At 71.7% G+C, this 57671-nt stretch carries 39 protein-coding genes and 2 pseudogenes (1 of these 41 running past the window's edge); 35 read left to right on the plus strand and 6 right to left on the minus strand.

Going from position 1 to position 57671, the window contains the following annotated elements; genetic code table 11:
* Positions 1–93 precede the first annotated feature (93 nt).
* Positions 94–1023, minus strand: a complete 930-nt coding sequence (locus EES42_RS42745; RefSeq protein WP_124723604.1) for an NADP-dependent oxidoreductase — start codon at positions 1021–1023, stop codon at positions 94–96.
* A gap of 160 nt (positions 1024–1183) precedes the next feature.
* Here EES42_RS42745 and EES42_RS42750 point away from each other — a divergent pair, with 160 nt between their 5' ends.
* Positions 1184–2278 carry an NAD(P)/FAD-dependent oxidoreductase gene (locus EES42_RS42750; RefSeq protein ID WP_124723605.1) on the plus strand — a complete coding sequence of 365 codons (1095 nt, stop codon included), beginning with the start codon at positions 1184–1186 and terminating at the stop codon, positions 2276–2278.
* Between the two features lie 146 nt (positions 2279–2424).
* Complete coding sequence (locus EES42_RS42755; RefSeq protein ID WP_124723606.1) at positions 2425–3228, plus strand: SDR family NAD(P)-dependent oxidoreductase; 804 nt, start codon at positions 2425–2427, stop codon at positions 3226–3228.
* A gap of 142 nt (positions 3229–3370) precedes the next feature.
* On the opposite strand, the gene EES42_RS42760 is transcribed toward EES42_RS42755, so the two are convergent.
* Positions 3371–4891: an FAD-dependent oxidoreductase gene (locus tag EES42_RS42760; RefSeq protein ID WP_124723607.1), complete on the minus strand. Its 1521-nt coding sequence runs from the start codon at positions 4889–4891 to the stop codon at positions 3371–3373.
* A 415-nt stretch (positions 4892–5306) separates the two neighbouring features.
* On the opposite strand from EES42_RS42760, the gene EES42_RS42765 reads away from it, so the two are divergent.
* The 18 genes from EES42_RS42765 to EES42_RS42850 all read left to right on the plus strand — a co-directional run bounded on the left by EES42_RS42765 (position 5307) and on the right by EES42_RS42850 (position 24004).
* A complete protein-coding gene (locus EES42_RS42765) occupies positions 5307–5636 on the plus strand; it encodes a TcmI family type II polyketide cyclase (RefSeq protein ID WP_124723608.1) in 330 nt (109 codons plus the stop codon).
* Positions 5633–6904 (plus strand): beta-ketoacyl-[acyl-carrier-protein] synthase family protein, encoded by a 1272-nt coding sequence (locus EES42_RS42770; RefSeq protein ID WP_124723609.1) that lies wholly within the window; start codon positions 5633–5635, stop codon positions 6902–6904. Before EES42_RS42765 ends, EES42_RS42770 begins: the two co-directional genes overlap by 4 nt.
* On the plus strand, positions 6901–8139 hold the full coding sequence (locus EES42_RS42775) for a ketosynthase chain-length factor (protein WP_124723610.1): 1239 nt from the start codon (positions 6901–6903) through the stop codon (positions 8137–8139). Before EES42_RS42770 ends, EES42_RS42775 begins: the two co-directional genes overlap by 4 nt.
* 24 nt (positions 8140–8163) lie before the next feature.
* Positions 8164–8433, plus strand: coding sequence for an acyl carrier protein (locus EES42_RS42780; RefSeq protein WP_124723611.1), 270 nt, complete (start codon positions 8164–8166; stop codon positions 8431–8433).
* A gap of 10 nt (positions 8434–8443) precedes the next feature.
* Positions 8444–9241 (plus strand): 3-oxoacyl-ACP reductase FabG, encoded by a 798-nt coding sequence (fabG, locus tag EES42_RS42785; RefSeq protein WP_124723612.1) that lies wholly within the window; start codon positions 8444–8446, stop codon positions 9239–9241.
* 94 nt (positions 9242–9335) lie between these two features.
* Positions 9336–10283 (plus strand): aromatase/cyclase, encoded by a 948-nt coding sequence (locus EES42_RS42790; protein WP_124723613.1) that lies wholly within the window; start codon positions 9336–9338, stop codon positions 10281–10283.
* A 1-nt stretch (position 10284) separates the two neighbouring features.
* Positions 10285–11772: an FAD-dependent monooxygenase gene (locus EES42_RS42795; protein WP_323187750.1), complete on the plus strand. Its 1488-nt coding sequence runs from the start codon at positions 10285–10287 to the stop codon at positions 11770–11772.
* A gap of 54 nt (positions 11773–11826) precedes the next feature.
* Complete coding sequence (locus tag EES42_RS42800) at positions 11827–12507, plus strand: antibiotic biosynthesis monooxygenase family protein (RefSeq protein WP_124723614.1); 681 nt, start codon at positions 11827–11829, stop codon at positions 12505–12507.
* A 5-nt stretch (positions 12508–12512) separates the two neighbouring features.
* On the plus strand, positions 12513–14057 hold the full coding sequence (locus EES42_RS42805; protein ID WP_124723615.1) for an FAD-dependent monooxygenase: 1545 nt from the start codon (positions 12513–12515) through the stop codon (positions 14055–14057).
* 44 nt (positions 14058–14101) lie between these two features.
* The gene (locus tag EES42_RS42810; protein WP_124723616.1) at positions 14102–14590 is read left to right on the plus strand and encodes a nuclear transport factor 2 family protein; all 489 of its coding nucleotides are present in this window, start codon (positions 14102–14104) and stop codon (positions 14588–14590) included.
* A gap of 155 nt (positions 14591–14745) precedes the next feature.
* Complete coding sequence (locus EES42_RS42815) at positions 14746–15768, plus strand: methyltransferase (protein WP_124723617.1); 1023 nt, start codon at positions 14746–14748, stop codon at positions 15766–15768.
* Between the two features lie 94 nt (positions 15769–15862).
* Positions 15863–16777, plus strand: coding sequence for an LLM class flavin-dependent oxidoreductase (locus EES42_RS42820; protein WP_124723618.1), 915 nt, complete (start codon positions 15863–15865; stop codon positions 16775–16777).
* A 93-nt stretch (positions 16778–16870) separates the two neighbouring features.
* Positions 16871–18475 (plus strand): ABC transporter substrate-binding protein, encoded by a 1605-nt coding sequence (locus EES42_RS42825; protein WP_124723619.1) that lies wholly within the window; start codon positions 16871–16873, stop codon positions 18473–18475.
* A gap of 14 nt (positions 18476–18489) precedes the next feature.
* The gene (locus EES42_RS42830; protein ID WP_124723620.1) at positions 18490–19449 is read left to right on the plus strand and encodes an ABC transporter permease; all 960 of its coding nucleotides are present in this window, start codon (positions 18490–18492) and stop codon (positions 19447–19449) included.
* Positions 19446–20369 carry an ABC transporter permease gene (locus tag EES42_RS42835; RefSeq protein ID WP_124723621.1) on the plus strand — a complete coding sequence of 308 codons (924 nt, stop codon included), beginning with the start codon at positions 19446–19448 and terminating at the stop codon, positions 20367–20369. Before EES42_RS42830 ends, EES42_RS42835 begins: the two co-directional genes overlap by 4 nt.
* A 2-nt stretch (positions 20370–20371) precedes the next feature.
* On the plus strand, positions 20372–22114 hold the full coding sequence (locus EES42_RS42840) for a dipeptide ABC transporter ATP-binding protein (protein ID WP_241196974.1): 1743 nt from the start codon (positions 20372–20374) through the stop codon (positions 22112–22114).
* The gene (locus EES42_RS42845) at positions 22105–23157 is read left to right on the plus strand and encodes an LLM class flavin-dependent oxidoreductase (RefSeq protein WP_124723622.1); all 1053 of its coding nucleotides are present in this window, start codon (positions 22105–22107) and stop codon (positions 23155–23157) included. Before EES42_RS42840 ends, EES42_RS42845 begins: the two co-directional genes overlap by 10 nt.
* The gene (locus tag EES42_RS42850; protein ID WP_241196965.1) at positions 23150–24004 is read left to right on the plus strand and encodes a sulfurtransferase; all 855 of its coding nucleotides are present in this window, start codon (positions 23150–23152) and stop codon (positions 24002–24004) included. Before EES42_RS42845 ends, EES42_RS42850 begins: the two co-directional genes overlap by 8 nt.
* Positions 24005–24014: 10 nt before the next feature.
* Here the strand turns inward: EES42_RS42850 and EES42_RS42855 are convergent, their stop codons facing one another.
* On the minus strand, positions 24015–25559 hold the full coding sequence (locus tag EES42_RS42855) for an LLM class flavin-dependent oxidoreductase (RefSeq protein ID WP_124723623.1): 1545 nt from the start codon (positions 25557–25559) through the stop codon (positions 24015–24017).
* 12 nt (positions 25560–25571) lie between these two features.
* Positions 25572–27044, minus strand: coding sequence for an MFS transporter (locus tag EES42_RS42860; protein WP_124723624.1), 1473 nt, complete (start codon positions 27042–27044; stop codon positions 25572–25574).
* Between the two features lie 132 nt (positions 27045–27176).
* Here EES42_RS42860 and EES42_RS42865 point away from each other — a divergent pair, with 132 nt between their 5' ends.
* Positions 27177–27674, plus strand: a complete 498-nt coding sequence (locus EES42_RS42865) for a MarR family winged helix-turn-helix transcriptional regulator (protein WP_124723625.1) — start codon at positions 27177–27179, stop codon at positions 27672–27674.
* A 306-nt stretch (positions 27675–27980) separates the two neighbouring features.
* Entirely contained in the window at positions 27981–28652 is a 672-nt protein-coding gene (locus EES42_RS42870) for a response regulator transcription factor (protein ID WP_241196966.1), read from the plus strand.
* Between the two features lie 37 nt (positions 28653–28689).
* On the opposite strand, the gene EES42_RS42875 is transcribed toward EES42_RS42870, so the two are convergent.
* Positions 28690–29289: a TetR/AcrR family transcriptional regulator gene (locus tag EES42_RS42875; protein WP_124723627.1), complete on the minus strand. Its 600-nt coding sequence runs from the start codon at positions 29287–29289 to the stop codon at positions 28690–28692.
* 183 nt (positions 29290–29472) lie between these two features.
* Here EES42_RS42875 and EES42_RS42885 point away from each other — a divergent pair, with 183 nt between their 5' ends.
* From EES42_RS42885 to EES42_RS42910, 5 genes are all read left to right on the plus strand, one after another.
* Entirely contained in the window at positions 29473–29877 is a 405-nt protein-coding gene (locus tag EES42_RS42885; RefSeq protein ID WP_124723628.1) for a pyridoxamine 5'-phosphate oxidase family protein, read from the plus strand.
* 25 nt (positions 29878–29902) lie between these two features.
* A complete protein-coding gene (locus tag EES42_RS42890; protein WP_266501314.1) occupies positions 29903–30781 on the plus strand; it encodes a haloalkane dehalogenase in 879 nt (292 codons plus the stop codon).
* A gap of 98 nt (positions 30782–30879) precedes the next feature.
* Positions 30880–32460 (plus strand): cupredoxin domain-containing protein, encoded by a 1581-nt coding sequence (locus EES42_RS42895; RefSeq protein WP_124723630.1) that lies wholly within the window; start codon positions 30880–30882, stop codon positions 32458–32460.
* A gap of 99 nt (positions 32461–32559) precedes the next feature.
* Positions 32560–33474, plus strand: coding sequence for a DUF3626 domain-containing protein (locus EES42_RS42900; protein WP_124723631.1), 915 nt, complete (start codon positions 32560–32562; stop codon positions 33472–33474).
* Positions 33475–35000: 1526 nt separating this feature from the next.
* Positions 35001–36245: a choice-of-anchor A family protein gene (locus EES42_RS42910; RefSeq protein WP_164495568.1), complete on the plus strand. Its 1245-nt coding sequence runs from the start codon at positions 35001–35003 to the stop codon at positions 36243–36245.
* A gap of 74 nt (positions 36246–36319) precedes the next feature.
* On the opposite strand, the gene EES42_RS42915 is transcribed toward EES42_RS42910, so the two are convergent.
* Positions 36320–36976 carry a hypothetical protein gene (locus tag EES42_RS42915; protein ID WP_124723634.1) on the minus strand — a complete coding sequence of 219 codons (657 nt, stop codon included), beginning with the start codon at positions 36974–36976 and terminating at the stop codon, positions 36320–36322.
* Between the two features lie 316 nt (positions 36977–37292).
* On the opposite strand from EES42_RS42915, the gene EES42_RS42920 reads away from it, so the two are divergent.
* From EES42_RS42920 to EES42_RS42980, 8 genes and pseudogenes are all read left to right on the plus strand, one after another.
* Positions 37293–38501 (plus strand): PQQ-binding-like beta-propeller repeat protein, encoded by a 1209-nt coding sequence (locus tag EES42_RS42920; RefSeq protein WP_124723655.1) that lies wholly within the window; start codon positions 37293–37295, stop codon positions 38499–38501.
* 435 nt (positions 38502–38936) lie between these two features.
* Positions 38937–40103 carry a DegT/DnrJ/EryC1/StrS family aminotransferase gene (locus tag EES42_RS42925; protein WP_124723635.1) on the plus strand — a complete coding sequence of 389 codons (1167 nt, stop codon included), beginning with the start codon at positions 38937–38939 and terminating at the stop codon, positions 40101–40103.
* Positions 40100–41926, plus strand: a complete 1827-nt coding sequence (locus EES42_RS47780) for an HAD-IA family hydrolase (RefSeq protein WP_346775445.1) — start codon at positions 40100–40102, stop codon at positions 41924–41926. Before EES42_RS42925 ends, EES42_RS47780 begins: the two co-directional genes overlap by 4 nt.
* 332 nt (positions 41927–42258) lie before the next feature.
* Positions 42259–53124, plus strand: a pseudogene (locus tag EES42_RS47055) (type I polyketide synthase); the annotation flags it as partial.
* Between the two features lie 86 nt (positions 53125–53210).
* A pseudogene (locus EES42_RS47785) lies at positions 53211–53660 on the plus strand (polyketide synthase dehydratase domain-containing protein); the annotation flags it as partial.
* 30 nt (positions 53661–53690) lie between these two features.
* Positions 53691–55550: a type I polyketide synthase gene (locus tag EES42_RS47060; RefSeq protein WP_241196976.1), complete on the plus strand. Its 1860-nt coding sequence runs from the start codon at positions 53691–53693 to the stop codon at positions 55548–55550.
* 43 nt (positions 55551–55593) lie between these two features.
* The gene (locus EES42_RS42975; protein ID WP_124723636.1) at positions 55594–57201 is read left to right on the plus strand and encodes a bifunctional 3-(3-hydroxy-phenyl)propionate/3-hydroxycinnamic acid hydroxylase MhpA; all 1608 of its coding nucleotides are present in this window, start codon (positions 55594–55596) and stop codon (positions 57199–57201) included.
* 42 nt (positions 57202–57243) lie between these two features.
* A protein-coding gene (locus EES42_RS42980; RefSeq protein WP_124723637.1) for an SAM-dependent methyltransferase crosses the window boundary here: on the plus strand, positions 57244–57671 show its beginning. It continues 466 nt past the right edge of the window; the window shows 428 of its 894 coding nt (coding positions 1–428); the start codon lies at positions 57244–57246; the stop codon falls past the right edge of the window.

A 57671-nucleotide genomic window follows, 5' to 3' on the forward strand; every position in this document is an offset into this window, starting at 1 on the left:
CGGGTGGTCCGTGCCCGAATTACCGTGCACGTTGTACTTCACTTTCCGGTCCTTGCGCTACTCGGCGGCCCGCAGGCGTGGTGCGGGCCCCACTCACAGGGGCGGCATCTCCAGGACCGTCTTGCCCAGGCTGTGCCCGCCCTCCACCGCCCGGACCGCCAGTGCGGCCTGCTCGAACGGGACCACTCGGGTCACCTTCGGATCCAGGGCGCCGGTCCGGACCAGCTCCACCACGGCGCCCAGGACCGAGGGGTCCCGCACCGGTCCCACCGGTGCGCCGCCGAGTGCGGCGACGGCCTCCCGGTCGGCGCCGCTCACCAGCTTCGCCCGGTCCCGGTCCGGCAGGAGGCCGGCGACCTCCTCCAGGACCCCTCCTCCGACCAGGTCGAGGACACCGTCCACACCGTGCGGCACGGCTGCCTGCACACGTGCGGCAAGCCCCGGCCCGGAGGCGACGAACCGTACGTCGAGCGCCTCGACGAACTCCCTCTTGGCCGGGGCCGCCGAACCCACCACGGTCAGCCCGCTGCCCACCGCCACCTGGGCGGCCGCCACCCCGACCCCTCCCGCGACCCCGGTCACCAGCAGCGTCGACCCCGCCGGCAGACCGAGTTGGCGCACCGCGCCGTAGCCGGTGGCGGCGGCGATCGGCAGCGCGGCGGCGTCGGTCCAGGCGACCTCCGGCGGCTTGTGCACCGTTGCCCGCGCGGGCAGCAGCGTGTACTGCGCGTACCCGCCGGTCAGCGGCCCGCCGAGGACCGCGTCCCCCACGGCGAAGCCGGTGGTGCCGGGGCCGAGCGCGACCACCTCGCCCGCGGCTTCGCCGCCCATCACCGCGGGCAGCCGCACCACGGGTGCCCCGGCCGGCCGACGGCCCGAACGACGCTTCCAGTCCACCGGGTTGACCCCCGCCGCGCGTACGGCGATCAGCAACTGGCCCGGACCCGCGACCGGTTGAGGGAGATCCGCGAAGTGCTCGACCTCCGGTCCGCCGAACCGCTCGTAGACGTAAGCCATGGGCATGCGGGACCTCGATGCTTCCGACGGACGTTAATTGCCATGCTGATTGCATTTTACCTGAGCGGCCCATTAGGCTCCGCGAACGTGGGCGGAGCCCCGTTCAGGACCCGGCGCCCCGTTCCGGACAGTGGGTTCCGCGCGGTGAGAACAAGGAGCACAACGTATGGGCAGCACGGTCGCGATCGTCGGCGGCGGATACGGAGGGGCCGCTCTGGCCCGTCAGCTCGACCCGGACTTCGACATCGTACTGATCGACCCCAGGGACGCCTTCGTGCACGCGGTGGCGGCCCTGCGCGGGCTGGTCGACGCGGACTGGGCACAACGGATCTACTTCGGCTACGAGGGCCTGTTCACCCGTGGCCGCCACCTGCGCGACCGCGCCGTGAAGGTGGACGCGGGCAGTGTCACCACCGCCGGCGGCACCCGGGTCGACGCGGACTACGTGGTCCTCGCCACCGGTTCCTCGTACCCCTACCCGGCCAAGCCCGACACCGAGGGCAGTGCCGACTCGCAGACCCGGCACGCCGCAACCCGGGCCGAACTCGCCGCAGCCTCGCGCGTGTTGCTGCTCGGGGCCGGCCCCGTGGGGCTGGAGCTGGCCGGGGAGATAACCGAACAGTGGCCGGACACCGAGGTCGTGCTGGTCGATCCCGCCGACGATGTGCTCGGCGGCCGCTATCTGCCCGAGCTGCGCCGCTCGCTGCGCGAGCAACTGACCGCGCGTGGCGTACGGCTGGAGCTGGGCAGCGCGCTGACGGCACCACCGTCGGTGCCGCCGGGCACGCACCAGCCGTTCTCGGTCACCACGGCGGCAGGCGTACGGATCGACGCGGATCTGTGGTTCCGCTGCTACGGCGTGGTGCCGCTCAGCGACATGCTGCACGGTGAAATCGCCGCCGCCCGTCGCCCTGACGGGCATGTGGAGGTGGACGAGTATCTGCGGGTGGCCGGCGCGTCCAACGTCTTCGCCGTCGGAGACGTCACGGCCGTTCCCGAGCCGAAGCGGTCCAAGGCCGCGTCCGAGCACGCGGCCGTGGTCGCGGCCAACATCAGGGCGCTGGCCGCCGGCCGGCCCGCGGAGCAGACGTACCGGCCGGGCGAGGACGCGGTACTGGTGCCGCTGGGCTCGACCGGCGGCGCCTCGCAGGTGCCTGGCCCCGACGGCCCGGTGGTGCTGGGGGCGGCGGAGACGGCCCGCTACAAGGGCGACGATCTGCTGCTCGGGCGGTTCGCCGAGCTGTTCGGCACCTCGGCCTGATCGACCGGGGCCGGCCGACGCCACGCCGGCTCTGTTCATGAGCAGCACGGTTCAGCTGATCACGACACGATTCCGCAGCACCGTCTTCACGCACATCCGCCAGGATCGGGGGCAACGCCCCGTCCCGAACGAGAGGTCGATGACCGATGGCCAACGGAACGCAGTCCCTCGCCGGCAAAGTGGCTGTGGTCACCGGCGGTGCGGGAGGGATCGGTGTCGCCACTGTGGAGGCGCTGGCGACCGCGGGTGCGGATGTCGTACTCGCGGACGTCGCCGAAGAGCCGGCTCGGGCAGCGGCGTCGGAGCTGGCCGCCAAGGGTCTTTCGGTGGTCGGGCGCGGCGTCGACATCACCTCGGAGGACAGTGTCAAAAGCCTGGTGGACTTCACCGTGGACACCTTCGGCGGCATCGACGTACTGGACAACAACGCGGCGCTGACCTCCGCGATCCGGCAGGACCGGGACGTGGTGTCGATGTCCGTCGAGCTGTGGGACCAAGTACTCGCCGTGAACCTGCGCGGCCCCATGCTGCTGTGCAAGCACACCGTGCCGGTGATGATCGAGCGCGGCGGCGGGTCGATCATCAACATCACCAGTGGCCAGGGTTTGTCAGGGGACCGGGTGATGGTCGCCTACGGCAGTTCCAAGGGCGGGCTGGTCGCGCTGACCCGTTTCGTGGCCGCCGCGTACGGTGCGGACGGCATACGTTGCAACGCAGTCGCCCCCGGGCTGGTGCGCACTCCGGCTCTGGAGGCGGACATGCCCGTACCGGTGCAGGAGATGTTCCGGAGCGCGAACCTCATTCCGCGGCTGGGCACACCGGACGACGTGAGCCAGCTGGTGGCCTTTCTCGCCTCCCCTGCCGCCTCCTTCATCACCGGGCAGGTGCTCTCCGTGGACGGCGGCTTCCTCGCCCACCTCCCCACCCTTTCCCCGCTGCCGCCGCGTTGAGAGCGCGACGTCGCGCGCCCGAACGGCCCCGGAGCAGTCCGTCCGTCGTGACTGCTCCGAGTCCGCTCGCGTAGCCGAGGACACCGAGGACGCCAGGGACACCGAGGACGCCGAGGGCGCCAGGGCTTTCCGAAGGCGCCGGTCATCCCACCCAGGGGGTGATGCCCGCCTCGATCGCGGTCGTGTCCGCCGCTCCGGCCCAGGCGTAGTAGCCGTCGGGCCGCACCAGGACCGCCTCGCGCGCGGTGGTGTCGCCGTCGTCCGCGCGATGGGTGAGGATCAGCCGCTTCCGCTGCTCGGCGGCGCCGGGCCCGGCGGGCTCACGCGGCTCGGCGGACTTCCCGGCCGCCGGCAGGACGAGGACGAACCGTCCCTCCCGCAGCACCTCGTAGAGCCGGCCGCGGTCCAGCGCCAGATCCGGCGCCCGCTTCCCCACCAGCGCGTGCGCCCCGCGCCCCGCCGGGTAGGAATAGCCGATCCCGGTCACCTCTCCGACCGCCTGCCGTGTCACCGGCCGCACATGGGTGACCACCAGCTTCCGTACCGTGCGCAGGGCCACCTCCAGCGGATTGTGTGCCATGGCCAGCCGCAGGTTGAGGCCACTGCTGCGCAGCACCGCGCTGCCGACCGGGTGGCGCTCGCTGTGGTAGGTGTCCAGCAGCGCGTCGGAGGCCCACCCACCGAGCACGGCCGCCAGCTTCCAGCCGAGGTTGACGGCGTCCTGGAGACCGGTGTTCATTCCCTGGCCGCCGGCCGGAGAGTGCTGGTGGGCGGAGTCGCCGGCCAGCAGCACGCGGCCCACCCGGTAGTCGGGCACCTGGCGCTCGTCGCTGTGGAAGCGGGAGAGCCAGCGCGGGTCGTGCATCCCGAAGTCGGAGCCGAAGGCCCGCTCGATGATGGCGCGCAGCTCCTCGAACTCGACGGGGGCGTCGTCGGGTTCGCCCCGGTGGGCCCGGTCCCAGCCGCCGACCCGCCAGTAGCCGTCGCCGAAGGGGGCGATGAAGCCGAAGGCGTCACCCGTGCCGTGCACCCGGACCACGAGGGGCGGCGCCTCGGTGAACTTCACATCGGCGAGGGCCACCGACCGGATGACCACCTTGCCGGGGAAGGGCAGCCCGAGCGCCTCGCGCACCGCGCTCCGCGTGCCGTCCGCGCCGACCAGATAGCGGGCTCGCAGGGTTGTGTCGTGCTGCGCGGTGCGCACCGAAACGGTGACACCCGTGTCGTCCTGCGTCAGGCCGAGGACCTCGGTCCCGTAGCGGATGACGGCGCCGTTCTCCAACGCCCTGCGCAGCAGCAGCCTCTCCACCTCGTACTGCGGAGTGACCAGGAGGAAGGGGAAGCGGGACTGCAGCGCGCCGATGTCGAACGGAATGGATCCGAAGAGTCTCAGCTCGCTGACGACCTGGCCGGTGGCGACGAGTTCATCGGCGAGGCCGCGGGCGTCGAGGAGTTCGAGGGTTCTGGCGTGCACGCCGAAGGCGCGGGTCAGATTGCTGATGCCCGCCGGGCGTTTCTCGACCACCACGACGTCCACGCCGGCTGCCGCGAGGTCTCCGGCGAGCAGCAGCCCGGTGGGGCCTGCTCCGGCCACGACGACAGGGTGGGGGCCGGGGGCTGTCCCGGGGACGTCGGCGGCGGGGGACTCAGGGGTGTGGGACATCCGCAACTCGCTTCCTACAGTCGGAATTCCTGCAGTCGAAGGACGCGGGGGCGCTGGGGGGCCGGGACAGGCGGCTCCATGCTGCACCAGGACGTCGTCGGTGCGGCCGTTCACGTAGCTCGCCTGACTCAAGCGACCGCAATCAGTCAAATTCATGCGCGCTTCTGTCGTTGTCCGGCTCCGGTCTGACATTGCCGTGGGGTCCCGGAGAAAGCCTGACGAAGCTCTGCAGCGGCCTGTCTTGATCGCCGGCTCCGAGGCCGATGAACCTTGGAGTCGCGGGTCGGTGTGTTCACTCGGGGCATTCCAGGGCGCGACACGGGTCGCGGCGTGAGTCGCGGTACGGGTTGCGGCATGGGTTACGGCATGAGTTGCGAAATGTCATGCACATTACATAAATGAGGAGTGGGAACGCATGCACAGCACCTTGATCGTCGCGAGACTGGAACCAGGCGCGAGCACGGATGTGGCCCGGCTGTTCGCCGACTTCGACGCCACCGATATGCCGCACCGGATGGGCACACGGCGGCGCCAGCTCTTCTCCTACCAAGGCCTGTACTTCCACCTCCAGGACTTCGACGAGGACAACGGCGGCGCGCTGATCGACGCGGCCAGGAGCGACCCCAGGTTCATCGGCATCAGCAACGACCTGAAGCCGTTCATCGAGGCGTACGACCCCGCGACCTGGCGCTCCCCGGCCGACGCGATGGCGTCCCGCTTCTACTCCTGGGAGGCGTCCGCGTGAGTGCCCGCCGCGTCGTCATCACCGGCCTGGAAGTCCTCGCCCCCGGTGGCGTCGGTGCCAAGAACTTCTGGAACCTGCTGAGCGAGGGCCGTACGGCGACCCGTGGCATCACCTTCTTCGACCCCACGCCGTTCCGCTCGCGCGTCGCCGCCGAGATCGACTTCGACCCGTACGAGCACGGCCTGACCCCGCAGGAGATCCGCCGGATGGACCGCGCCGCCCAGTTCGCCGTGGTCGCGGCGCGCGGTGCGGTCGCCGACAGCGGTGTCGAGTTCGGCGATCTCGACCCGTACCGGACCGGCGTCACCGTCGGCAGCGCGGTGGGCGCCACGATGGGCCTCGACGAGGAGTACCGCGTCGTCAGCGACGGCGGCCGACTCGACCTGGTCGACCATCGCTACGCGGCGCCGCACCTCTACAACCATCTCGTACCCAGTTCCTTCGCCGCCGAGGTCGCCTGGGCGGTCGGTGCCGAAGGCCCCAGCACCGTGATCTCCACCGGCTGCACCTCCGGAATCGACTCGGTCGGCTACGCGGCCGAACTGATCCGCGAGGGCTCGGCCGACGTCATGGTCGCCGGGTCGTCGGACGCACCGATCTCCCCGATCACCATGGCCTGCTTCGACGCCATCAAGGCCACCACACCACGCCACGACGACCCGGCCCAGGCCTCACGCCCCTTCGACGGAACGCGCAACGGGTTCGTGCTGGGCGAGGGCGCAGCGGTGTTCGTCCTGGAAGAACTGGACAGCGCCCGCAGGCGCGGGGCGCACATCTACGCCGAGATCGCCGGATACGCGACCCGTTCCAACGCCTACCACATGACCGGACTGCGCCCGGACGGCGCGGAGATGGCCGAGGCCATCCGGGTCGCCCTCGACGAGGCGCGGCTGCCCGGCGAGGCCATCGACTACATCAACGCGCACGGTTCGGGCACCAAACAGAACGACCGTCACGAGACCGCCGCGTTCAAGCGGAGCCTGGGCGCGCACGCCTACCGGACGCCGGTCAGCTCGATCAAGTCCATGGTGGGCCACTCCCTGGGCGCCATCGGCTCCATCGAGATCGCCGCCTCGGTGCTGGCCATGGAGTACGACGTGGTGCCTCCGACGGCCAACCTCCACACGCCCGACCCCGAGTGCGATCTCGACTACGTGCCGCTCGACGCACGCGACCAGCTGACGGACGTGGTGCTCACCGTGGGCAGTGGTTTCGGCGGATTCCAGAGCGCGATGGTGCTGGCAGGCCCGGAAAGGAGGCTGGCGTGAGCACGCGTACCTCCGTCGTGGTGACCGGGCTGGGCGTCGCTTCCCCGAACGGGCTCGGGGCGCGGGACCACTGGGAAGCCACCCGTGGCGGCGCGAGCGGCATCGGCCGGCTCACCCGCTTCGACCCGTCGGGCTATCCGGCCAAGCTGGCCGGTGAGATATCCGGGTTCAACGCCGAGGAGCATCTGCCGAGCCGGCTCATCCCGCAGACCGACCGAATGACCAGGATCGCCCTCGCCGCAGCCGACTGGGCACTCGCCGACGCGGGCGTACGCCCCGACGAGCTCGCCGGGTTCGACATGGGTGTCGTCACGGCCAGCGCGTCCGGCGGCTTCGAGTTCGGTCAGAACGAACTGCGCAATCTGTGGAGCCAGGGCAGCCAGTACGTCTCCGCGTACCAGTCGTTCGCCTGGTTCTACGCCGTCAACAGCGGCCAGATCTCCATCCGTAACGGCATGAAGGGACCCAGCGGGGTGATCGTCAGCGATCAGGCGGGCGGGCTCGACGCGGTCGCCCAGGCCCGTCGGCAGATCCGCAAGGGCTCCCGGCTGATCGTCTCGGGAGGCGTCGACGCCTCCCTGTGCCCGTGGGGCTGGGTCGCACAGCTGGCGAGCGGACGCCTCAGCACCAGCGAGGAACCGGGCCGCGCCTACCTCCCCTTCGACCGTGACGCCCAGGGCCATGTGCCGGGCGAAGGCGGCGCGATCCTGATCCTGGAGGACGCCGAAGCGGCCGGGGAACGAGGCGCGCGCAGTTACGGAGAGGTCGCCGGTTACGGTGCCACCTTCGACCCGAGACCCGGCAGCGGGCGCCCGCCGGCACTGCGCAAGGCCGTCGAACTGGCCCTGGCCGACGCGGCGGTGGACCCGTCCGACATCGACGTCGTGTTCGCCGACGCGGCCGCCGACCCGGAGCTGGACCGCGCCGAGGCCGACGCCCTCGTCGCGGTGTTCGGGCCGCGTGGCGTCCCGGTCAGTGTGCCCAAGACGATGACCGGCAGGCTCTACTCGGGCGCCGCACCGCTCGACCTGGCGACCGCGCTGCTCGCTCTGCGCGACGGTGTGATTCCCGCAGCGGTCAACGTCCGGCTCTCACCCGATTACGACCTCGACCTCGTGGTGGAACGGTCGCGCAACGCCGTGCTGCGTACCGCGCTGGTACTGGCCCGCGGTCACGGAGGCTTCAACTCCGCCGTCGTACTGCGCGCCCCCGCGTCGTCCGGCCCCCGCCACTGATCACCCCACCGGAAGGACTTTCCCTTGTCTGCCGAGCTTTTCACCCTCGCCGACCTCAAGCAGATCCTCCTGGAGGCCGCAGGCGTCGAGGAGGGCATCGATTTCGACGGAGACGTGCTGGACACCGAGTTCGAAGCACTCGGCTACGAGTCGCTGGCCCTGCTGGAGACCGGTGGACGCATCGAGCGTGCGTACGGCATCGACCTCGACGACGACGTGCTGACCAACGCCGTCACACCGCGCGCCCTCATCGGCATCGTCAACGAACTGCTGACCGTCTCCCGAACCGCCTGAGAGGACCACCATGACCGAAACCACCACGGCCGGGGCCGGCCGCGTCGCTCTTGTCACCGGGGCCACCAGCGGAATCGGCCTGGCCGTCGCCCGGCTGCTCGGCTCCCAGGGGCACCGTGTGTTCATCGGAGCCCGCGACGCGCAGAACGTCGAAGCCACCGTCAAGGAACTCACCTCCGAGGGGCTCGATGTGTCCGGCTCGGTCGTCGACGTCCGGGACGCCGGAGCGGTACGGGCATTCGTCCGCGCCGCCGTCGACCGGTTCGGCGCGATCGACGTACTCGTCAACAACGCGGGCCGTTCGGGCGGCGGCGTCACCGCCGAGATCCCCGACGAGCTGTGGGAGGACGTCATCGAGACCAACCTCACCAGCGTGTTCCGGCTCACCCGCGAAGTCCTCACCTCCGGCGGCCTGCGCGAAAAGGACCGGGGCCGCATCATCAACATCGCCTCCACGGCGGGCAAACAGGGCGTGGTGCTCGGAGCCCCCTACTCCGCGTCCAAGCACGGCGTGGTCGGCTTCACCAAGGCCCTCGGCAACGAACTGGCCCCCACCGGGATCACCGTCAACGCGGTCTGCCCCGGGTATGTCGAGACACCGATGGCACAGCGGGTCCGGCAGGGATACGCCGCCGCGTTCGACACCACCGAGGACGCGATCCTGGAGAAGTTCCAGGCGAAGATCCCGCTCGGCAGGTACTCGACGCCCGACGAAGTCGCGGGCCTGGTCGGCTATCTCGCCTCGGACACCGCCGCCTCCATCACGGCACAGGCGCTGAACGTCTGCGGCGGCCTCGGCAACTTCTGAGCCGGACCCCACTCACCCGGATCCCCCTCACCCGGATCCCGTTCACCCGGCCCTCAGCTCCGATCGCCACCGAACTCATCGAGGAGAAGCGACCATGACGACCCGTGAGGTCGAGCACGAGATCACCGTCGGCGCGCCCGCGCCGGCCGTCTATCGTCTACTGGCCGAAGTGGTGAACTGGCCCAGGATCTTCCCGCCCACCATCCACGTCGACCAGGTCGAACGCAGCGGCGACGAGGAACGCATCCGGATCTGGGCCACGGCGGGCGACGAGGCGAAGAACTGGACCTCGCGCCGCACACTGGACCCGGACGGTCTGCGCATCACCTTCCGGCAGGAGACCAGCGCCCCGCCGGTCGCCGCGATGAGCGGGGCCTGGATCATCGAACCGCTCGGCGAACGGGATTCCCGGGTGCGGCTGCTGCACGACTACCGTGCCGTCGACGACGACCCGGCCGGTCTCGCCTGGATCGACGACGTGGTGGACCGCAACAGCCGATCGGAACTGGCCGCGCTGCGCACCAACGTGGAAGCCGCGCACGCCGCCGAGGACCTGACGTTCTCCTTCACCGACAGCGTGACCGTGGCCGGCGGGGCGAAGGACCTCTTCGACTTCGTCAACGAGGCCGGCCGATGGGCCGAGCGGCTGCCGCACGTGGCCTCCGTACGCCTCACCGAGGACAACCCCGGCCTCCAGACACTGGAGATGGACACCCGGGCCAAGGACGGATCCACGCACACCACCAAGTCGTACCGCGTGACGTTCCCCCATCACCGCATCGCCTACAAACAGGTCACCCTGCCGGCGCTGCTGACCCTGCACACCGGAATCTGGACCTTCGAGGAGACCGAGGACGGGGCCGTCGCCTCCTCCCAGCACACGGTCACCCTCGACACCGGCAACATCGCCGCCGTCCTCGGGCCCGAGGCCACCGCGGACGACGCCCGGAAGTACGTGCACACCGCCCTGTCCACCAACAGCGTGGCCACCCTCGGCCACGCCAGGGCGTACGCCGAGGGCCTCGCCGCAGGGCGGGGCTGACGTGCCGGGCGACCGCCTGGACACCCAGGTCATCGTCGTGGGCGCGGGACCGGTCGGGCTGCTGCTCGCCGGGGAACTGCGCCTCGGCGGCGCGCATGTCGTCGTACTGGAACGGCGTGCGGCGCCCACCACCGAGTCGCGTGCGTCGACCCTGCACGCCCGCACCATGGAAATCCTCGACAGCCGGGGGCTGCTGGACGGGACTCCCGTCCCGCCGAACGACCCGCGTGGACACTTCGCCGGAATTCCGCTCGACCTGACACTGCCCAGCAGCTTCCCGGGCCAGTGGAAGGTGCCGCAGTCCGACACCGAACGGCTGCTGGGGCGGTGGGCGGCCGGGCTGGGCGCCGAGATCCGGCGTGGCCACGAGGTACGGGCGGTCACCGACACGGGAGAGCACGTCGAGGCCGAGGCGTCCGGCGACGACGGTCCGGTCCTGGTGCGAGGTACTCACCTCGTCGCCTGCGACGGCGAGGACAGCACCGTCCGCGACCTCATCGGCGCGGACTTCCCCGGCCACGGAGCGCGTCGCGAACTGCTGCGGGCCGACGTCGAGGGAATCGAAGTGCCCGACCGGCGGTTCGAACGGCGGCCGGACGGCCTGGCCATCGCGGCCCGGCGGGCCGACGGGGTGACCCGGATCATGGTCCACGAGCACGGCGCCCGGCCGCCGCACCGTACCGGCGCGCTCACCTTCGGCGAGATCTCACGGGCGTGGAAGCGGGTCACCGGCGAGGACATCGGCGGCGGCACCCCGCTGTGGGCGAACGCGTTCGGCGACGCGGCGCGTCAGCTCGCGCACTACCGGCACGGTCGCGTCCTGTTCGCAGGGGACGCGGCGCACCGGCAGCTGCCCATCGGAGGCCAGGCGCTCAATCTGGGCCTTCAGGACGCCTTCAACCTGGGGTGGAAACTGGCCGCCGAGGTCACCGGCCGCGCCCACCTCGAACTGCTCGACAGCTACCACACCGAACGGCACGCGATCGGCCGACGCGTGCTCTCGGCGATCGAGGCGCAGGCCATGCTGCTGCTCGGCGGCCCCGAGGTGGAGCCGCTGCGCGCCCTGATCACCGAACTGATCGGCCACGAAGACGTACGTGCCCATCTCGCCGCGACGATCAGCGGACTCGACATCCGCTACGACGTCGGGGGCCCGTCGCACCCGCTCGTCGGGGCCCGGCTGCCGCAGACACCTCTGGCGGCGTCCGCGTCGGGCGGGGCGACCAGTACGGAGGTGCTGCGATCCGGCCGGGGCCTGCTGCTCGGCCCCGGCCCGGACCCCGGCCCGGACCCCGGGCGCGTCCTCGGCCCCGCTCCCGACGGCCGTGGCATCCCCTTCGCCACGCCGGTTCCGTCGCACCCCGGGACGGACGGCGCCGGCTGGACGCTCGTAAGGCCCGACGGCCACGTCGTATGGGCGGACCCGTCCGACACCCCGCCACATGAGGGGCCGGCGGAGGCACTCACCCGCTGGTTCGGCCGCGCCTGACCCCGGCCGCCCCGGCACACGTACCCGCAGACCGCACCCGAAGGGAACCCCGCCATGCCTCTGATCTCGCCCGACGACGGCCATCTGACCGTGTTCAACCTCTTCGAGACGGACACCGTGCCGCTCCAGGAGGACGTGCTGGACGCGATGCGCGACATCATCGACAACGCCGACTACCCCGGCTGGATCTCCTCGACCCTGCACGCGGGCGTCGACGAACCGGGAACCGTCAACTACATCCAGTGGCGCAGCGCCGCCGATCTCCAAGCGCGTTACGAAGGGCAGAAGTTCCAGCGCAGGACCGTGCCGCTCTTCCACAAACTCGCCCGGACGGTAAGGCTGTTGAAGACCGAACTCGCCTTCACCCAGCACCACCCCTCGCTGGACGGCGGCATCGAGATCTCGCCGCAGCGTGACGACTACACCGTACTGATCGTGCTGGACACGAAACCCGAGGACCAGCGGGAACTGCTGGACACACTCACCGAGCCCGACGAGTGGATCAAGACGGTGCCCGGCTACCGGTCGCACACCTACTTCCGCGGTGTGGACGGCACCTTCGTCGTCAACTACGCCCAGTGGGAGAGCAAGGAACTCTACGACGCCTTCCACACACTGCCCGAGGAGAAGCGCCCCGCCGGCATCCGCAACGGCAGGAACCGTGCGCGTTCCCTGGTCACCGGCCGCCAGGCCAACACCTACCGGGTGACCCACTCCCGGTCGGCGAAGGACTGACCGCAATGACACCCGAGGAAGAGCCCGTCCGGGACACCGACGTCATCGTCGTCGGCGCGGGACCGACCGGGCTGACACTCGCCGGCGAACTGCGTCTGGGCGGAGCCCGCGTCACCGTCGTGGAACGGCTGGCGGCACCCACCGGGCAGTCCAGGGGCCTGGGCTTCACGGCCCGCGCCATGGAGGCGTTCGACCAGCGCGGTCTGCTGCCCCGGTTCGGGCAGGGCGAGACACCGGACATCAGCCCGGTGGGCCACTTCGGAGGAGTCCGGTTCGACTACACCGTGCTGCCGGGCGCCCACTTCGGGGCCCGTGGCATACCGCAGTCGCTGACCGAGTCGGTCCTGGAGACCTGGGCGGCCGGTCTCGGCGCCGTCATCCACCGCGGCTGGGAGTTCACCCGGACGCACCGGGGGGCCGGGCCCGACGACTCCGCGGTGGAGATCACCGTACGGACACCCGAAGGCCCGCGACGGCTGCGCGCCGCGTACCTCGTGGGCGCCGACGGCGGCCACAGCCCGGTGCGTGCGGCGGCCGGAATCGACTTCCCCGGCACACCCGCGTCCCGCGTGATGTACCTCGCCGATGTGGTGGGCCGCTCGCTGCGCCCCCGCCCCCTCGGCGAACGCCTGGAGCACGGCATGGTGATGGCGGCCCCGCTGGGCGAAGGGGTGGACCGCATCATCGTCTGCCCGGACGGCGCGGCGCCCGGCGAGGACGCGGCGCCCGTGACGTTCGCGGAGGTGGCGGACGCGTGGCTGCGGCTCACCGGCGAGGACATCGCCGACGCCGGGACCCAGTGGGTGAGTTCCTTCACCGACGCCACCCGCCAGGCGTCCACGTACCGGCGCGGCCGGGTCCTGCTCGCCGGGGACGCCGCCCATGTCCATCTGCCGGCCGGCGGCCAGGGGATGAGCACCGGCATCCTGGACGCCGTCAATCTCGGCTGGAAACTCGCCGCCGTGATCCGTGGCACCGCTCCCGGCACACTGCTGGACACCTACCACGACGAGCGCCACCCGGTCGGCGCCAGGCTGCTGGCCAACACCCGCGCCCAGGGGACGGTCTTCCTCGGCGGCCGCGACTCGGACCCGCTGCGTGCCCTGTTCGCCGAACTCATCGAGTACGACGACGTCAAACGCCACCTGGCCGGCCTGGTCAGCGGGCTGGACGCCCGCTATGACCTCGACGGGGACCATCCGCTGCTCGGCCGGCGCGTCGCACCCCGCGTACTGGTCGGCCCCGAGGGGGAGACCAGCACCACCCGGCTCCTGGGCCCCGCGCGCGGTGTGCTGCTCGACCTCGCCGACGACCCGGCGGTGCGGGCGGCCGTCGCACCCTGGCATGACCGGGTGACCGTCACCACGGCGACCCCGAAGCCGCTCGACGACCGGGACGACGAACTGGCAGGTCTGGCCGCCCTGCTGGTACGCCCCGACGGCCACGCGGCCTGGGCGTCGGCCGCTGCCGGGGGCGAAGGGCTGAGCGCCGCCCTGCACCACTGGTTCGGGCCGCCCGCCCGGCCGGCCTCGCCGACGGGGGACGTGTGATGGCTCGGCCGTCCCCACCACCCCACCCGAAAGGCAGATCCGGCATGAGTGCCGTCACCACCACCGAAGAGACCCTGGCCGCGCTGCGGGCCGATCTCCGCGATCTCAGGGACCGGGCCGAACTCACCGCCCTCGGCGACCGCTACGTCACCCACCTCGACCGGGACCGGCACCGGGACGACTGGTTCGGCTCGGTCTTCACCGACGACGTCCGCCTCACCTTCCCCATGGGCGAGTACAAGGGGACGGCGGGCCTCGCCGAGTTCCAGGCACTGGCCCGCACCACGTTCGAACGCACCCATCACACCGCTTCCAACCACACCGTCGACCTCGACGGCGACCGGGCCACGATCCGGGCCCACCTGACCGCCGTACACGTACGTACCGCCGCCGAACCCGGCACCCACTTCACCATCGGCGGCCACTACGAGGCCGACGCCGTCCGCACCGCCGACGGCTGGCGGATCAACCGCTTCGTCTTCGACCTGGTGTGGCACGAAGGGCAGGGCCCGCAGGGCGCCCCGGGCCACTGACCTCGGAACCTGCAGAGCTCTGACATAGCGCACAAAGACCTGACACCGGCGCGCCTTGAACCGCCCAACGACCCGGAACAGACTTCATCCGGGCCTGTCGGTGCGTCCCGGTCCGAACCCACCGGCCACCCCGGTACCGAGGAGGAAGCTCCGCCATGCCCTCAGGCTCCACCGAACTGCCCCTGTCAGTACGGGTGTTGCAGATCATCACCGCCGGCTGGCTCGCCCAGGCGGTCAGCGCCACGGCCGAACTCGGCGTCGCCGACGTCCTCGCCGAAGGGCCACGCCCGGTTGCCGAGATCGCCGAAGCCACCGACACCCACGCACCCAGTCTCCACCGGCTGCTGCGGGCCAGCGCCGACATCGGACTGTTCACCGAACACGACGGCAAGGTCTTCGAGCTGACCGAGTTGGGCGGCACCCTGCGCGCCGACAGCCCGAGCAGTCTGCGCAACTTCGCCATCTGGACCGGACTGCCCGCCGAACGCCACGCCTGGGCCGGCCTCGCCGACGCCGTACGCACCGGTCGCACCGCGTTCACCGAAGTGCTCGGCAAACCCGTCTGGGACTACTTCCATGACCACCCCGATGTGCTCGGCGTCTTCGACCGGGCCATGACCGAGGCGTCCCGGCAGATCATCGCTCCTGTCGTCGCCGCCTATGACTTCGGCCGGTTCGGCACCGTCGTGGACGCGGGCGGCGGGCGCGGCGCACTGCTGGCCGCCGTACTGGCATCGGCGCCCGGCACCCGCGGCGTCCTGTACGACAGGCCCGAGGTCATCGCGGGCGCGGGAGCGCCGCTGCGCGACGCCGGTGTGGACGACCGGGCCGAGCTGGTTCCCGGAGACTTCTTCGACTCCGTACCGGCCGGCGCCGACGCCGTGATCCTGTCCAACATCATCCATGACTGGGACGACGAGCAGTCGCGGCGCATCCTCGTCAACGCCCGGGACGCGCTGACCGACGGCGGGCATGTCCTGCTGGTGGAGGCGGTGCTGCCGGACCGGCCCCGGCCCTCGCCCACGGTCTCCCTGATGGATCTCGACATGCTGGTGGTGGCCGGCGGCCGACAGCGCACCGCCGCCGAGTTCGAGACCCTGCTGGCCGACTCGGGCCTCAAGCTGTCGCGCATCGTGCCGGGCGGACACTGCAGCGTCGTCGAGGCCGTACGCGCCTGACATCCGCCCGGCGCCGGACCCGTCGGATCCGCGTCACCGCCGGCGCCGGGCGGGCTCTCCCGTAACCAGCACAAGGAAAGAGTAGGCACCAGCCATGCCAGAACGGCTCACCCACAAACTGTGGTTCGGAATCGGACCGGGGGTCGCGGTCGCCGACGCGCCGCAGGTCGTGCGCAGCGTCGAGTACGCCGACCGCACGGGGCTCGACTTCTTCGCCCTGTCCGACCACCCGTACTACGGCGACCGGCTGGAGGCCTACAGCACGCTCGCGCTGCTTCTCGGCCGGACCCGGAACATCACGGGCGTCACCACCGTCACCAATCTGCCGACCCGCCCGGTGCCCCTGCTGGCCCGTACCCTCTCGACGCTGTCCGCTCTCACCGGGGGCCGGGTCGTTCTCGGTCTCGGCGCGGGCGGGTACTGGGACGACATCGCGCGCTTCGGCGTCACCCGGCTCGACCCGGCCGCCGCCGTACGCGCCCTGGAGGAGGCGATCGGCCTGGTCCAGGCGCTGTCCGGCGGCGGTGCGCCCGTCACCCTGGACGGCGAGTTCACCCGGATCGCCGCGCTGGACCCGGCGCCGGGCCCGGCGCCACTGATCTGGACGGGTTCCGTGGGGCCCAAGTCCCTTGCCGTCACCGGACGTTCGGCCGACGGCTGGATACCCGGCAACGCGGCGGACTGGCACAGCGACCGCTACCGGTCGTCGCGGCCCCTCATCGACGAGGCCGCCCGCGCCGCCGGACGCGACCCCGCGGACATCGCCACCGTCTTCAACCTGCCCGCGCGTATCACCGACTCGGCCGCCGCCGCCCCCCGCGACCGGTCCGGCCGGTGGCTGGGCGGATCCGTCGCCCAGTGGATCACCGAGCTGACCGAGGCCGTACTCGAACACGGCGCTTCCGGATTCGTGTACTTCGCCTCCGGCGACCCCTCGGGACAGATCGGCCTCGGGCGCTGGGCCGAGGAGATCGTGCCCGCCGTCCGCGAGGCGGTCGCCAAGGGCTGACCGCCCGTCGCCGGCCGTGGAGCGCCACAACCTTCCGTCCCCTCCGCCGCCCCCCGCACGTCCGCACCACAGCACATTCCAGAGAGGCCTCAGATGTCCACAAGAACCACCGGCTCGCGTCCCCGGCTCCGTCTCGCGATCGCACTGCTCGCGGTCGTCCTGCCCGTCGCGGCCTGTTCGGACGAGGGGACCGGCGTGGGCGGCAAGGGCGACGGCACACCGCGTGACGGCGGCACGCTGCTGGTCGGCAGCGAGGCGGACCCGAGCTGCCTGGACCCGCAGCAGACCGGCCAGGTCAGCGCGGTGGACATCTCCCGCTCCGTGGTGGACGGGCTCACCTACCAGGACCCGAAGACGGGCAGGATCGTGCCCTGGCTGGCGAAGTCCTTCACCACCAGCGCGGACGGCAGCGCCTTCACCTTCGTACTGCGCGACGGCGCCACCTTCAGCGACGGCAAGCCCGTCGACGCGGCAGCGGTGAAGACCACCTTCGACAACCTGGTGAAACTGCCGGCGAACGGCGCCCCCGGCTACCTGATCGGCTACCAGGGCACCACCGTCACCGACGCGCACCGGCTCACGGTGAAGTTCGACACGGCCAACGCCCAGTTCCTCCAGGCGACATCGACCGTCGGCCTGGGCATCCTGTCGCCCGCGACATTCACCGCATCGGCCGCCGACCGCTGCCGCGGCAAGTTCATCGGCTCCGGCCCGTACGTCCTGGACCACTACACCACCAACCAGGAAGTCGTCCTGAAGAAGCGCAAGGACTACGCCTGGCCGTCCTCCATCGCCACGAACAAGGGCGCGGCACACTTCGACGAGGTGAAGTTCTCCTTCATCCCGGAGGGCGGGGCCCGCACCGGCGCCCTCACCTCCGGACAGGTCCAGATCGCCAAGGCCCTTCTGCCCACCGACGAGGCCCAGTTCAAGGGCAACGGATTCAGGATCCTGTCGGCGCCGGGCCCCGGCCTCGTGCCGCCGCTCTCCCTCAACCACAAGGGGATACTCGCCGACTACAAGGTCCGCGCGGCACTGCTCAAGGGCATTGACCGGCAGGGGCTCGTGGACTCCGTCTTCAGCTCCTCCTACAAGCCCGCCACCAGCGTGCTGTCGTCGGTCACCCCGTACTACAAGGACTTCTCGGACAAGCTGCGCTACGACGCCGAGGGCGCCAGGGCCCTCCTGGACAGCGCGGGCTGGAAGCCCGGCAAGGACGGCATCCGGGTGAAGAACGGCAGACCGCTCGCCCTCACCTGGCTGATACCCGCGCCGATGCCGCCCGCCGACGAGGCGGTGCAGCAGCAGCTCCGCAAGATCGGCGTCGATGTGAAGCTGAAGCCCGTCGCACCGCCCGTCTACGTCGAACAGCAGCAGAAGGGGCAGTTCGACCTGACCGCCGTCGGTGTGACGCGCGCCGACCCGGACATCCTGCGCAACATCTTCCACAGCAAGGGCGACAACCTCTGGCACCTGCCGGCCGGCAGGCTCGACACCTATCTGGAGAAGCAGGTCTCGGCGACCGACGAGAAGTCCCGCCAGACCGCCGTGACCGACGCGGTCGAGTGGATCCTCGACCACGCCGACACCGTTCCGCTGTACGAGGGTGCCCAGGTCCACGGTGTGGCCGACACGGTGAAGGGCTTCGGACTCGACGCCTCCAACCGGTTCGACCTGCACGACGCCTGGCTCGGCTGAGGGAAGGGGCATCTGTGAACACGGCCCTGTACGCGGTCACCCGGACGCTGCGCGCGTTGTTCGTCGTCTGGGCCGCGTTCACGCTCACCTTTGCCGCGCTGCGTCTGCTGCCCGGCGATCCGGTGGCGCTCATGCTGAGCGGACGCGGCGGCTTCGCCGGACTGACACCCGAACAGATCGCCAGGACACGGGCGGAGCTCGGCTTCGACCGTCCGCTGATCACCCAGTACGGATCGGCGCTCGCCGACGCGGTACACGGTGACTTCGGGGCGTCCCTCCAGAGCGGGCAGCCGGTCTCCAGGATGATCGCCGACGCGATTCCGTCCACGCTCCAGATCGGCGGCCTCGCGTTGGTGCTCGCGCTGGTCATCGGCATCCTCATCGGCGTGGCCGCCAACCTGACCGCGAGCCCGGTGCTGCGCCAACTCCTGCGGTCCATCCCGTCGTTCGCGGTATCGCTGCCGTCGTTCTGGGTGGGGCTCATCCTGATCCAGCTGCTGTCCTTCCAGTGGCACCTCTTTCCCTCGCTCGGCAACAGCGGTGTGCAGAGCCTGATCCTTCCCGCCTGCACCATGGCGATCCCGGGGTGCGCACTGGTCGCGCAGGTGCTGGGCAAGAGCCTGCACACCACCCTTCAGGAGCCGTACGCCGACACCGTGCGGGCCACCGGGGCCGGCAGGGCCCGGCTGCTGTTCGGGCACGGGCTGCGCAACGCGGCCATCCCGGCCGTGACCGTGGTCGGCCTGCTCGTCGGGTCGCTGATCGGCGGCGCCGTCGTCGTCGAGACGGTGTTCTCGCGCCCCGGCATGGGCCGCATCACCCAGTCCGCCGTCTCGGCCCAGGACCTGCCCGTCGTCCAGGGTGTCGTGGTCGTCGCCGCCCTCGCCTTCGCGGTGGTGAATCTGCTGATCGACCTGGTCTACCCGGTGCTCGACCCCAGAATCCGCTCCACGGGGCAGCTGGTGACCACATGACGAACCCGACGAAGACCCCCGTCGCACCGGGGCCGGCGCGGGAGCCCGGACCGGCGCAGGACCAGGACGGGCGGCAGCCCGCCCGGGAACCCGCACGGATCCGGCGCACACTGGGCGCGCCCCTGCGCTCGCCGGGCGTCACCCTCTCCGTCCTGGTGCTCCTGCTGGTCCTCGGCTGGGCCGTCGTACCCGAGTGGTTCACCGGCCGCAGTCCGCTCACCGGGACACCGGGCGAGCGGTTCCGGCCGCCCGGCACCGAACACCTCTTCGGGACCGACCAGCTGGGCCGCGACATCTACGCGCGAGTGGTGCACGGCGCGTCCCTGTCGCTGCGCGCCACCGTCGCCGCCCTCCTGATCGCACTGGTGGGCGGGGTGGTGCTCGGCCTGGTCGCCGGCTTCTTCGGCCGCTGGGCAGACGCCGCCATCATGCGGATCGTCGAGATCATGCTGTCGGTGCCGCCGGTGCTGCTGTCGCTCACCATCATCACCGCGCTCGGCTTCGGCACCGGTCAGGTCGCCATCGCGATCGGTGTGACCAGTGTCGCCGCCTTCGCCCGTGTCATGCGCGCCGAAGTGCTACGGGTGCGGACGGCACCGTATGTCGAGGCGGCGATCCTCTGCGGCACCCGGTGGTGGCGCATCCTGCCCCGCTACATCCTGCCCGCGGCGATCGGCCCCGTACTCGCCCTGGCCGCCCTCGACTTCGGCCTGGTCGTCCTCGCCATCTCCAGCCTCAGCTTCCTCGGGTACGGGGAGCCACCGCCGGCCCCCGAGTGGGGAGCGCTGGTCGCCGAAGGCCGTAACTACCTGGCCACATCCTGGTGGCTGACCACCCTGCCCAGTCTCACCGTGACCGTCGTCGTACTCGCCGCCAACCGGCTCTCGCGGGTGCTGGAAGCAGAAGGGAGAAACCGGTGAACGTGGTGAATCCGGCTCCCGGCACAGCGTCGCCGGCCGAACGGACCGGCACCCCGCTGCTGGCCGTCCGGGGCCTGCGGATCGGCTACCGCACCTCCGACGGCACCCACATCGCCGTCGACGGCCTCGACCTGACGGCCGCCGCAGGCCAGATCACCGCCGTCGTCGGCGAATCGGGCTCGGGAAAGAGCAGCACGGCCCACGCGCTGATCGGACTGCTGCCCGCAGGCGGCAGTGTCCTGGGCGGCTCGGTCCGCCTCCAGGGCGAGGAGCTGACCGGACTCGGCGAGCGCGCCTGGCGGGAGGTGCGAGGGCGTCGCGTCGGACTGATCCCGCAGGATCCCGGCCTCTCCCTCGACCCCGTCAAGCCGGTCGGCGGCCAGGTCGCCGAGGTGCTCCGGGTGCACGGTCTGGCAACCCGCAGGGACGCCACGGCCCGAGCCGTCGACCTGCTGGCCGAGGCCGGGCTGCCCGACCCGGCGCAACGGGCCCGCCAGTACCCGCACGAACTGTCCGGAGGCATGCGACAGCGCGTCCTCATCGCCATCGCCACGGCCGCCCGGCCGCGTCTGCTGGTGGCCGACGAACCCACGTCGGCACTCGACGTCACGGTGCAGCGGCAGATCCTCGACCACCTGCAGGGCGTCGTGACCACCACCGGTACCGCGATGCTCCTGGTCACCCACGATCTCGCGGTGGTGGCCGACCGCGCCCAGCACGTGGTGGTGATGTCGCAGGCCCGCGTGGTGGAAGCGGGCCCCGCCGAGCAGGTGCTCACCGATCCCCAGCACCCCTATACGCGCAGGCTGCTGGCCGACGCACCCACCATCACCGCGCGGGCACCGCGCCGCGACCGCACCGACAACACCGAGCCGCCGGACGCGCCACACGACTCCACGTCCCCGGAGGCAACGGGTGCCACGGCGGCCCCGCTGCTCCGGGTGACCGGGCTGACCCGCGCCTTCCCCGTCCGGGGCGCCGGCCTGTCCCGGCGCCGCTCGCGCACGGCCGTCGACGGTGTCGGATTCGAGCTGGACAGAGGCGAAACACTGGGCCTCGTCGGCGAGTCCGGATCCGGCAAGTCGACCACCGCGCGCCTGATCCTCGGCCTGGAACGGGCCGACAGCGGCGCGGTCCTGCTGGACGGCGCCGACGTCACCACCGTACGGGGCGCCGCCCGCCGCGCCCTGCACCGCCGCATCCAGTTCGTCTACCAGAACCCCTACGCCTCGCTGAACCCCCGCTTCACCGTCGAGGAGCTGCTCACCGAGCCGCTGCGCAACCACCGCATCGGCGCCAAGGAGCAATGGGGCGCGACCGTGCGGCGACTCCTGGCCGATGTGGCACTGCCCGCGGGAACCGAGCGCCGCAAGGCGGCCGAACTCTCCGGCGGGCAGCGCCAACGGGTCGCCATCGCCCGCGCGCTGGCTCTCGGACCCGAACTCCTGGTGTGCGACGAGCCGGTCTCCGCACTCGACGTCACCGTCCAGGCCCGCATCCTGGAGCTGCTCATCGACCTCCAGGAGCGGCACGGCCTGAGCTATCTCTTCATCTCCCACGACCTGGCGGTCGTCGCCCAGGTCAGCGACCGGATCGCCGTCATGCGCGACGGCCGGATCGTGGAGAGCGGCCCAGCCGACGAGCTGCTGCGTTCACCGAGCCACCCCTACACCAAGGAACTGCTGGCCGCCGTCCCCGGCGACCGGCGCATCAACAGCGCAACGGAGGACACCTCATGGAGCTAGGGCTCATCACTTTCGGCAGCCTTCTCCCCGACCCGCTCACGGGCGAGGCCCTCACCCAGCAGCAGCGGCTGCGGGACGTGGTGCGCGCCGCTTCCGAGGCGGAGGAGGCCGGCTTCGCCTGGTACACCATCGGGGAACACCACTTCGGCGAGCGGGATGTGATCCCCTCGCCCGCACCGGTGCTGGCAGCGATAGCCGAGCACACGTCGACGATCCGGCTCGCCACCGGCACCACACTCGTGGCCAACCGTGACCCGGTCCTGGTCGCCGAGGACTACGCCCTGGTCGATCTGTTGTCCGGCGGCCGGCTGGAACTCATGGCGGGCGGCTCCTTCTTCCCCGAGCCGTACGCGGTGTTCGACCAGGATCCGGAGACGAAAGCGGCGCGCAAGCGCGAGAACACCGAGCTGCTGCTGCGGCTGTGGACCGAGGAGCGCGTCACCTGGCAGGGCGAGTTCCGGCCGCCGCTGAACGAAGTCACCGTTCAGCCCCGGCCGCTCCAGTCCCGTCCGCCGTTCTGGATCAGCGGCGGCGTCGGGCCGGAGTCCGTGCATCTCGCCGTCGACCACGGACTGCCACTGGTGGTGGGCACCACCGCCCGCGAGCCGGGCGTGTTCGCGCCGGTCTTCGACTCCTACCGCACCCTGTGGAGCGAGAGCGGGCGCACCGACCCGCCCGGCAGGCTGGGCGCTGCCAGCCATGTCTTCGTCGCCGAGTCGTCCCAGCGGGCACGCTCGTTGTGGGCCTCGTACATGAACAACTATCTGACCGTGAAGAAGCCCGGCAACACACACTTCTCCACTCCGCCGGACTTCGACACGTACATCGGTCCCAACGGGCCCGCGATCTGCGGCAGCCCCGCCGAGGTCGTCGACAAGCTGGGCCGGCTGCACGAGCTGTGGGGCCACGATCTGCATCTGCTCGCCATCGACGTGGGCGGCATCCCCTACGCGCAGGTGCGGGCGGCCACCGAGATCACCGCCGCCGAAGTGCTGCCCCAGATCGCGGGACTCGGATCGGGAACGGTGGCAGCCGGTGCCTGACAAGAACATGCGCGGACTCGCCCTGCCGCCCGTGGTCGACGCCGCCTGGGTGCGTGAACACCGCGAAAGCCTCGTGCTTGTCGATGTGCGCTGGTTCCTGGACGGCCGCAGTGGCCACGAGGCCTATCTCGCCGGACATCTGCCCGGTGCGGTCTGGGCCGACGTCGACACCGTCCTGTCCGCGCCGCCCGACGAGACCGAAGGGCGGCACCCGCTGCCCGACCCGGCCGACTTCGCGCGGGCGCTCGGCGCGCTCGGCATCGGGGACGGCACGGCGGTGGTGGCCTACGACGCCGACGGCGGCCCGTACGCGGCCCGGCTGGTGTGGCTGCTGCGCCGTACCGGCAGGTCCGCCGCCCTCCTCGACGGCGGTCTGTCCGGCTGGCCCCATGGCACGGAGACCGGTGCTGTGACGCTCCCCGAGGCGTGGCTGACCCCGGTCGAGTGGCCCACGGAGGTCCTGCGGAGCGCCGACGAGGTCGCGGCGGGCGACGCCGTCGTCCTGGACGCCCGCGCCGCCGACCGGTATTCGGGCGAGACCGTACTGCCGACGGACATCCGCTCCGGCCACATCCCCGGCGCCCGCAGCGCCCCGTGGAGCGCCAACCTCACGGCGGACGGGACGTTCGCCACGCCCGCGCAACTGAGGGAACGTTACGAGGAGTTGGGAGTGCGCGAGGGGGTGGAGGTCGTCGTCTACTGCGGTAGCGGGGTCACCGCCTGCCACGACCTGCTGGCGCTCGAACACGCCGGAATCACCGGCGCCGCCCTCTACCCGGGCTCCTGGTCCGCCTGGTCGGCGGACCTCTCCCGGCCGGTGGCGACGGGACAGGAGCCCGGACAGTAGGCGGCGGGGATCACCAGCCGGTGCCGAACCGGGCCATCGGCTCGATCAGTTCACTCTCCTCGTACGCGAGGTGCGACAGAAGAGTGTCCGTGAGCAGGTCCATGGCCGCCCGCAGCCCGTCCCGGCCCGACTCGTCGCCCGCGAAGGCGACGAGTTCGCGGTCGATCCGCTCGATCACGCCCTGTATGGCGTGATGCTCCTCGGTGAGCCGGTCGAGCACCGGGCCAAGACGCGGATCGGAATCGCGTAGGTACGGGAAGAGATCCTGGTCCTCCCGGGTGTGGTGCAGGGTGGTCACCCGGCAGTACGAGGCGCAGTAGGCGCCGAGCGTCCAGATGTTCTGACGCAAGCTCAGTTTCTGGATCTCGGACCGGGCCCCGCCCGGATCGCGGGTGTCGGCCAGCACCTCCCGTACCACCTCGCCGAGCCGGTCGAGATCGGCGCGGAGCTGGTCGTGCGCTGCGACCAGGTTGCGGGCCGGCTCCTGTTCGCGGTGCGGGTAGCGTCGGCCGGGGTCGGCGGGCGGTCCGGTGGGGCGGGTCGACTCGTCCCACAGCCGTTCGGTGGACCGGCGCACACCGGGGTCCGGTGTGGGCCGTACGGAGAGAAGGTCCCCGGAGGTGGCGTCCGCCGCCCGGATCCTGGCCGGCGGTCGGTTCTGCGGGTCCGGAAGATCTGCCGTACGGCCGCGTCCGGCGGCCACCAGCTCACGGGTGGCGGGCGCCACCTCCTCGGCGAAGACCTGGATCAGGGCCGGTTGCTGCACGGGCAGGAGGAACGCGCTCGTCCCGTGCTCCAGGGCGAGCGCCGCCAGCTGCTCGGGCCATGCGTCCGGCGCTCCCCGGGGGAAGCCGCCCGGCCCCGGCGAGAGGTTGTACAGCCGGCGCACCGCCGCCGGGGCGCGGCCCGCCGAGGCCGCGGACTCGTCGACGATGCGATGCCCGGCAGCGAGGCGGTCCGGTGGTACGTGCGGGGCGCTGGGCAGCCAGCCGTCGGCCGTCTCCCCGACCAGCTTCAGCATCCGGGGACCGACGGCGCCGACCCAGATCCCGATGGGGTGCGCGGGGGCGGGGCCGGGGGCGGCGCCGTCGAGACCGTAATGCTTGCCGTCGATGTGGACATGGCGGTCCGAGGTCCACAGCCCCCGGATGACCTCGATGGCCTCGCGGGTCGCACGGAGTGCCTCACCGGGGCTGCGGCGCGGCCCGCCGTCGGCTGCGATGGCCTCCCAGTACGACCCGGCGCCCAGGCCCAGTTCGACTCGGCCGTCGCTGAGCAGGTCCAGGCCGGCGGCGGTACGCGCCAGCATGGCCGGTGGTCGTAGCGGGAGGTTCGCGACATTGGGGAAGACCCGTACCCGGGTGGTGGACGCTGCGATGACCGCCAGCACCGTCCAGGCGTCGAGCAGGTCCGGCCGGTACGGATGGTCCGGCACGCTCACCAGATCGAGACCGGAGCGGTCGGCGACCCGGGCCAGGGCCACCGCGTCGGCGCTGTGTCCCGCGGCCGGCACCAGGACCGTGCCGAAGAGGAGGTCGTGTCCGTAGTCAGGCATGTGAGCGAACTCCTAGGCTGCGGACCGGCCGCTGCCGGGTGCGGGGGCGGGTGCGGGCGCCGCAGTCCGGTGCCACAGCTTTCCGGGGCCCGCGAGGGCGGCGACGGTGGCGACCCCGAGCGCGATCGCCGACATGACGAACGCGGTGGTGTAGCCGGACTCGGCGGGTACCCGGGTGCCGGGGATCGTCCTGGACGCCACGAGCGACGCGGCGATCTGCGCGCCGAGCGAGCCACCGATCGTGCGCATGATGGTGTTGATGCCGGTCGCCTGGCCGGTCTGGCTCCGGTCGACCGCGCTGACCACGAGATTGGCCAGGGCGGCGAAGGCGAAGCCGACACCGATGCCCAGTACCGCCGAGCCCGTGTACATCGCCCATTCGGTGTCGTGCGCCCCGGCGTAGATCGCGAATCCGACCACACCGATCAGGCACGCCAGTACCAGCGGCAGCTTCCAGCCCCTGGCCGCGCCGATCCGTCCGGCGAGCGGGCTCGCGATCAGCATGGTCACCGCCATCGGCACCATGAAGAGGCCGGACTCGGTCACGGACGCGTCGAAGCCGTAACCGGCCTTCGAGGGGGTCTGGGCGAGCAGCGGTACGAGGGTGAAGGCGCCGTACATGCCGAAGCCGATGATGAGCGCGGTGATGTGGCTGGTCAGCACGGCGGGCCTGCGCAGCAGCTCGATGTCGATGAGCGGTTCGCGCACCTTGGTCTCGACGTAGACGAACACCACGAGGAGTGCGGCGGCACCGACGAACAGGCCGATCACCCCGCCCGAGGCCCAGCCCCAGGACTTGCCCTCACTGATGGCGAGCAGCAGTGCCACGATGCCGCCGCTCAGCAGGACCACCCCCGCCCAGTCGATCCGGCCGGGGGAGCGGACCGAGGACTCCTCGATGAACGCGGCGACGGCCGCGATGCCCAGCAGGATCACGATCAGGCCGAGCCAGAAGATCCAGTGCCAGTTCAGGGCATCGACGATCGGCCCGGGAATGACCAGCCCGACTCCGAAGCCGATGCCGAACGTGGAGGAGATCAGCCCGATCGCCACCGGCACCCGCTCGCGCGGGAACTGGTCGCGCACAATGCCGAACGCCAGCGGGAAGGCGGCCGATCCGACACCCTGCACCGCGCGGGCCGCGATCAGCAGGGGGAGCGAATCGGACAGGGCGGCCAGCAGGGTGCCGGCGGCGAAGACGGTGAGGCTGGCGATCAGCACCCGGCGCTTGCCGAACATGTCGCCGACCCGTCCCAGCAGCGCCGTGGCCACCGAAGCGGTGAGCAGGAAGGAGCTGAGCACCCACGAGACGCTCGTGGTGGAGGCGTCGAACTCGCGCTGGAGGTCGGGCAGTGCCGGCACGACCATCGTCTGCATCAGCGAGAAGGACAGTACGGCGAGGAGCAGGGCGGCGAACGGGGCGGCGGTTCCGCCTCGCGCTCCGGTGGCCGGGGTCTCGGCCTGCGAAATGGGGGTGTCGGTCATGGAGCGGTCCTCCGGGAAATGGGCGCCGCCGTCCGCAGTTCAGGAACGCGGGGCGCCGAACTGGTACCACCACGGAATCATTCCATGATGTCATTCTTACGTCCAGCCACTATATTCCGGTATCGTGAACGCATGAGCGAAACCCCTGAAAGCGGTCCGGGCGGCACGGTCGGCCGGGCGGAGGCGGCGCCCCGCCCGCCGAGCCTGCTGGCGCTGCCCTCGTACCTCGCCGGCCACGCGGCGCGCATCGGTCACGACGCCCTGGTGGAAGCGGTGGGCCAACACGGGCTACGGTTGCCGCACTTCGCGGCGCTGACCGCGCTTTCGGACTTCGGCCCGCTGCCCCAGCACGTACTGGCCGACCGGCTCGGATTCCAGCGCAGCCACCTGGGGAGCTACCTCGACGCGATCGAGGAACGGGGGCTGGTGCGCCGCACCCGCGACCGCGCCGACCGGCGCCGCCAGCTGGTCGAGCTCACCGACGAGGGGGTGGCGCTCCAGCGCAGGCTGTGGCTGGTGGCCGAGCAGTCCCAGGACTCCTTCCTCGCATGTTTCACCCAGGAGGAGCGGGAGACGCTGACGACGCTGCTGCTCCGGCTGGTGGACGCCGACGACCGGACGCGCGCCTGAAAGCGGAACCACCGGACAGAATTACGGAAAGGTGCTTTTGGGATCGGTGATCGAATGCCGCTTCATGCGACTGTAACAGTGAATTCATTGGTAAAGTCTTTGAATTCGGTACCCCGGGTTTGTATGTTTGTGCTCAAGTTTCACTTCGTGCAACGAACTTGATCCGATCTGCCGGGGGAGAGCATGACGCAACGATCGTCAGAGGTCCTGCCGAGACCTCTCATACCCGGCCGGCAGGGCGGAGCCGGGCCGGCGCCGGTGCAGCGATCGGTGAGCGAAATCCTGCCGGGTACGTTGCCCGCGGGAATGCCCGTATCCGGCGGCTGGCGCATTCTGATAGTCGAAAGCGACGCCGGTGACGCCTGCGCACTGGAGGCAGGGCTGCGCCGGCACGGCCATGAAGTGGCCGCCGTCGACCGGGGCAGTGCGGCCCTGGAAGCCCACGAGAGCGTGGACCTGGTCCTGCTGGACCTCGAACTGCCCGACCTCGACGGCCTGGAGGTGTGCAAGGCCATCCGCTCGGTGAGCTGCGTCCCGCTGATCGTCGTCACCGCTCGCGGCTCCGAACTGGACCGGGTGCTCGGCCTCCAGGCCGGTGCGGACGACTATCTGGTCAAGCCGTACGGGTTCCGTGAGCTGATGGCCCGTATCGACGCGGTCATGCGACGGGTGAGGACCCAACGCCGACTGGGGCAGGCAATCGACCACGGTCCGCTGCACATCGACGTGAAATCCCGCGAAGTCAGTCTGGACGGCCGGGACGTGGGTCTGACCCGCAAGGAGTTCGATCTTCTCTGCCTCCTCGCTTCACATCCCGACACCGTCATCTCGCGCAAAAGGCTATTACAGCAGGTGTGGGGTGATTCTTGGTCCCGGCGGACCGTGGACACCCATGTCAGCAGCCTCCGCGGAAAACTCGGCGGAAGTGGTTGGATCATTACCGTGCGCGGCGTGGGGTTCAAGCTGGGAAATGCTTGAATTTCTATTTCCCGTTTCCCGTTTCCCGCGGCCGTACTCATGCCGTGGTGCGCGGCCTCGGGGCCAGTGCCGCGCGCAGCGCCGGGGTGAGGACGCGGCGGGTCTCGGACGGTGTGAGGGCCGATGGGGTGGGGAGAGGGTTGAGGTAGCGGGTGTAGATGAGGCCGCCGAGGACCGTCACCACGGCCGTGGCGCGTGCCGTCGCGTCCCGGCCGCCGAGAAATTCAACAAGCCGGGCCAGCAGCTCGTGTTCCAGGTACTCGCGGATCGCCTCGGCGGCCTCGTCGCCCCGGGCGCTGAGCTGCCGGAAGTCGGAGTCCTCCCACAGGCCGGTCACCGCGTCGATCAGGCGGTCGGGGAGGGTGGCCGGATCGCCGCCGAGGACATCGTCCACCGCCAGCGCGTTGGCGCACTGGAACTGCATCACGTCCGCGAACAGGCCCTTCTTCGAGCCGAAGTGGTACGCGATCAGTGCCGGGTCGACCCCGGCCGCCCCGGCCACCGCGCGCAGCGTCGTGCGCCGGTAGCCGTGCTCCAGGAACAGCGCTCGGGCCGCGGAGACGATCGACTCGCGGGTCGGCGGATTGCCGCGGGGGCGGCCTCGGGTGCGGGCGGAGGCAGGAGGGGCGTTATTCATCAGCGTTGAGCCTGCGTTCGGTGACCGGGACAGTCAAGGGCGTTCCGCGAACCACACGAAGGGATGGCCCGACATGACGCGTATCGCAGTCCTCGGCGCAGACGGACCGACCGGCCGCCACCTCACCGGACACGACCCGGACGGGAGTGAACAGCGAGTGAGCCGGGCGGGAGTGAGGAGCAAGTGAGCCGGGCGGCCACCGAACTCCCGGACACCACGCGGGCGTTCCTCGCCCGCCCCCACACGGCCACCCTCACCACCCTGCGCCCCGACGGCACCCCGCACGTCACCCCCGTCCGCTTCACCTTCGACACGGCCACCGGCCTGGTACGGGTGACCACCCGGGCGGGAGCGCGCAAGGCGCGGAACGTGGCGGCGGGCGGCCGGACGGCCCGTGTCGCGCTCTGCCAGGCGGACGGCTTCCGCTGGGCCACCCTCGAAGGCCGGGCCACCGTCACCGACGACCCCGTACGCCTGACCGAGGCGGTCCGCCGCTACACCGCCCGCTACCGCGCGGCCCCGCCCGCCCCCGAGGACCTGGCCGTCATCGAGATCGCCGTCGACCGCGTCCTGACCCTCAACCTCTGAACCCCTTCACGGAAAGCGAAGCGACATCACGATGCCCACTCTCCCCGTTCTCGACTCCACCATCCACCACCGGGAGTCCGGTGACCCCGACGGGCTGCCGTTCGTCTTCCTGCACGGCAACCCCACCTCCTCCCACCTGTGGCGGAACGTCCTGCCGGGGGTGGCCGCGCCCGGCCGCCGCATCCTTGCCCCCGACCTCATCGGCATGGGCGACTCCGGCAAGCCCGACCTCGACTACTCCTTCGACGACCACGCCCGCTACCTCGACGCCTGGTTCGATGCCCTCGGACTTGCCGAGTCCGTCCTCGTCGGCCACGACTGGGGCGGCGCGCTCGCCTTCGACCGCGCCGCACGTCTCCCGGACCGCGTCCGTGGCATCGCCTTCACCGAGACGATCGTCAAGCCGCTGGTCGGCGACGAATTCCCGGCGGCGGGACGGGAGTTGTTCGCTCTGCTGCGCGCTCCCGGGGTGGGCGAGGAGATGATCCTGGAGAAGTCGCTGTTCATCGAGGGGCTCCCGGACACCCTCGCCACGCCGCTCGACCCCGCCGACCTGGAGGTCTACCGCCGCCCCTTTCCGACCCCGCACAGCCGCCGCCCGATACTGGCGTGGACGCGCATGATGCCGCTGGACGGTGAGCCCGCCGACGTCGTGGCCCGCGTCGAGCACTACGACGCCTGGCTGGCCGCCAGCCCCGAAGTCCCCAAGCTGCTCGCCGCGTTCGAGCCGGGCCCGGGCGCGATGACCGACCGGGGGACGGTGGCCTGGTGCGAGGAGAACATCGCGGGCCTGGAGGTGTCCCGGCACGGCCTCGCCGGCCACCACTCCCCGGAGGACCGCCCCGAAGAGCTGGCCGCGGCGATCAACGCCTGGGCGGACCGCCACGGGCTGGCGCGCCGGTAAGGGGCGACCACGCTGTTACAGTCCGCTCACCCCGAGTACGGGGACACAACGGAACAACAGAATGAGGGGGCTCAGAGTTGCGCATACGACTGAGACGGATGACCGCGGCGATCGGGGTGGGGCTCGCGCTGGCCCTGGCGCCGCTCACGGGGACCGCGACGGCGCAGGAGACGGGCACCATGGCCGTCACCGACATGGACTTCACCCCGCCCACGGTGGACGCGACGCCCGGCGGCAGCACCGTCACGCTCCGCTGGACGATGACGGACACCACCCCGGAGACCGAGGGCATGAACGCGCGGGTCCACCTGCGCCGCCAGGGCGCGACGGCCGGCAGTCACCTGGGCGTGCCGCTGGTCGGAACCTACGAGGTGGGCTCCTACGGCCAGGACATCACCCTGGTACCCGGTTCGACTCCCCAGAAAGCCACTTACGAGTGGACCCTGGCCGTTCCGCAGTACGCGGCCGGGACATCGGTCACCTGGGCCGTGACCCGGCTGAAGGCCTGGGACAACCAGGGCACCTCGCTGGACCTGGACGCCGCCCGGCTGGGTGCGTTCCACAACACGTTCGAAGCGAAGACCCTCGCCGACACACAGGGCCCGACGTACGACGAACTCGCGGTGACCTACGGACGGCAGCCGTACGTCTACGCCGGCGAGAAAGAGTCGAGCATGACCTATGAGCTCGATGTGCACGACCCCCAGGCCGGCATCTCCGGTGGCACGCTGACCCTGACCGGACCCGGCGGCCAGCACCTGACCGGCTCGTTCGCCATCGACTGGACCCCGGACCAGGGTTACCAAGGCTGTGGCTACATCGAGTGGGGCCAGACGGACGCCGGGTCCTGCGGTGTGTCCGTGACCTTCCCCGCACACGCGGCATCGGGCACATGGACCGTCTCGCGGGTCGATCTCACCGACAATGCGGGCAACACCAGCACCTACGACAACCTCTCGGCCGCGCCCGTCCACGTCACCTCCAACGATGTGCTCTCCGCGGACGCGTTCAAGGCGACGCCGAACCCGGTCGACATCTGGCACGGCGAACGGACGATCAAGGTCGGTTTCCGGCCGCACGGGGACGAGGGCGGGGTCGCGTCGGCGGTGGTGGACACCGACAGCGTCAACGGCTGCCGGCAGACCTCCACCGCGGCGACGACCGCGGCGGACGGAACGGTCTCGGTGGACTACGGCGTGCCACGACAGGCCTTCACCTGCCACATCACCAGCCTGGTCATCACGGACAACGCCGGGAACGTCGCCCTGTACGGCGCGGAGTTCGGCGCGCCGGAGACCGGCCTGACGATCACCTCGGCACCCGACACGGTGCTGCCCGAGATCGACCGGGCCACACTCTCGCCCACCACCGTCCCGGCGACGGATCACTTCACGGACATCCACCTCACCGTCAACGTCTCGGGCACCACCGCGGGTGTCAACGGCTACGACATCTACCTCGTCGACTCCTCGGGGCGGTTGATCCCAGCCGTGACCGGCGGAGCCCCACTCACCTTCAGCGGCCCGCTGGCCCTCTCCTTCCCGCTCCCCTCCAACGTGGCCCCCGGCACGTACACCATCGCCCTGCGACTGTCCGACCAGGCACACGAGTCCTCGTCCTTCGGCTTCCCGAACGGCACTCCGATGCCGGGCGGTCCGGTTACTCTGACGGTCACCTAAGGGCTGTCCCGCACCAGAACCTCGGAGCCCGTGCGCGGCCCCGGTCCGCCGGTGGGAATCCAGGTGTGCCGATCGATCGGCCCGGGGGACACTGCACGGATGAGCCCCGACGCGTCCCGGACACCGCAGGCAACGGCCCTCCATCACGTCGCGGAGCTCGCGTCGGGCCCTCCGCTGGACCCCGCGCTGCGGGTGACGCTCAACTTCCACCCGGACCGTCTGCTGCACGGCAGGCCGATCCTCGATGCCCTCGCCGAAGACGGGGTCTACCGCTCCCAGTTCGTCACGGGGACCAGCAACGGGGGACTGACCGCCCATCCCGGCGGGGACCGGTGGCGCTGGGAGAGCAGGATCTTCGGCGGCGCGTACGACGCGGCGTCCGCTTCTGAGCGACCCGTCTACGGGGCGTTGAACTTCCGCCGGAAGCCGGTCGGAGGCGCACCGCGGTTCGGCTCCGCCCACTTCCGGCTGACCGCCGGGACACTGGCGCGGACCACGTTCTGCTACCCGGACAGCTTCCTCGAACCCTCGGACTTCGGGGTCGCGGCCCGCATGGGCCTCGTCGGCCTGGCCCTGGCCGACAGCCAGGACGACCTCGACGACTACATCGAGGCCCAGGTGCACGGGCCGGTCCTGCTGGACCGTCATGTGGAGGCGCTGGTCCTGGACCCGTGCTACCGGGGCACAGCGGTCGAGACCGCGGCGCGGCGTCTCGGCTGCCCCGTCGAGTGGCACCCGGGTTTCCGCCTCGGGGTCGAGACGCTGCGCCTCCACCCCGGCTACCGGGGGCAGGAGTACGTCGACCTGGGCGCGCGGCTCGCCGTCGCAGGCGTACTCGATCCGCGCGTCGTCGGGGACGCGGCACGGGACGGCCGCCACGATCCCCAGGCGGTCAAGAAGGTGTGGCACTGCCTGGCGCGTTTCGGGGTGCTCGGGCAGGCTGCTGACGAATCGGCACGTCCGGCACGCACGGCGTTTCCGGTGCGTCCGGCGGGGGCCGGGACGGCTTCGTGACGCGCTCCGCCGGGCTGCTGCTTCGTCATGCACTGACCCGAAAGTCCAACATTCCTGTGACGTGCGACACATTTTAAAGTCCGCTTAAGGTGCCACATCACCAAAAGTCTTTTTTGGGGCTGATTGCGGCTAGTTGACGCCCAACTCTCACGTGCGTCAGAGTCACCACATCCCCACAACATCCCCCTTGTTCCACCATGACCTGGAGTACTTGATGTGCACCCGGCCACCCCCAGCCGTCATCCCGGCTGCCCTGGCCGTCACCTCGGCTGTTGCGGCCCAACGCCCCGCCCACGTGGACTTTCCGTCCGCGTCGTGCCCTGATCGCGCCCATGAACCGACCCGTTTGGACAAGGAGCTCAGAGTAAGTGAGCTTTCAGCAATGCACGTCGTGCGGATCGGAGCGTGACTCCGCCTCAGGGCCTGCCTGTGACTGTATGCCGCCCGGCAAGAGGCTCGTGTTCGGCCAGATAGCCGCACCTCATCAAGCCGGCCACGGCGTCCGTGAAGCGGACATCGAACTCTTCGACGACACCGTTCCCGTTTCCCGGCCGAGGCACTCCCCGCTCCCCTCCCGACAGGCCCCGCGCCGCCCGGATGCCACCGAATCCGTCCGGCACCCGGTTCCCGTAAAGAGCAATGCAAAGGACGGCGCCAAGGGAAGCGGCAAGGGGAGGACGAGTTATCCCGCGCTGCTGATCGGCGTCACGGTGGCCGGTATCGGTGCCGCGATCGCTGTCTACCTGGTCTGTGACGCGATAACCAATCGGCATTCCGGCTACATTTCCTCATCTTTCTCGGCCCCCTCCCCTTCCGTCTCTCCGTCGCCCTCGAACGAGGCGCCTCGCATGTCCCCGTCCGCGGCTCCTACGAAAATTCCCGCAAGCCCGGTACGGAAAGTCTCCGAAACCCCCGTGGCGCCGTCGGCATCGGCTTCGCGGTCCGCCACCCCTCCTCCGCCTCCCTCGCCCACTCCACCGCCCCCTTCGCCACCCGTGAACACCGGTTCGGCGGACCGGAACACCATCGGTCTGGGCAGTACGGGCCCCGAGGTCGAAGACCTTCAGCAGCGGCTGGGCCAGCTCTACCTGTACCTCGGGTCGGCCGACGGAATTTTCACGCGGGATGTTCAAGTGGCGCTGAGCCGGTTCCAGAAGGCACGGAACATTCCCGAAGAACTCGGGACCTACGGGCCGATGACCCGCGGGGCACTCGTGGCGGAGACGGATTCGTCCGACCGCGATTCCTATGCCCAGGCGGCCCCGCGAGGGCGGAATCGGTAGTAGTTCTTCCGGCGTGAAGACGATTCAGATTTCACGCATGGTTCCCGCGGGGCGTAAACAATGCCCCGTACTCTCCAACGACAAGGTTGAAAAATTATGCGAATGAGTGGAAGTGCCGTTGCGGGAAGAAGCGGCGCAGTCGCGCTGGTTCTCTCTCTCGGCCTGCTCGGCAGCGGAACTTCCCATGCGGCCGTTCCCACCGACGTTTCCGACAGGTCGAAGTCGTGCCCGACCTCCGGTGAGGTGCCGGGCATCGGTCACAACCCGAAGTTCACCGACGGCAACGTGGCCCTCTTCGCCGGTGGGAACTACACCGTCGACGGCGGTTCGGCCGAGGCGGAGGGGCTGCTCGTCGTCAAGGGCGACGCGACCTTCGCGAAGGACTCGGGAGGCACGTTCAACGTCGGCCGGGTCGGCGCGGGCTCCGGCATCCTCCCGGAGTCGGGCGATGTGATGCTCGCCGTCGGCGGGGACCTGTCGATAGCCAAGGGAACGACCGTCGATGTCGGACACGGCCTCACGACCGGTCCCCGCTACGGCGGTTCCGTCCACGTGGGCAAGAAGATCGACGAGAAGGGCGACCTGGAGACGAACGGCGGCGAGCGCAAGTCGGGCGTGGGAGCCAAGGAGGCCCTCAGCCCCTACGACACGTTCGACCGGACCATCAGCGACGAGTCGTCCTCCCTCGGATCGCTGAAGCCCACCGGCACGACCGTGAGCGAAGGCGGCACGGTGACCTTCAAGAGCACCGGCGCGAGCAAGGGAAACCTGCAGGTCTTCGAGATCTCCGCCGCTGATCTCGACGGCGCCTCGACGTTCTTCTTCGAAGGCATTCCGGACGGCGCGTCCGTCGTGGTCAACGTGACCGGATCCCACACGGTGTCCATCTCCCCGATGTCCGTCGGCTTCAACGGGGACCGCGCCGACACGTACGACTCGCCCGTCTTCGGCGAGGCCGCCTCGCGGATCCTGTACAACTTCGAGGGCTCCACCTCGCTCACCCTCGGCGGTGGGGGCAACTTCATGGGGTCGCTCCTCGCCCCCAAGGCCTCCGCCGATCTCACCGCGAGCACCAACGGCCGCGTGTACATCGGCGGCGACGTGAAGACCCACGGCTCGGGCAACGAGACCCACAACTACCCGTGGGCCGGCTCCCCGGCGTTCAAGTGCAAGCCCAAGCCGTCCCAGCCCGAGAAGCCGGCGCCCCCCGCACCGACCACGCCCGGCAAGTCCGCCTCTCCCTCGCCGACCCGGCCGGGCGAGTCGACGCCCTCGCCCACCGAGTCCACGAAGCCGTCCCAGCCGGCTCCCGCGGCATCCGAGTCGACTCCCGCACCCGCCGAGTCGTCCCCGGCCCCGTCCAACGACGAGGGCTCCCTCGCCACCACCGGTGCGCAGGTCACCATGTACGCGGCCGCGGCCGCCGTACTGGGCGGCCTCGGGTTCGGCCTGCTCGCGTTCACGCGCCGTCGTCGGCGCCGCGCGTAGTCGGCCGACGCCGCAGAACCACCGGCGGGGCAACGGCCGACCGTTGCCCCGCCGGTCCCGGGCGAGTTCATCGGCTACGACGTGCTCCGTCGCACCGCGGCGGCACCCCCGGGCACCGGCGGCAGTTCGGCGTGCGTGACCTTGTAGCCGCCCTTGGTCACCGGGGCGTACGGCGCGGGCGCCATGCAGGTGCCGACCGTGGCCTCTTCGGGCGCGGCATCGCCGTTCGGCACCAGGTTCACACCGTTCCAGGAGAACCCGACACGGTCGCCGGAGCGCGGTCCCCTGCCCTTGCCGCCGTCGTAGACGCTGAAACCGAGCCGGCGCCCGACATCGGGCGGCCCACCGGGGCCGACCTCGGTGATGACCGCCGTCAGCGTCGCGGTGTGCGGACCGGTCACCAGACAGTCCACCCGCCCCTCGGACGTGTACGTGGTGTTCTGTTCGGCGGAGTAGTGGGAGATCCTTATCGTGCCCCGGGCATCGGTGGGGAGCCCCGTGGGGATCCCGGGCAGCGGCCGGCTGTACGGGGCGGCGTGCGCGTCGAACGTGAACGAGCGGATGTCGTCGTCCTCGTAGTAGGGCAGTACGAACTCCGCGCTTCCGGTGACGCTCGCGTACGCCGGCTTCGCCTCACGTGGCTCGGCAGAGGCAGAAGCGACCGAGGCGCCGCCCAGGGGCAAGCAGACGGCGAGCGCGGCGAGCACGGCTGTCGTCCTGCGAGGGGGCATCGAAATCACTGTGTTCTCCCGGGAGTTGGTGGTCCGTGGTGGCGTGATCCATCCTTCACGTCCGCGCCTCCCGGCCCATCGGCCGCGATCCGTAGATTCTGACGCGCTCACCTCAACCACGAGATCTACCGGCGTCAGCCTCCGGTCGCACGACGGTTGCCCTGTGACGAGAGGTTCACGGCTGTGTCCCGGCTGTGTGCCATTCGGCGTCCGGCCGAAAATCGCCGGTTAGCCTGGCGGCGCTCAAGGGGTCCCTGGGGGACGTCGGAACAGTGGGACGGAAGAGGAAACAGACGTGAGCGGTCGTGACGGGCACATGGTGTCGCGCAGGCGGATACTCGGGCTGGCCGGGACAGGGGTGGGGCTGGCCGTGTTCGGGGCCGGACTCGTGGGGTGCGGCCCCGAGGAGGCGGCGGGCACACCGAGCGGCAGCTCGAAGCCGGGCGGGGACAAGAAGGGCGGCGGTTTCACCACTCCGCCGCCGGGCACCGCGCCCGAGCCGCTGTGGCGCGCGGCAGCCGCGAACACCAGCCTGTCCGGCAACGAAGCGCTCGCGGTGACCGGGAACGTGGCCCTGGTGTCGGGCGACCCGCTGGTGGGACGGGACATGGCCACCGGCAAGGAGAAGTGGTCGCGCCGCGGCGTCACCACACCCGGTGCCAAGCTCATCTTCGGCGGCGGCACGCTCTACCTCGCCAGCGCCGAGTACGACGGCGACGTGGTGGGACTGGATCCGGCCACCGGCAAGGAAACCTGGCGAAGCCGACTGGGCAAGCAGTACGAGCAGCCGCGCCCGATCGCCGCCGACGACCGTCATGTGTACGTACTCGCCGGCATCCTGGAGAAGGACTTCACCACGCCGAACAACGTGATCGCCGCGATCGACACCACCTCCGGCAAGATCGCCTGGCGCGAGCAGCGCGACGCGGGGACCGAGGAGTTCGGCATCACCGCCGCGGCCGTCGACGGGCGCCTGATCTACACGGACTACCGGGAGAACGTGACCGTCCGCGACACGGCGACCGGCCGGCAGCTGTGGACGAAGAAGATCAGCCGGTCCAACAACCGCCGCTTCGCCGTCCACAAGGACCTGGTGATCGTGGCGGACGGCAGGCGGCTGCGCGCCTTCGACCTCGCCGGGGGCAAGGAACGCTGGTCGCTCCGGACGGAGGAGTTCAGCGCGTTCAACGACCCGCATGTCCTGGACGGGGTGCTCTACGCGGCCGACAGTGCGCGCGGCATGTGGGCGGTGGACCCCGCCACGGGCAAGCAGATCTGGCATAACGAGGACCTGCGGGACAAGGCGACGCAGGCGTGGCAGTTCGCCAAGGTGAACGGCACCCTGTACGGCGCGACCGAGTTCGACAAGGACGGCGGCGTGCACGCCTTCGACGTGGCGACCGGAAAGCTGCGCTGGACCTACAACGACAAGTCCGGCGACATCCAGCAGTGGTACGTGGTGGCTGGGGGCGACCGTTTGGCCGTGATGCACGGGAAGCGGCTCTACGCCCTCCCTGCCGTGTGATCCGTACGCTCCGGGGCAGAATTCACGCCTCCACCCGGCCGGGCCCTGCGGTCTCGGGGCCGGGCCCACACCTCCACCCGGCCGGGCTCACCCCTCCGGTGCCAGACGGTCACCACACGGAGAGGGCCCGGACCGCGACGGGGGGACGCGGGCCGGGCCGTACGACGGGGCGCCAGGGCGAGCCAGGGGGAAGCGCGCGGCGGCGACCTTCCTGAATTTTAGGGCGGCGCACAGAATTGAGAACCCCTACGAATTCCAGTGCGCCCCCTGTCTGCCGAATGGCGGACAGGGGGGCCATTTTTGAAGTGTCGTCAATTGTCGTCGCGAGTTCTCATCGAGGGGGGTTCTAGGGGGTCACAGAGGGGGGTGGGTGATTCTTTTCCTGCGATAGCTTCGGGCTCAAGTGAAGCGAATCCGTGAGGAAGTGTGGAGATCATGACCGGTCGTTCACCGCAGACTTTTGAATTCCCCGCCTGGCCCCAGTTCGGCGACACCGAGCGGACGGGGCTGCAACGTGCGCTGGAACAGGGCCAGTGGTGGCGGATGGGGGGCAGCGAGGTCGACACCTTCGAGCGGGAGTTCGCCGAGTACCACGGCGCTCCCTACGCGCTCGCGGTGACCAACGGCACGCACGCCCTGGAGCTTGCGCTGCAGGTGCTCGGAGTCGGCCCGGGAACCGAAGTCATCGTCCCCGCCTTCACGTTCATCTCGTCCTCGCAGGCGGCGCAGCGGCTGGGGGCCGTCGCCGTCCCCGTCGACGTCGACCTGGACACCTACTGCCTCGACCCGGCTGCCGTCGAGGCGGCCATCACCCCCCGGACCCGGGCCATCATGCCGGTGCACATGGCCGGGCACTTCGCCGACATGGACGCCCTGCAGAAGCTGTCGGCCGACTCCGGCGTGCCGCTGATCCAGGACGCCGCGCACGCCCATGGCGCGCAGTGGCGCGGTCAGAAGGTCGGCGAGCTCGGCTCCGTCGCCGCCTTCAGCTTCCAGAACGGCAAGCTGATGACCGCGGGCGAGGGCGGCGCGGTGCTCTTCCCCGACGCCGAGCTGTACGAGGCCGCTTTCCTGCGGCACAGTTGCGGGCGACCGCGCACCGACCGCAAGTACTTCCACGGCACATCCGGTTCGAACTTCCGCCTGAACGAGTTCTCGGCGTCGGTGCTGCGCGCCCAACTGGGCCGCCTGGCCGATCAGATCGACACGCGCGAACGGCGGTGGCCGCTCCTTGCGAGCCTGCTCGCCGAGATACCGGGCGTCGTGCCGCAGTCCCGGGACGAGCGCAACGACCGCAACCCGCACTACATGGCCATGTTCCGGGTCCCCGAGCTCGGCGAGGAGCGGCGCAACGCCCTCGTGGACACCCTGATCGAGCGCGGTCTGCCGGCCTTCGTCGGCTTCCGCGCCGTCTACCGCAGCGACGGGTTCTGGGAGACCAACGCCCCGGACCTCTCGGTGGACGAGCTGGCCAACCGGTGCCCGAACTCCGAGGCCCTGACGCGGGACTCCATCTGGCTGCACCACCGCACCCTGCTCGGCACCGAACAGCAGATGCACGACATCGCGTCCGTGATCGCCGAGACCGTGGCCACGGCATGAACGAGCAGCCGATCGGTGGGCCGGCGGGCGGGAGGCCCGTACGCACGGTGGTGGTCGGTCTCGGCTGGGCGGGCCGGTCGATCTGGCTGCCCAGGCTCATCGGGCACCCGTCCTACGAAGTCACCGCCGTAGTGGACCCGGCACTCGAAGGCCCCGAGCACCGAGGCATCCCGCTGCACACGGACGTTGTGGAGCTCGCCCCGGACTCCGTGGACCTCGCGGTCGTCGCGGTGCCCAACCACCTGCACGCCGACATCGCGGAGAAGCTGCTGGCCAAGGGCATATCCGTATTCGTGGAGAAGCCGGTGTGCCTCACCTCCGAGGAGGCGGACCGGCTGGCCGCCGCCGAGCGCGAGGGCGGCGCCGTCCTGCTGGCCGGCAGCGCGGCCCGCTTCCGCGCCGACATCGGCGCCCTGTACGAACAGGCCCGCTCCGTGGGGCGCATCCGCCACATCGACGCGTCCTGGGTCAGGGCGCGCGGAGTGCCGGACGCGGGCGGCTGGTTCACCCAGGCCCAGCTCTCGGGCGGCGGCGCGCTGGTGGACCTCGGCTGGCACCTGCTCGACACCGTCTCGCCGCTGCTCGGCGACACCGCGGTCGAGCAGGTCTCCGGCACGGTCTCCGGCGACTTCGTCAACAGCTCGGCCGCACAAGCCCGTTGGCGCAACGACGAGGAGCCGGACGGCGCACCGGAGGCGGTCGCCGACGTCGAGGACACCGCGCGCGGATTCCTCGTCACGGAGGACGGCGTCTCCGTCTCGCTGCGCGCGAGCTGGGCCTCGCACGAACCGCGCGACGTCACACTCATCCGTGTGGAGGGCAGCGAGGGCACCACGACACTCCGCTGCACCTTCGGCTTCAGCCCGAACCGCCACGACGGATCGGTCCTCACGCACACCCGCGACGGAGAGAGCACCGAGGTACCCGTCGCACAGGACCCGATCGGCGCCGAGTACGACCGGCAACTCGACGCGCTCCCGGCCGAGCTGGCCGACCCTGACAGCAGAGGCCGGGCCGTCGCCGAGGCCCGCAGGACCATCGGGGTCATCGAACGCCTCTACGCCTCGGCCCGCGGAGGCGCCGCCCGGCGGCACGCGACAACGAGGGAGTACCGCATGGACCCGCGCGTCACCGGCCTCACCCAGGGAACCTCGACCGTGACCACCGCACCCCTGGAACACCCCAAGAGCGTCGTGGTCTTCGATCTCGACGGGGTCATCGTGGACAGCACCGAGGTGATGCGCAAGGCGTTCTCGATCGCCTACGCGGAGGTCGTGGGCGAGGGCCCGGCGCCGTTCGAGGAGTACAACCGCCACCTGGGCCGCTACTTCCCCGACATCATGCGGATCATGGACCTCCCGCTGGAGATGGAGGAGCCCTTCGTCCGCGAGAGCTACCGCATGGCCCACCTGGTCCCGATGTTCGACGGGGTCCCCGAGCTGCTGCGCACCCTGCGCGAGCGGGGCTTCCGGCTCGCCGTGGCCACGGGCAAGAGCGGCCCCCGGGCCCGTTCGCTGCTCCAACAGCTCGGCGTCCTCGACCTGTTCGACCACGTCATCGGCTCCGACGAGATCGCCCACCCCAAGCCCGCACCGGACATCGTGCTGCACGCCCTCGACCTGCTCGGCGCCGAGGCACACAGCGCGATGATGGTCGGCGACGCCGTGACCGACCTGGCCAGCGCCCGCGGCGCCGACGTGGCGGCCGTCGCGGTCCTGTGGGGCGAGAGCGACGCGGCCGCCCTGCTGGCCGCCGGGCCCGACGCCGTGCTGCGCGAGCCCGCCGATCTGCTCGCTCTGTGCCCGGCGGTCGCCGCCGACTGACCGCACCAGCGGCAGGGCCCGGCCGTCCACGACGGCCGGGCCCTCGCATTGTTCACGGCGCACAATTCGGCCGCATTGCGAAATGCGTGTACCGAGGCGGTGCCGAATGCGTGGAGCCCAAGAATTCACCGCCCCGGGGAGTTCTTCGCGCCGGGGTTCTGAGAACTCCTCCTTCGCGGTACGGGAGAAACATAGGGATGACCTAGGGGGAGGACAGGGGTACAGAACAGCACGCCGTGCCGCGACACTGATCGACGACCGGCCCTGCGCCGTGAGCCGGCGGCGGATACGGGCCGCGCGAGGTACTCCGCTCAACCGACGGATGTGGTGACATGTTGCGTACTGAACTGATCCGGCCGCTGCCCGAACTCCTGCGGGCACACGCCGATCGGTTCGGGGGCAAGGTCGCCTTTCGGGACGCCCGCAGGAGCGTGACCTACGCCGAGCTGGAACAACGCACCGGACGGCTGGCGGGCCACCTCGCGGGACTGCGGCTGCAGCCGGGGGACCGTGCGGCCATCTGCCTCGGCAACTGCGTGGAGATGGTGGAGAGTTACCTCGCCATCACCCGGGCCAGCGCGATCGGCTCGCCGTTCAACCCCCGTGCCACCGATGCCGAACTGGCCCACCTCCTCGACGACAGCGGCGCCCGCGTCATCATCACCGACACCGCCCACCTCCCGCAGCTCGCCCGCCTCCTGGAGGACCGCCGCGACCTGCGCGTCGTGGTCATCGGCAGCCGCGGCGTACCCGCCGACGCGCCCGCGGGAAGCCTCGCCTTCGAGGCGCTGGCCACCACCGAACCCGCCACCGGGCCACGGGACGACCTCGGACTCGACGACCTGGCCTGGATGCTCTACACCTCGGGCACCACCGGCCGGCCCAAGGGCGTGCTGTCCACACAGCGCAACTGTCTGTGGTCCGTGGCCGCCTGCTACGCCCCCGTCCCCGGACTGTCCGCCGACGACCGCGTGCTGTGGCCGCTGCCGCTCTTCCACAGCCTGTCCCACATCGCCTGCGTGCTGGGTGTCACCGCGGTCGGCGCGAGCGCGAGGATCGTCGACGGGTTCGAGGCCGAAGAAGTCCTCGACGCGCTCAGGGAGGACTCCGCCACCTTCCTGGCCGGAGTGCCCACCATGTACCACCACCTGGTCCGGGCCGCCCGCCGACAGGGCTTCACCGCGCCGGAGTTGCGCATGTGCCTGGTCGGCGGCGCGATCACCACGGCGGAGCTGCGCCGTTCCTTCGAGGAGGCGTTCGGCGCCCCGCTGCTCGACGCGTACGGCAGCACGGAGACCTGCGGCTCGATCACGATCAACTGGCCCAGCGGCGCCCGCGTCGAGGGCTCCTGCGGCCTGCCCGTACCCGGCCTCGGCGTGCGCCTGGTGGACCCGGAGACGGGCCTGGATGTGGGCAGCGGGACCGAGGGCGAGGTCTGGGTGAGCGGCCCGAGCGTGATGGCCGGGTACCACAACCAGCCCGAGGCCACCGCCCAGGCGATCCAGGACGGCTGGTACCGCACCGGCGACCTGGCCCGCCGCGACGCCGCCGGGTACTTCACGGTGACCGGCCGCATCAAGGAACTGATCATCCGGGGCGGCGAGAACATCCACCCCGGCGAGGTCGAGGCGGTGCTGCGGCGGGTGCCGGGCGTGGCCGATGTCGCCGTCGTCGGCAAACCGCACGAGACGCTCGGTGAAGTACCGGTGGCCTGCATCGTCCCCGGCCCCGAAGGACTCGACCCGCAGGCCCTGTTCGCCGCCTGCCGGGAACAGCTCTCGTACTTCAAGGTGCCCGAGGAGCTCTACGAGATCGCCGAGGTGCCCCGCACCGCATCCGGCAAGATCACCCGCCATGTCCTGCTCGAACAGCCCGCCAGGCTGCGCGCGTCCGGCACCAGCCACTACGAGTCGCTGTTCCGCCTCGACTGGGTCCCCCTGACCTCCGTCCCCCCACCGGCCGTGCCTGCGGGACGCTGGGCGCTGGTCGGCCAGGACACCGCGCACCTCACCGCCGGACTCCTCACCCGCGGCCTGGAAGTGACCGCGTACCCCGACCCGGCGGCCCTGCGCACCGCGGTGACGGCAGGCGCACCCGCCCCGGACGTCACCGTGCTCGCCGCGGGACGGGGCGCCGGGCACGACGGAGCGCGGCACCACGCCCGCGAGCTGGAGGACTGGCTCCGCGACGAGCGGTTCGCCGACGGCGCACTGCTCCTGACGACCCGCCGGGCGGTCGCCGCCGCGCCCGACGAGGACATCGCCGACCTGTGGCAGAGCGCCCTGTGGGGCCACGCGCGGTGCCTCCAGGCGGAACACCCCGGCCGTCTCGTCCTGGCCGACCTGGACGGCGGCGACGAGCAGACCGCCGCCGCGCTGCCGCTCGCCCTCTCCCACGACGAGCCGCAGTTCGCGGTGCGCTCCGGAGTCGTCCTGCTGCCCCGGTTCGCACGCGCGGCGACCCTAGCGGCCGGCGAGCGCGAACCCGCCCTCGACCCCCGGGGCACCGTACTGATCAGCGAGGCCGACGGCGCGGCCGCCGCCGAGGCCGGCCGCCACCTGGTCATCGGCCACGGCGTACGCCATGTGCTGCTGGTCAGCAGGGGAGGGGAGGCGGACAGCGCCGCGGCCGACCTCAAAGCCCAGCTGACCCGCGCCGGCGCCCGGGTCTCCCTGGAGGCCTGCGACCTCACCGACCGCGCCGCGCTCGCGGACGTACTGGCACGCAGCAAACGGCCCCTCACCGCCGTGTTCCACACCTGGGGCCGCCAGGACCCGCGGACCACCGGCTTCCTGCCCGCCGCCGCGGCGGCCGCCCTCAACCTGCACGAGCTGACCACCGACGACCACCCCGCCGCCTTCGTGCTCTTCTCCTCGGCGGCCGGACTGCTCGGCGCGGCCGGGCAGTCCGAACACGGCGCGGCCGCCGCCTTCCTCGACGCCCTGGCCCAGCACCGCCGCGCGGCCGGGCAACCCGCGCTCTCCCTGGCGTGGGGCCCCGGCGACGGACTCGGCGCCGACGGCGCCCCGGCGCCCCGCACGGGCATCGGCAGGCTCTCCGCGCACGACTGCCGGGCCATGCTCGACGCGGCAAGGACCGCCGACCACGCCGTCCTGGTGGCGCTGCGCACGGTCCCCGAGGCGCTGCGCGCCGACGAGATACCCGCGCTGCTCCGCGACATCATCGAGGTGACCGAGCGCTCGGCCCCCCGGGGCAGCGCCGACGGCGCCGCCCTGCGCCAGGAGCTCACCGCCTTGCCGGACGCCGAATGCGACCGCGTGCTCCTCGACCTCGTACGCACCCACGCCGCGCAGGTCCTCGGCCTGCCCGGCGGCCAGGCCATCGGTGCCGACCGGGCGTTCAAGGAGCACGGCTTCACCTCCGTGGGCGCCGTCCAGCTGCGCGGCAGGCTGGCCGAGGCGACCGGCCTGCGCCTTGCGGCCACCGCGGCCTTCGACCACCCCACCCCGGCCGCGCTCGCCCGCCACCTGCGCGACGTCCTCCTGGACGACACCGCCCTGCCGGTCCCCGTCCCCGTGGTCACGGCGGCAGCCGACGACGACCCCGTCGCCATCGTGGCCATGGGTTGCCGACTGCCGGGCGGCGTCACCTCTCCCGAACAGCTGTGGCAGCTGGTGGAGCAGGGCCTCGACGCCGTCACCGAGTTCCCCGCCGACCGCGGCTGGGACATCGACTCCCTCTACGACCCCGACCCCGACCGGCAGGGAACGACGTACGTCCGCGAGGGCGGATTCCTCCACGACGCGGGCGACTTCGACGCCGCCTTCTTCGGGATCTCGCCGCGCGAGGCGCTGGCGATGGACCCGCAGCAGCGACTGCTCCTGGAGACCTCCTGGGAGGTCTTCGAGCGGGCCGGCATCGACCCGACATCACTGCGCGGCCAGCACGTCGGCGTCTTCTCCGGTCTGATGCACCACGACTACGGAAGCAGCGCCGCACAGGCCCCGCAGGGTACCGAGGGCTATCTCGGGACAGGCACCGCGGGCAGCGTCGTCTCCGGCCGAGTCGCCTACACCCTGGGCCTCGAAGGCCCCGCGATCACCGTCGACACCGCGTGCTCCTCCTCCCTGGTGGCCCTGCACCTGGCGGCGCAGGCGCTGCGCGCGGGCGACTGCACCATGGCACTGGCCGGCGGCGCGGCCGTCATGGCCGAGCCCGGCTCGTTCGTCGAGTTCTCCCGGCAGCGCGCGCTCGCCCCGGACAGCAGGTGCAAGGCGTTCGCCGAGGCCGCGGACGGCACCTCCTGGTCCGAGGGCGTCGGCGTACTCCTCCTGGAACGGCTGTCGGACGCACGGCGCAACGGCCACCAGGTCCTCGCACTGCTGCGCGGCTCCGCGATCAACCAGGACGGCGCGAGCAACGGCCTGACCGCACCCAGCGGGCCCGCCCAACAGCGCGTGATCCGGCAGGCGTTGGCCCAGGCCCGGCTCAGCCCCGACCAGGTCGACGCCGTCGAGGCGCACGGCACGGGCACCACCCTGGGCGACCCCATCGAGGCCCAGGCGCTCCTCGCCACCTACGGCCAGGGACGGCCCGCGGACCGCCCGCTGTGGCTCGGATCGCTGAAGTCCAACATCGGGCACGCACAAGCCGCCGCGGGCGTGGCCGGCGTCGTCAAGATGATCATGGCGATGCGGCACGGTGTGCTGCCGCAGACCCTGCACGTCGACGAGCCCTCCTCGTACGTCGACTGGACGGCGGGCGCGGTCGAACTGCTCACCGAGGCACGCTTCTGGCCGGAGACGGGACGGCCCCGCAGGGCCGCGGTCTCCTCCTTCGGAGTGAGCGGCACCAATGCCCACGTCATCCTCGAACACGTCCCCGCGCCCGTCCCGGACGGCGACGGCGAGCGGACGGACGGCGAAGGCCCCCTGCCACTGCCGGTGTCCGCGCGTGGACACCAGGCGCTGCAGGCCCAGGCGGCCCGCCTCCACGCCCATCTGACCGCCCGGCCTGAGCAGGAACTCACCGACGTGGCCCAGGCGTTGGCGACCACCCGCGCAGCCCTGGAGCAGCGGGCCGTCGTCGTGGCCGCCGACCGGGAAGAGGCCCGGCACGGCCTTGCCGCCCTGGCCGAAGGCACCCCCGCGCCGAGCGTGCTCACCGGCAGCGCGGACCTCGAAGGCAAGGTGGTGTTCGTCCTGCCGGGCCAGGGCTCCCAGTGGGCCGGCATGGGCGCCGAACTCCTCGACTCCTCACCGGTGTTCGCCCAGGCCATGACGGAGTGCGCCGACGCGCTCGCACCGCACGTCGACTGGTCGCTCCTCGACGTCGTCCGGCAGGTCCCCGGAGCACCCACCCTCGACCGCTGCGACGTCGTACAGCCCGCGTCGTTCGCCGTCATGGTCTCCCTAGCCCGGATGTGGCGCTCCCACGGCATCGAACCGGACGCGGTACTCGGTCACTCCCAGGGCGAGATCGCCGCCGCCTGCGTGGCGGGGGCGCTGACCCTGCCGGACGCGGCCCGAGTGGTGGCGCTGCGCAGCAGGGCCATCGCCCAGCACCTGGCAGGCCGCGGCGGCATGATGCCGGTCGCACTCGCCCCCGACGAGGCCGCCCGGCGCCTTGCCGCCACCGCGTACGGGGAACAGATCGCCATGGCCGCGGTCAACAGCCCCTCCTCGGTCGTCCTCGCCGGCGCCCTCGACGCGCTGGACGCCCTCGCCGCCGAACTCGCCGAGGACGGGGTGCGGGCGCGCCGCATCCCCGTGGACTACGCCTCGCACTCGGCGCACGTCGAACAGATCGAGGACGAACTCCTCCGGGCCCTGCGGCCGATCGCCCCGCGCTCCTCGGACATCCCCTTCTACTCCACCGTCGACAACCGCTGGCTGGACACCCGCGAACTCGACGGGCGGTACTGGTACCGCAACCTCCGCCAGACCGTCCGCTTCGAGGAGGCCACCCGCGCCCTGCTGGCGCAGGGCTTCGGGTTCTTTCTGGAAATCAGCTCGCACCCGGTGCTGACCCCCGCGGTCCAGGAGACCGTCGAGCACACCGGCGCCGAAGCACTGGCCTGCGGCACACTGCGCCGCGACGAAGGCGGCCTGCGGCGCTTCTTCACCTCGCTCGCCGCCACCTGGGTGCGCGGCCTCCCGGTGCGCTGTTCGCCGTCCCCGCACGGCACCGCCGCGCGCCGCGTGGAACTGCCCACCTACGCGTTCCAGCGCCGCCGCTACTGGCTCGAAGCGGCCCCCGAACCCGGCGCCACGGCGACAGCGGACCCCGCCGAAGCGGCGTTCTGGGAAGCCGTCGACAGCGCCGACCCGCAGGCCCTCGCCACGACCCTGAGCGCGGAAGGCCAGGACCCGGGCGCCGACCTGAGCGCGCTCGCCGCCGCGCTGCCGGTGCTCTCCGACTGGCGCAGACGGCACCGGGAGCGGTCCGCCGCCGACGCGTGGCGCTACCGCGTGACCTGGCGGCGGCTGGCCGGCGACACCGCGGGAACCCTCACGGGCCGTTGGCTCGCCGTCGTCCCCACCACCGGTGCGGGCGCCGCCGACGCCGCTACCGGCGGGCAGGACACGGACACGCTGCTCGATGGTCTGCGGGCCCTGGGCGCGCGGTTCGAGCGGATCGATGTGGACCCGCGCCACGCCGAAGCCGGCGAACTCGCCGAGGTCATCCGGCAACACGCCCAGGAGAAGGGCGACTTCGACGGCGTACTGTCCCTCCTCGCACTCGACGAACGCGCCGTGCCCGAGGCCCCCGGCCACACCGCGGGCCTGGCGGGAACGGCCGCGCTGGTGCAGGCCCTCGCCGACACGGACAGCGGCGCTCTCCTGTGGGCGCTCACCCGCGGCGCTGTCACCACCGGCCCCGGCGGACCGGCGATCAGCCCGTCACAGGCCATGGTGTGGGGCCTCGGCAGGGTCGCCGCCCTGGAGCGGCCGCACACCTGGGGCGGCCTTGTGGACCTGCCGCAGACCCTCGACGAGCGGGCCCTGAGCAGACTGGCCGGAGCACTCGGCCGGCGCGACGGCGAGGACCAGCTGGCCGTACGGCCGACCGGCGTCTTCGCACAGCGCCTGACACCCGCACCCCTCGGCGACGCGCCCCCCGCCCGCCGATGGGAACCGCACGGCACCGTGCTGGTCACCGGCGGCACCGGCGGCATCGGCGCCGAGGCGGCACGCCGGCTCGCCGAGGCCGGCGCCGAACACCTGATCCTGACCAGCAGGCGCGGCCCGCACGCACCGGGCGCCGAGGAACTGGCCGCCGAACTCCGCGCCCGGGGAACCCGCGTGACGGTCGCCGCCTGCGAGGCCACCGACCGCGACACCCTCAAGGACCTCCTGACGAACGCCCCCGGCGAGCACCCCCTCACGGCGGTGGTGCACGCCGCGGGCGTGGGCCAGGACAGCCCCCTGGACGCCACCGACGCCCAGGAGTTCACTCGGGTCCTGGCCGGCAAGGCCGCGGGCGCGGCACTGCTCGACGAACTCCTCGGCGACACCCCCCTCGACGCGTTCGTCCTCATGTCGTCCGGCGCCGGCGTATGGGGAGCGGGCCGCCAGGGCGCCTACGCCGCGGCCAACGCCTACCTCGACGCCCTCGCCGAACGGCGCCGCGCCGCAGGGCGGACCGCTACGGCCGTGGCCTGGGGCTCGTGGGGAGGCGGCATCGGGCTCGGCGCCGAGGCGGGCACCGCCGAACGACTGCGGCGGCTCGGCCTGCTCGGCATGAACCCGCACAGCGCCCTCGCCGCGCTGGTGCGCGCCGTCGAGCACGACGACACCCGCGTGGCCGTGGCGGACATGGACTGGGCGCGGTTCCACGCCGCGTTCACCGTGAGCCGCCCGAGCCCCCTCCTCCAGGACCTGCCCGACGTGCGCGCCGCACAGGCCGCGCCGTCGACGCCCGACGGGGACGAACAGCGGCCCGCCACCGGCCTGGCGGCCCGGCTCGCCGCGCTGAGCGGGCCCGAGCGCGACCGGGCCGTGCTCGACCTGGTCCGCGCCGAAGCCGCCGCCGTGCTCGGCCACACCGGCGCCGACGCCGTCGACGCCACCCGCGCCTTCCGCGATCAGGGCTTCGACTCCATGACCGCCGTCGAACTGCGCAACCGCCTGGCCGAGGCGGCCGGACTGACGCTGCCGTCGACGCTGGTCTTCGACCACCCGACGCCCACGGCCCTCGCGGACCGGCTGCGCGGCCTGCTGCTCGGGACCGGTCCTGAGCAGCCGCCCGTGCCGGGCCCGGCCGCCGCGGGACCCGACGACGACCCGATCGTCATCGTCGGCATGAGCGCCAGACTGCCGGGCGGCGTCGCCTCCCCGGAAGACCTGTGGAAGCTCGTCGACGCCGGCGGCGACGCCGTGGCCGCGTTCCCCGCCGACCGCGGCTGGAACGTCGACGACCTCTACGACCCCGACCCCGCCAAGACCGGCAAGTCGTACGTCCGGCACGGGAGTTTCCTCTACGACGCGGGCGACTTCGACGCCGCGTTCTTCGGGATCTCGCCGCGCGAGGCGCTGGCGATGGACCCTCAGCAGCGGCTGCTCCTGGAGACGGCGTGGGAGGTCCTGGAGCGGGCGGGCATCGACCCGCAGTCCCTGCACGGCAGCAGGACCGGCGTGTTCGTCGGCGCCATGCATCAGGACTACGGCGCCGGACAGAGCCCCGACCGGCGCGGCGTCGAAGGGTACTTCGTCACCGGCAACGCGGCGAGCGTGCTCTCCGGACGCGTGGCGTACACCCTCGGCCTCGAAGGTCCCGCCGTCACCGTGGACACGGCCTGCTCGTCGTCCCTCGTCTCCCTGCACATGGCCTGCCAGGCCCTGCGGTCGGGCGAGTGCGACCTGGCCATGGCCGGCGGCGTGACGGTGATGGCGACACCGGACGGATTCGTCGAGTTCTCCCGGCAGCAGGGGCTGTCCACCGACGGCAGGTGCCGTGCCTTCGCCGCCTCGGCCGACGGCACCGGCTGGTCCGAGGGAGCGGGCCTCCTGCTCGTCGAGCGGCTGTCCGACGCCCGCCGCAACGGCCACCCGGTCCTGGCCGTCGTACGCGGTACGGCCATCAACCAGGACGGCGCGAGCAACGGACTCACCGCCCCCAACGGCACATCGCAGCAGCGCGTCATCCGGCAGGCCCTCGCCGACGCCGGGCTGACCGCGGCCGACGTGGACGCCGTGGAGGCACACGGCACCGGCACCACCCTGGGCGACCCCATCGAGGCGCACGCCCTCCTCGCCACCTACGGCCAGGACAGGCCGTCGGACCACCCGCTGTGGCTGGGATCCCTGAAGTCCAACATCGGCCACACCCAGGCCGCCGCCGGCGTGGCAGGCGTGATCAAGATGGTGATGGCGATGCGGCACGGTGTGCTGCCGCGGACCCTGCACGTCGACGAGCCCTCCCCGCACATCGACTGGACCACCGGCGCCGTCGAACTGCTCACCGAGCCCCGCGACTGGTCCGTCGACGACCGGGCACGACGGGCCGGAGTGTCGTCATTCGGCATCAGCGGCACCAACGCCCACGTCATCCTCGAACAGGCCCCCGCCGAGGACGGGCCCCCCTCCGCCGGGGCCCCGCAGCATGCCGACGACCCGACCCGATCGCAGCAGCTGCCCGCCGTGCCGTGGCTGCTCTCCGGCCGCACCCCGCAGGCGCTGCGCGCCCAGGCCGAACGCCTCGTGGACTTCGCCGAAGCGCCACTGGCGCCCGATGCCGTCGATATCGCGTACTCCCTCACCTCCCGCTCCGCCCTGGAGCACCGGGCCGTCGTCGTCGCCGACGACAGGGACGGGCTCCTCGCCGGACTGCGGGCCCTGGCCCGCGGCGAACAGGCCGCCGCGCTCACCCAGGGCGCCTCGGCCACCGGACGCTGCGCGGTGCTCTTCACCGGACAGGGCGCCCAGCGCATCGGCATGGGCCGCGAGCTGGATGCCACCCAGCCGGTGTTCGCCGAAGCCTTCGACGAGGTGTGCGCCGAACTGGACCCACGGCTGCGCCACCCCCTGCGCGACGTGGTCTTCGGCGACGACCCGACGCTCCTGGAACAGACCGCGATGGCCCAGGCCGCGCTGTTCGCCGTGGAAGTGGCGCTGTACCGGCTCATGGAGTCCTGGGGAGTACGGCCCGACGCCGTCGCCGGACACTCGGTCGGTGAACTCGCCGCCGCGCACGTCGGCGGAGTGCTCTCGCTGACCGACGCCTGTGCCCTGGTCGCCGCGCGCGGCAGGCTCATGCAGGCGCTCCCGCACGGCGGCTCCATGGTCGCGGTGGACGCGACCGAGGACGACGTGCTGCCACTGCTCGCCGGCTTTGAGAGCCAGGTCAGCGTCGCCGCGGTCAACGGCCCCTCGTCCGTGGTGCTCTCCGGCGACGAGACCGAAGTCCTGCGGCTGGCCGAGGAACTCGCCGCACGCGGCCACGTCACCAAGCGGCTCCACGTCAGCCACGCCTTCCACTCGCCGCTCATGGAGCCGATGCTCGACGGCTTCCGCGCCGTCGTGGAACGGCTCACCTTCCGGCCGCCCACCATTGCCTTCGTCTCGACCAGAACCGGAACGTCCGTAGACGCCGAGACACTGTGCTCGCCCGACTACTGGACCGACCAGATCCGACAGCCCGTCCGCTTCCACGACGCCGTACGCACCCTCCACGACCACGGAGTCCGTACGTTCCTCGAACTGGGCCCCGGCGGAGTGCTCACCGCGATGGTCCAGGACTGCCTCGCCGAAGCGGGCGAAGCCGTCGCCGCCGTGCCCACGCTGCGGCGCGACCAGAGCGAACCGCGGGCCGTCGTCTCCGCGCTCGCACGGCTGCACGTCCGCGGCGTACCCGTGGACTGGGCCCCGCTGTTCACCGGCAGCGCCGCCCGCCGCGTCGACCTGCCCACCTACGCCTTCCAACGCCGCCGCTACTGGCTGGACTCCGGCACGGCGGCGGGCGACGCCGGCGCGGCCGGACTCGCCGACGCGGCACACCCGCTGCTGCGCGGCCTCGTCACCCTGCCCGACAGCGGCGGAGTGCTCTGCACCGGCAGGCTCTCCCTGTCCACCCACGCCTGGCTCGCCGACCACACCGTGGGCGGCGCCGTCCTGGTGCCCGGCACCGCACTCGTCGACGCCGTCGTACGGGCCGGCGACGAAACCGGCTGCCCCCACCTCGACGAACTGATCATTGCCGCCCCGCTCGTCCTGCCCGAACAGGGCGCCGTCCAGCTCCAGATAGCCGTCGCCGCCCCGGACAGGACGGGCCGCAGGCCCGTGACCGTCCACTCCCGCCCGGCCGAAGCGGCCCCCGACGCGCCCTGGACCCGGCACGCCGACGGCCTGCTCGCCCCGCCCCCGCCCCCGCCGACGCCCCGCCGACCGCCACCGGGACCTGGCCGCCGTCGGCCGCACAGAGCGCCGACGCCGACGGCTTCTACCCGGCCATGCGCGAGGCCGGTTACGCGTACGGACCGCTCTTCCGCGGACTGCACAGCGTCTGGACCCACGGCGACAAGGTCTACGCCGAAGTCGCCCTGCCCGACGAACGGGAAGCCGAAGCAGGGGAGTTCGGCCTGCACCCCGGGCTTCTCGACGCCGCCCTGCACGCGGCGAGCTTCGGCGCCCTGTCCGGCATCGGCAAGGACCGGCTGCTCCTCCCGTTCGCCTGGAACGGCCTCACCCTGCACGCTTCCGGAGCCACCGCGCTGCGCGTCACGCTCGCCCCGGCGGGACCCGACGCCTTCTCCCTGGAGGCCACCGACCCCGCGGGCGCACCGGTCCTCTCGCTCGCCTCGCTGGTGTTCCGGCCCGTCGCCGCCGACCAGCTGCGCGGCCACCGGACCCCGCACGGCCTCATCCACCACCTCGACTGGACCCCGCTGCCCCTGCCCGACCGCACCCCGCAGTCCCCGGGCCCGCTCCTCGTCGACCTCACCGACACCACGGCGGCCGAGGGCCCCGAGCGGACCCGCGAATTGTGCGGCCGCGTCCTGCGGGCCGTCCAGAACCACCTGAACGAAGGGGACGAAAGGCAGGAAGGACCCGGCCTCCTGATCCTCACCCGCGGCGGCTGCCTGCCCGAAGGGACCGGGACCGGCGACGCCCCCGACCCCGCGATGGCCGCCGTGTGGGGCCTGGTGCGCGTCGCGCAGTCCGAACACCCCGGCCGCATCGCCGTGGCGGACCTCGACGGACACGAAGCCTCGCGGCAGGCCGCCCTGGCCGCCGTCGCCTCCGGGGAACCGCAGATCGCGATCCGCGCGGGCCGTGCACTCGTGCCCCGCCTCGCCCAACTGCCCGCCACCGCACCCGAACACGGCCGCACCCTCGACACCGAGGGCACCGTCCTGATCACCGGAGGCACCGGCACGCTGGGCGGCCTCGTCGCCCGGCACCTGGCCGCCGAACACGGCGTACGCAACCTGTTGCTCGTCAGCAGGACCGGCGACGCCTCCGAAGCCGCCCGCACCCTGCGCGCCGAACTGGCCGAGCAGGGCGCCCGGGTCACCCTCGCCGCCTGCGACGCGGGCGACCGTGATGCCCTGGCCGCCGTCCTCGCCGCGATCCCCGCCGCCCACCCGCTGACCGCCGTCGTGCACGCCGCCGGCGTCCTCGACGACGGCGTGGTCACCTCCCTCGCCCCCGAACGCTTCGAGCCCGTGCTGCGCGCCAAGGCGGACGCCGCCTGGCACCTGCACCAACTGACCAGGGACACCGACCTGGCCGCCTTCGTCCTGTTCTCCTCCGCGTCCGGCCTCCTCGGCACCCCGGGCCAGGCCAACTACGCCGCGGCCAACGCCTTCCTGGACGCCCTGGCCCAGCACCGGCAGGCGCACGGCCTGCCGGCCACCTCCCTCGCCTGGGGACTGTGGGCACAGACGAGCGGCATGACACGGCAGCTCGGCACCGGCGAACTGCGCCGCGGCGGACGCGGCGGCATGGACGCCCTGAGCAGCGAAGAGGGCCTGCGACTCCTCGACGCCGCCCTGCGGTCGGCCCACGCCCAGTTGATGCCCGCCCGACTGAACCTCGCCGCGCTCGGCGACGCGGACCCGGCGGACCTGCCGCCACTGCTGCGCGGCCTGGTCCGCGCCCCGCGCAGAACCGCACGCACCACCGCGGCCACCGAAGGGCCCTCGCTCACCCAGCGCCTCACCGCCCTGCCCGACGCCGAACGGGCCGAGGCACTCCTCGACCTGGTGCGCACCGAGGCGGCCATCGCACTCGGCCACGACACCGCCACGTCGATCGAGGCCGACCAGGCGTTCAGCGGCATCGGCTTCGACTCGCTGACGGCCGTGGAACTGCGCAACCGCCTCACCGCCGCCACCGGTGTGCGGCTGCCCGCCACGCTGATCTTCGACTACCCCACCCCCACCGCCCTCGCCGACCACCTCGGCGGCAGGCTCGGCACGGTCCCCGGGGCCAGACCCGCGGTCCTCACCGAACTCGACAGGCTGGAGGAGGCGTTCGCCACGGCAGGCGCCGACGACGAACTGCATGCGCACGTCGTGGCCCGCCTGGAGGCACTGACCGCCAAGTGGTGGTCCCTGGGCGGCGAAGCCGACGAACTCGGCGCCGAGGAAGACGACTTCGACTTCGACTCGGCCACCGACGACGAGATCTTCGGGCTCATCGACAACGAACTGGGGTCCTGAACATGGTCCGGGCCCTTCGCGTGAACGCTCAGGGAGAACAGACGTGGTGAACTCCGATGTGCTGATAGTCGGTTACGGTCCCGTCGGTCAGCTGGCGACGATCCTGCTGGCCCAGCACGGCCACACCGTCACGGTCGTCGAACGCTGGCCGCAGCCGTACAGCATGCCCCGGGCCGTCGCGTACGACGGCGAGGCGGCCCGGATCCTCGCCGCCGCGGGCGTCGCCGACCGCCTGGACGGCATCCGCGAACCCACCGGCGAGTACGTGTGGGAGAACGCCCGCGGCCAGACCCTCATCCACATGGACGTACCCGGACAGAGCCCCTCGGGCTGGCCCGAGTCGACATCCATGTACCAGCCGGGCCTGGAGGCGGAGCTCGCCGAACGCGGCGCGGAACTGCCCGGCGTCACCGTGCACCGCGGCCAGGCCGCCGTGGAACTGACCGAGCACGAGGACCGGGTCGACGTCGTCACCGAGGACGCCGACGGCGGCCGGCACACGTACTCCGCCCGCTGGGTGATCGGCTGCGACGGCGCCAACAGCTTCGTCAGCGGCCGCATCGACCCCGCCGTGACCGACTACTCCTTCGCCCACGACTGGCTGATCTGCGACGTCGTCACACACGACAAGCGCGAGTACAAGCCCAACAACCTGCAGATCTGCGACCCGGCCCGGCCGCGCACGGCCGTCTCGGCAGGACCCGGACACCGGCGCTGGGAGTTCATGCGCGTACCCGGCGAGACCGTCGAAGAACTCGGCGACATCGACAAGGTCTGGAAACTCCTCGGACTCTTCGGCCTCGACCACGACAACGCCACCCTGGAACGGCACGCCGTCTACACCACCCAGGCCCGCTGCGCCGACCAGTGGCGCTCGGGCCGGCTCCTCATCGCGGGCGACGCCGCACACGTCATGCCACCCTTCGTCGGGCAGGGCATGTGTTCGGGCTTCCGCGACGCCGTCAACCTCGCCTGGAAGCTGCACCTCGTACTCGGCGGCCTCGCCGACGAACAGCTTCTCGACACCTACACCGTCGAACGCAGCTCCCACGTACGGTCGGCCATCGAGACGTCCATCGCCCTGGGCGAGGTGATCTGCCAGACCGACCGGGCCGCAGCTGCGGGACGCGACGCCTTCCTGCTGGCCGCCCGCGCCCGTGCCCGCGGCGGCCGCGACCAGGCGGCGCCGGGCGGCCCCGCCCTCGCCCAGTCGCTCACCGGCGGACTGCTGCGCACCGGAGCCGGCCACGCACCCCAGCCCGGCGCGGGCAACCTCGTCCCGCAGGCACGGGTGGCACAGGGCGACAGGACCGGCCTGTTCGACGACGTCGTCGGCACCGGATTCACCCTGCTCTGCACCGAGGACCCGAGGCTCCTCCTCGACCCCGCGGACCTGGCGTTCCTCGACACCCTGGACACCCATCTGGTGCGGGTACTGCCCGCGGGCACGGCCCCGGAGAAGGCCGGGGAGCACGACGTCGTCGACATCGACGACGTCTACCTCCCCTACCTCGCCGAAGCGGCCGCAGGCACCGCGACCGGCATGCTCGTGCGCCCCGACTTCTACCTCTTCGGCACCACCCGCGACCGCGACGACCTGGCCGCGCTCGTCGAAGATCTGCGTGGCCGAATCGGGCACACGCAGCCCTGAACTCCCCTCATGCCATACAGCACGGGAAAGGCAGCTCCGCAGATGTTCGAAGCAGTGAAGCAGTTCGGCAAGCTGGTCAAGATGATGACGACGGGCGACCCCGTCGAACGGACCCGCCGCCTCTACCAGTTCATGCCGCCGAGCTTCGAGTTCGTCGAGCGCACCACGACGTACTGCAACTTCGGTTACTGGAACGACGGCGTCACCAGCCTCGACGAAGCAGCCGAGGAAATGGCCACCAAGCTGGCCGAAGCCGCCGGGATACAGAGCGGCGACACCGTCCTCGACCTCGGATTCGGCTACGGCGACCAGGACTTCTCCTGGCTGCGCGAACGACAGCCCAAGAAGATCCACGGCCTGAACATCACGCCCCACCAGATCGAACACGCACGCCGCAGGGCCACGAAGGAAGGAGTCGCGGACAGGCTCGACTTCCAGCAGGGCTCCGCCACCGACATTCCCTTCCCCGA

This window comes from Streptomyces sp. ADI95-17 (genome assembly GCF_003846175.1).
GTDB lineage: Bacteria > Actinomycetota > Actinomycetes > Streptomycetales > Streptomycetaceae > Streptomyces > Streptomyces sanglieri.

Coding starts and splice junctions, on each gene's coding strand:
- EES42_RS42855 (WP_124723623.1), bottom strand. CDS start 25,559: ATGCCTGACTACGGACACGACCTCCTCTTCGGCACGGTCCTGGTGCCG.
- EES42_RS42760 (WP_124723607.1), bottom strand. CDS start 4,891: ATGTCCCACACCCCTGAGTCCCCCGCCGCCGACGTCCCCGGGACAGCC.
- EES42_RS42815 (WP_124723617.1), top strand. CDS start 14,746: ATGCCCTCAGGCTCCACCGAACTGCCCCTGTCAGTACGGGTGTTGCAG.
- fabG (WP_124723612.1), top strand. CDS start 8,444: ATGACCGAAACCACCACGGCCGGGGCCGGCCGCGTCGCTCTTGTCACC.
- EES42_RS42810 (WP_124723616.1), top strand. CDS start 14,102: ATGAGTGCCGTCACCACCACCGAAGAGACCCTGGCCGCGCTGCGGGCC.
- EES42_RS42865 (WP_124723625.1), top strand. CDS start 27,177: ATGAGCGAAACCCCTGAAAGCGGTCCGGGCGGCACGGTCGGCCGGGCG.
- EES42_RS47780 (WP_346775445.1), top strand. CDS start 40,100: ATGAACGAGCAGCCGATCGGTGGGCCGGCGGGCGGGAGGCCCGTACGC.
- EES42_RS42825 (WP_124723619.1), top strand. CDS start 16,871: ATGTCCACAAGAACCACCGGCTCGCGTCCCCGGCTCCGTCTCGCGATC.
- EES42_RS42790 (WP_124723613.1), top strand. CDS start 9,336: ATGACGACCCGTGAGGTCGAGCACGAGATCACCGTCGGCGCGCCCGCG.
- EES42_RS42900 (WP_124723631.1), top strand. CDS start 32,560: ATGAGCCCCGACGCGTCCCGGACACCGCAGGCAACGGCCCTCCATCAC.
- EES42_RS42870 (WP_241196966.1), top strand. CDS start 27,981: ATGCCCGTATCCGGCGGCTGGCGCATTCTGATAGTCGAAAGCGACGCC.
- EES42_RS42920 (WP_124723655.1), top strand. CDS start 37,293: ATGGTGTCGCGCAGGCGGATACTCGGGCTGGCCGGGACAGGGGTGGGG.
- EES42_RS42895 (WP_124723630.1), top strand. CDS start 30,880: ATGACCGCGGCGATCGGGGTGGGGCTCGCGCTGGCCCTGGCGCCGCTC.
- EES42_RS42765 (WP_124723608.1), top strand. CDS start 5,307: ATGCACAGCACCTTGATCGTCGCGAGACTGGAACCAGGCGCGAGCACG.
- EES42_RS42875 (WP_124723627.1), bottom strand. CDS start 29,289: ATGAATAACGCCCCTCCTGCCTCCGCCCGCACCCGAGGCCGCCCCCGC.
- EES42_RS42745 (WP_124723604.1), bottom strand. CDS start 1,023: ATGCCCATGGCTTACGTCTACGAGCGGTTCGGCGGACCGGAGGTCGAG.
- EES42_RS42845 (WP_124723622.1), top strand. CDS start 22,105: ATGGAGCTAGGGCTCATCACTTTCGGCAGCCTTCTCCCCGACCCGCTC.
- EES42_RS42750 (WP_124723605.1), top strand. CDS start 1,184: ATGGGCAGCACGGTCGCGATCGTCGGCGGCGGATACGGAGGGGCCGCT.
- EES42_RS42915 (WP_124723634.1), bottom strand. CDS start 36,976: ATGCCCCCTCGCAGGACGACAGCCGTGCTCGCCGCGCTCGCCGTCTGC.
- EES42_RS42805 (WP_124723615.1), top strand. CDS start 12,513: ATGACACCCGAGGAAGAGCCCGTCCGGGACACCGACGTCATCGTCGTC.
- EES42_RS42800 (WP_124723614.1), top strand. CDS start 11,827: ATGCCTCTGATCTCGCCCGACGACGGCCATCTGACCGTGTTCAACCTC.
- EES42_RS42755 (WP_124723606.1), top strand. CDS start 2,425: ATGGCCAACGGAACGCAGTCCCTCGCCGGCAAAGTGGCTGTGGTCACC.
- EES42_RS42860 (WP_124723624.1), bottom strand. CDS start 27,044: ATGACCGACACCCCCATTTCGCAGGCCGAGACCCCGGCCACCGGAGCG.
- EES42_RS42820 (WP_124723618.1), top strand. CDS start 15,863: ATGCCAGAACGGCTCACCCACAAACTGTGGTTCGGAATCGGACCGGGG.
- EES42_RS42925 (WP_124723635.1), top strand. CDS start 38,937: ATGACCGGTCGTTCACCGCAGACTTTTGAATTCCCCGCCTGGCCCCAG.
- EES42_RS42835 (WP_124723621.1), top strand. CDS start 19,446: ATGACGAACCCGACGAAGACCCCCGTCGCACCGGGGCCGGCGCGGGAG.